Here is a 57671-nt window from a genome sequence, read left to right on the forward strand (position 1 = left end):
GGAATATCGCCTCAACGCGCGCCGCACCGAGATCGAGCGCGAGATGGCCGATCTCGCGCCCAAGATCGAGGGCGCGATCGCTGACAGCCGCGACGATCTCGCCCGCGCCGGCATCGCGCGCCAGATGGATCTGGAGGCCCAGTTCGATGTGCTCTCCCGCGCCATCGACGAGAACAACGAGAAGATCGAGCAATGCATCACCTCGCTGCGCGCGGTGCTGTCTGCGCTGCAGGACGCCGAGCAGCGCCGTGCCGATCTCGAAAAGAGCGAGGCGGCCGCGAGCCATCAGGCCTCGACGTCATCCCGAAAACAGGGCGGCGGCTCTGCTGCAGCGAAGGCGCTGCGGGCGGGCAGGGCGGTGGCACGCGCCACCGGCGTGCCGCCGGGCATTCCCTATTCGAGCGACATCGACGAGCTCAGCACGCTGCATCGCGACAAGGAAATTGCGGCGAGGCTCGCGCGGTTGAAGTCGCGCTCCTGAGTGTCGTGTCATGAGCGCTCTGCTCGAACACGTCATGTCGCCGGAGGTCAGGCCGTTCGCGATCGCGGCGGCCATGATCCTCATCGTCGGCTCGATCGAAGTGGTCTCGATGCTGGTCGGGGCTTCCTTGAGCGAAATGCTCGGGACCAACGTCGATTTCGGTCACCCCAGCGACAATGGCGTGATCAACGCCATTTCCTGGATCAATGTCGGCGGCGTGCCGCTTCTGATCTTCCTGTTGCTGCTGCTCGGCGCCTTCTCCATCACCGGCTTCCTGATCCAGGACATCGCGCGAATGGTTGCGGGGCCCTTGCCGGCAACAGTGGCCTCGGTGGGGGCCGTCGTGATCTCGGTTCCGGTGGTCCGCGCTGCCAGCAGGGCGATCGCGCGGGTCATCCCCAAGGATGAAAGCTATGCCGTCGGCTTAGGGGATCTCGTCGGCCGCATCGGTGAGGTTGTCATCGGCCCGCTCGACCAGGGGCCGCCCGGCAAGGTCAGCGTCGCCGACGTCCACGGCAACCGCCATTTCGTCTGGGCGGTTGCGGCGCCGGCGTCATCGCCCCTGCCACAGGGAACGATGGTCCTGCTGGTCGATCGCGACGGCACCCGCTTCGTGGCGGTCAAGGCCGACGATGAACTCAAACCTTCCAAGCCCACTCTAAACAGCTAGCAAGTCATTATCGGAGAGCATCATGTTCGACATCGCAGTCCCGGCCATGATCGGCGTCGCGCTGATCGTCGTCCTCGGGATCGTCTTCACCATCCTCTACAAGCGCGCCACCCGCGACGAGGCCTTCGTGCGCACCGGCCTCGGCGGCAAGAAGGTCGTGCTGGACGGCGGCGCCATGATCCTGCCGATCTTCCACTCCTATGCCAGCGTCAATCTGAAAACGCTTCGGCTCACCGTGGAACGCAAGGAGCGGGAATCCCTCATCACCAAGGACCGGCTGCGCGTCGACATCGTCGCCGAATTCTATGTGCGCGTCCGGCCCGACGATGAGAGTATCGCGCTTGCGAGCCAGACGCTGGGCGCACTGACCAATGACGCCGAAGCCCTGCGCAACCAGGTCGAGGCGAAATTCGTCGACGGCCTGCGCTCGGTGGCGGCGACCATGAGCATCCTCGAACTCCAGGAGAAGCGCTCGGACTTCGTCAAACATGTGCAGGCGACAGTCGAATCCGACGTCAAATCCAACGGCCTCGAGCTTGAATCCGTGTCGCTCACGAAGCTCGACCAGACCGACGTCAAGTTCTTCAACCCGGAAAACTTCTTCGACGCCGAAGGTCTCACCCAGCTCAAGACCGTCACCGAGACGCGCCGGCGTGACCGCAACGCCATCGTGCGCGACAACGAGGTGGCGATCGCCCAGAAGGACCTCGAGGCGCGGCAGCAGACCCTCGGCATCGAGCGGACCAAGAAGGAGGCCGAGCTGTCGCAGGAGCGCGACATCGCCAACAAGACCGCGAGCACCCGCGCCGAGGTCGCAACCGCGACGCAGACCGCGCGCCTCACTGAGGAGAATGCCCGCATCGATACCGACAGGGCGGTCGCCGAGAAGGAGGCGGGCGCCAAGCAGGTCAAGGAAACCGCGGTGATCGAGTCGGATCTGGCGATCAACAAGCGCAAGACCGACGCCCAGCGCGAGATCCAGATCGCGACCCAAGAGAACGAGATCCAGATCGCGTCCAAGAGCAAGCAGACCTCGGAGGCCGTTGCCGAGGCCAAGACCGCCGAAGCGATCGCGGTCTCCGCGGAGGAAAAGGTCGTGACCGCACGCGCGGTCGAGGTCGCCGATCGTGCCCGTCTCACCCAGGTGCTGGCCGCGCGGACCGAGGCCGAGCGCAAATCGACGGAGCTGATCGTCGCGGCCGAAGCCGAGAAGAAGGCCTCGCTCGATCGCGCCGAGGCCGTGAAGACGCTGGCCACCGCGGAAGCCGAGTCCAACAAGATCAAGGCCGTGGGTGTGCGCAACATCGGCGAGGCGGAAGCGGCCGTCATCACCATGAAGAACGAGGCGCAGAACAAGCTCGGCAGCAACGTCATCGACTTCGAGATCGCCAAGAAGCGGATCGAGACGATGCCGTCGGCGCTGGCCGAGATGGTCAAGCCCATCGCCAACCTGAAGGACGTCCGTATCCTGCACACCGGCGGCGCGTTCGGCGGCAACGGCACCAGTGGAGGCAATGTCGGCTTCGGCGAGGGCCTCGCCGGCGAGCTGCTCAAGGTGCACGCGCTGCGTCCGATGATCGACGAGATCCTGCGCCAGAGCGGCTTTGCGCCCGGCGAGGATCCCGTGAAGGCGCTGGTCGGCACCGTGACCGGGAAGAGCAACGGCGCCGCCGTGCCCGCGCCGGCACCAGAGAAGACGAACACCGCCGATCTATGAATGCCCGTTCATTGCTGCGGAGAATTCGAATCGATAAACAGGCTGAGCGCGTCTCGCGTCGCGCAACGTGCCGGAGTGACGATCGATCGTCTTGAACCTTTCGATCGCACTCCGGACGGATCTTCCAAGGCAACGACATTGGTTGCCGCGGCGCCTGCGCCGATCGACGCCAGGCGCTGAAGCCTGTTTCGATCGGGGAATTTCATATGAAATATTTTCTGTCTGGACTGATCGCGATCGGCCTTTCGATCGCCGCCGTGCCCTCGTTCGCGGCCGATGCCCGCAACGTCACCGTCGTCAACGAGACCGGCTATGCCATCAAATTCCTGGGCTTCAACGCGCCGGACGATGGCCTGGACGAATGGGACAATGAGCTCGAGAAGGTCTTGCAGAACCAGGCCAGCACCTATGTCGAGTTCGACGAGGACGACGAGGGCTGCGTCTGGAACATCCGCGTCGACTGGCAGAACTACGACGAAGCCGTGCTCTGGAAAAACGTCAACCTCTGCAAGATGACCGCGCTTCGGCTGCGCTACGATCCCGGCACCAAGACCACCTCGTTCCTCGCCGAGTAGCCTTTGGCCGACATGGCCCGGAGGAGGGGGCATCCCAGCCTTCCTCCGGCGCATTGCGGATGATGACGAATTCGTCCTTTGCAAGCGCAAGCGGCTTTGTTATACGCAGCCGCGCGCGAACGACTGGTTCGCCTTTTCCTCGGTAGCTCAGCGGTAGAGCATCCGACTGTTAATCGGATGGTCGCTGGTTCGAATCCAGCCCGGGGAGCCAAATCCTTCCGCAAATTCAACGGGTTACGAGCGCATTCTCGCGCGATGTGCAATCTTGTTGCCGTGCCATCTGAACCGCGCTTTCGCGATCCCGGCTGGGAATCGCATTCAAGCAGATGTGTGTGGGTTGGCCCCGTCACGCCATGCGGACGGCGCCAAATCGACTCAATTGAAATCGAGCTTCGCGATAGCCGGATCTTAACGGAGCTGATTCCCATGCCAGACATCCAGGTCGACCATATGGCCCCCTCGATTCTGCCGGCCGACATTCCCGAGCTCAGCGACGACGAATGCCTCGCCTGTCTGGCGCGTGCGGTCGAGACGCCCGATTCGGCGCGGCTGGATGAGGTCGCCGCTCTGATCGGCCGCCTTGCGGTGGCCATCGAATAATCCGTCCCGACCCTGACGCGGTAACATGCGGAGGCCTTAGCTGCGCAGGCTAACGGCCGTGTTGCGTTTTGGCCGTGCATGCTCCAAAGATGCCGCGAATTTCGTCCGCGGCATCGTCCGCCTTGCAGGGTCCGCAAATGTCCGGTTTCTCGACCGCGCGCCTCAAAATGGTCGATGGCCAGGTGCGCACCAATGACGTCACTGACCGCCGTGTTCTCGATGCCATGCTCACGGTTCCGCGGGAAGCCTTCGTGCCGGCCGACCGGCAGGCGTTGGCTTATCTCGACCTCGACCTCGACGTGAGCGAAGGCGCGGCCAAGCGGTTCCTGATCAAGCCGCAGCTGACCGGCAAGCTGCTCCAGGCCGCCGAGATCGGCGAGGGCGACAACGTGCTGGTGGTCGGCTGCGCCACGGGCTACCTCGCCGCACTGACCGCCAAGCTTGCACGCCAGGTCACCGCCACCGAATGCGATTCGGCTTTGGCCGCGAAAGCCAAGGCCGCCCTGAACCTTGCCAACGTCACCTGCAAGGCCGCAGCCTGCGCCGAAGGCGATCCGTCCGCCGCTCCCTTTGACGTGATCATCCTCAATGGGGCGACTGAGGTCGTGCCGGAAGCGCTGCTCGGGCAGCTGAAGGAGGGCGGGCGTCTGGTTGGGGTGTCGGCCGAATCGAGGCCGCCGCGTGCCATAATCGTGACCCATACCCATGGTGAATTCGGCCATCGGGCCCTGTTCGACGCTGCCGCTCCGGTCCTTCCCGGGTTGGAACGGGCCGCTGCCTTTGTGTTCTGACGGCCCAAAACGCGATAAAATCCCGTTCTGAATCAGAAGTGTGGCCGGGATGCTGCACGTGAAGAGTTTCCACCGAGAACTACCCTCAGGTAGTTCCGTCGCGCTTGACCGCGTCTTATGTTGCGGCGGGGCAACGACTCCACTCGTAGACGGTAACCCAGCTCGCGGGCACGAGCCGGGCGTTAGAATGAACGGAATTTTTGGGATGCATGGGGTAAAGCTCTTCACCGGAGCTGCGGTTTCGGTCCTGCTGCTCGCGCTTGCCGGGCCGACGCCTGCCTTGGCGGACACGATCGAGTCCGCGCTGGTGCGCGCCTATCAGAACAATCCACAGCTCAACGCACAGCGCGCCCAGGTGCGCTCGACTGACGAAAACGTGCCGCAGGCGCTCTCGGGATATCGCCCGAAGGTCTCGCTGACGGCGAGCGGGGGCATTCAGTACTCGGACTTCAAAAGTGCGTCCAACAGCGATCCGATTAACGGTAAAGGCTATCCCCGAAGCGTGGGACTGACTGCCACCCAGACGCTCTACAACGGTAACCAGACTGCCAACAGGACGCGCGCCGCGGAGAGTCAGGTTTCCGGCTCCCGCGAAGCGCTGCGCAGCCTCGATCAGAGCATATTGCTCCTGGCCGCCACGACCTACATGGATTATCTGCGCGACTCGGCGACGCTCGAAGTCCAGCGCAGCAACGTGCGGGTGCTCGAGCAGACGCTCAAGCAGACTCGTGACCGCTTCAACGTCGGCGAAGTGACGCGAACCGACGTTGCACAATCGGAAGCACAGCTGGCGGCTGGCAGGACGCAGGCCCTGACCGCGGAAGCAAATCTCACCACGACGCGCGCGAACTTCCGCCGCATCATCGGCAACGAGCCGACGAATCTGGCACCCGGCTCGCCGGTGGATCGTTTCCTGCCCGCGACGCTCGCTGCCGCGGTCGAACTCGGCCTCGTCGAGCATCCGAACGTCACCGCCGCGATGTTCGGCATCGACGTCAATTTCTTGCAGGTCAAGGTTGCCGAGGGCGCTCTGCTACCCACGGTCACCCTGCAGGCGGGGGTGACCCAGGCCTACGAACAATCTTTGATTCAATACCGCTCGCTCAGCGCTTCCGCGATCGCGCAGGTCTCGGTGCCGATCTATCAGGGCGGTAGCGAATATTCGCTGATCCGGCAATCCAAGGAAAACCTGGCGCAGCAACGTCTCAACCTCGAAAACACGCGGGATCAGACCCGCGCGACCGTCGTGCAGTGGTGGGGTTCGCTGCAGGCCGGCAAGGCACAGGTGCAGTCCGCGCAGGCGCAGGTGACGGCGTCCGAGATCGCGCTGAATGGCGTGCGCGAAGAGGCCAAGGCCGGTCAGCGCACGACCCTGGACGTCCTCAACGCGCAGCAGGCGCTGGTCAATGCGCGCGTCGCGCTGGTGACTGCGCAGCACGACCGGGTTGTTGCATCCTATAACGTCCTCGCCGCCGTCGGCCGTCTGGCGCCGCAGGTTCTCGGCCTTGCGACCACGGTTTACGATCCCAGCGTTCACTACCATCAGGTCCGCGATAGCTGGGCCGGCGTGCGTACGCCTGACGGGCGCTGATTCCCGTACTCGTCCGGTCGGCCTCATGAATTGCCTAGGCCGACCGGCGCTTTGCTTGCAATCATCAAAATCCCTGACATAGCCTTGCCAAGACGATGCGGGTCGATTCGCCTCGCAGTGATGCCGTGTGCGTAAAGCTTGAGTGCCGGGGGCAGGGGCGCACCGCTGCACGTTGAGCCGTGATCTGGGGACAAGTCGGGCTGCCGCGACGAAAATGTCGGGCCGCCCATCCGGAACCGGCCAATTCTGTCGTGCTTGGTGTAAAACAACGCATGCGAGGGCGTTGATGATGTGGAGTCGGAGATGACGCAGCCTGCAAAGGTCACAGAACCCTCGATGGAGGAGATTCTGGCCTCGATCCGGCGCATCATTGCCGACGATGAGGCCAAGCCGCCGCCGGCAGAGGCCGCAAAGCCCGCGCCAGCTCCTGCTGCGCCCGCACCCAAGCCGCAGGCGATGAACGACATTCCGCCCTCCAAGGTTGCCCCTACCAAGCCTGCCGCTGAAAAACCTGCGCCACCTCCGGCCGCAAAGCCGGCAGCGGCCCCACCGCCTGCGGCGGAGGCATCACCGAACAGCCAGGACGACATCGACGCGCTGTTGGCGGGGCTGGATACGGCCACAACCGCGCCGGAGGTCCGCGAGCCGGAGCCCGAGCCTGAGCCCGACGTGCTCGAATTGACCGACGAGATGGCGATGGATCCGACGCCGCCTCCGCCGCCGCCGAGCTTCCGCAAGGTCGAGCCGCGTGACGATCTCGAATTCACCGAATCGCCGCCGCCGCGCCCGACGCCGGCGCCGTCCTACGCGCCGGTGGACTTCGATGCCCCGCCGCTGCCGCCGCAGCAGCCCATGCTCGCGCAGTCGACCGTCTCGGCGGTCGAATCCGCCTTCAACTCCCTGGCTCATACGGTGCTCAGCAGCAACGCGCGGACGCTGGAGGATCTGGTCAAGGAGATGCTGCGTCCGATGCTGAAATCCTGGCTCGACGACAATTTGCCGGGCCTCGTTGAACGCATCGTGAAGGCCGAAATCGAGCGGGTCTCGCGCGGCGGGCGCTGATACGGCCCTGCGGCCCCGATAAAGCCCTGCTCCTGAGGCATATTCGGTCTGCGGACCGGGCGGGAAAGCCTTTGCCGCTGAGCTTCCCGTTGACTTGACCCGCACACGCGGCTTTCTAACAGCCCCATGATCGAGAAAAATTACCAGCCCGCCGATATCGAAGCCCGCATGTCCGTGGTGTGGGAGGACAGCCTTGCCTTCAAGGCCGGCCGCCCCGACCGCCGCGACGCCGTGCCCTTTACCATCGTGATCCCGCCGCCGAACGTGACGGGCTCGCTGCACATGGGCCACGCCCTCAACAACACGCTGCAGGACATCCTGTGCCGGTTCGAGCGCATGCGCGGCCGCGACGTGCTGTGGCAGCCCGGCACCGACCATGCAGGCATCGCCACCCAGATGGTGGTCGAGCGGCAGCTGATGGAGCGCCAGCAGCCCGGCCGCCGCGAGATGGGCCGCGAGAAGTTTCTGGAGCGGGTCTGGCAGTGGAAGGCCGAGAGCGGCGACACCATCATCAACCAGCTCAAGCGGCTCGGCGCCTCCTGCGACTGGTCGCGCGAACGCTTCACCATGGACGAGGGCCTGTCGAAGGCCGTCATCAAGGTGTTCGTCGAGCTGCATCGCGACGGCCTGATCTACAAGGACAAGCGGCTGGTGAACTGGGACACCAAGCTGCTGACCGCGATCTCCGATCTCGAGGTGCAGCAGACCGAGGTGAAGGGCCACCTCTGGTATCTGCGCTATCCGATCGAGGGCAAGACGTTCAATCCTGAGGATCCCTCGAGCTTCATTGTCGTCGCCACCACGCGCCCCGAGACCATGCTCGGCGATACCGGCGTTGCCGTGCATCCCGAGGACGAGCGCTATCTGAAGCTGGTCGGCAAAAACGTGATCCTGCCGCTGGTCGGCCGCAAGATCGCGATCGTCGCCGACGATTATTCCGACCCCGAGAAGGGCTCTGGCGCGGTCAAGGTGACACCGGCGCACGACTTCAACGATTTCGAGGTCGGCAATCGCCACGGCCTGCGCCGTATCAGCGTGATCGACAGGGAAGGTTGCCTCGATCTCCTCGACAACGAGGACTATCTGCGCGATCTGCCGGAAGGCGCCTCGCAATTCGCCGAGGAATTCCACAAGGTCGACCGCTTCGCTGCGCGCAAGCGCATCGTCGAGCGGCTTGAATCGTTCGGCTTCGTCGAGCGGATCGAGCCGCACACCCACATGGTGCCGCACGGCGATCGCTCCAACAGCGTGATCGAGCCGTACCTCACCGACCAATGGTATGTCGACGCCAAGACGCTGGCAAAACCCGCGATCGCGGCGGTGCGGTCGGGCGAGACGTCGTTCGTGCCGAAAAACTGGGAAAAGACCTATTTCGAGTGGATGGATAACATCCAGCCCTGGTGCATCTCGCGCCAGCTTTGGTGGGGCCATCAGATCCCGGCCTGGTACGGCCCCGATGGCAAGGTGTTCGTCGCCGAGACCGAGGAGGAGGCCGTCAGCCACGCGCTCGGCTATTACGTCGAGCAGGAGGTCATCACGGCCGAGCAGGGCCGCGAGATGGCGCTCGACCGCATCAAGCGCGAAGGCTTCATCACCCGCGACGAGGACGTGCTCGACACCTGGTTCTCCTCGGCGCTGTGGCCGTTCTCGACGCTCGGCTGGCCCGAGGATGCCCCCGAGGTGCAGCGCTATTACCCGACCAATGCGCTGGTGACCGGCTTCGACATCATCTTCTTCTGGGTCGCCCGCATGATGATGATGGGCATGCACTTCATGAAGGAGGTGCCGTTCTCGACGATCTACATCCACGCCCTCGTCCGCGACGAGAAGGGCGCCAAGATGTCGAAGTCGAAGGGCAATGTCATCGATCCGCTCAACCTGATCGACGAATACGGCGCGGACGCGCTGCGCTTCACGCTGGCTGCGATGGCCGCGCAGGGCCGCGACATCAAGCTCGCCACCAGCCGCGTCGAGGGCTACCGCAATTTCGCGACCAAGCTCTGGAATGCGTCCCGCTTCGCCGAGATGAACCATTGCGCGGTGCCCGAGGGTTTCGAGCCGGCGAAGGCCAAGGAGACGCTGAACCGCTGGATCGCGCATGAGAGCGCGCACACCACGCGCGAGGTGACCGAGGCCATCGAAGCCTATCGCTTCAACGATGCGGCTGGGAGCATCTACCGCTTCGTCTGGAACGTCTATTGCGACTGGTATGTCGAACTCGCAAAACCCGTGCTGCTCGGCCCGGACAGCCCGGCCAAGGACGAAACCCGCGCCATGGTCGCCTGGGCGCGCGATGAGATCCTGAAGCTGCTGCACCCCTTCATGCCCTTCATCACCGAGGAGCTGTGGGAAGTGACGGCCAAGCGCGACGGTCTGCTCGCATTGGCGCCATGGCCGCTGAAGCCGGCTGAGCCGACGCCGGAGCAGCTGGCGATGCTCGCCGCCACGACGGGGACGACCGATCCACTCGTCTCGCCGGCCTGGGTGCTGCCGATCTTCGACCACGCCGACTTCACCGATCCCAAGGCCGAGGCCGAGATCGGCTGGGTGATCGATCTGATCACGCAGATCCGTTCGGTGCGTGCCGAGATGAACATTCCGCCGGCAACGCTGACGGCACTGGTGCTGGTCGGGGCTTCCGCCGAAACCCGGGAGCGGGCGCCGCGCTGGACCGACGTCATCAAGCGTATGGCGCGGCTGTCGGACATCTCCTTCGCCGACCGCGCGCCTGATGGCGCGGTTCAGCTCCTCATCCGTGGCGAAGTGGCCGCGCTGCCGCTGAAGGGCGTGATCGACGTCGCTGCCGAGCGCACGCGTCTCGACAAGGAGATCGGCAAGGCCGACGCCGATATCAAACGCGCCGAGTCCAAGCTCGCGAACGAAAAGTTCGTCGCCAACGCGGCCGAGGAGGTCGTCGAGGAGGAGCGCGAAAAGCGCGAGGCCGCGCTCGCGCGCAAGGCCAAGCTGCTCGAGGCGCTGGAGCGGCTGAAGCAGGCGTCGTGATCTCGTTGTCATTCCGGAGCGATGCGCAGCATCGAATCCGGAATCTCGCGATTCCCCGGTGCGCAATTGCGCACCTGAGGTCTAGTCCTTCGGACCATCCCGGAATGACCGTCACTTCGGGAACGGCTTGCTCAGAAACTTCGAGCCCCTGACGCCATAGCGCCAGGGCAGCTCGACGGCCTTGGTGATGCCGATCCGGATGCCGGCCACCACCTCGACATCGTCCGTCCGCGCATGCAGCGCGATCGGCGGCCGGTCCAGCGGCAGGGTGTTGTGCGCAATGGTGATGCCGAGCGCCTCGGTCAGCTTGCCGGGGCCCGAGCACAGCGCGTGCACATCCTGGAGATGACGGCGGCGGCGCATCGCGGCGATCCCGTGCGTCGGCTCCAGCGCGCGGATCAGCACGGCGCTCGCCGAGCCTTCCTCCTCGCAGACGAAGTTTACGCACCAGTGGATGCCGTAGGAGCGATAGACATAGGCAAAGCCCGGCGGGCCGAACATCACCTGGTTCCGCGGCGTCGGCCCGTTGTAGGAGTGCGCCGCCGGCTCGGTATGATGATAGGCCTCGACCTCGACGATGACGCCGCCGACGCCGTCGACCAGCATGGTCGCGCCAATCAGGTCCCGGGCGACCTCGCTGACGTCGCGGTCGAAAAAGCCGCGCTTGAGCAGCTTGCCGAGCCGCGGGGTGGAAGTCTTCAATACTGGAGCCATTCGAGGTGAGAATCGCCTGAGAACAGAGCAGGATATTGCCCATATCTGCCATGTTCCCTGAAGGGGCGCGAGCCGGGTTGCGATGCGGGGCGAGACCGACTAGGTAGGACCTGAACAGACCGGACATCCCATGGTCGTTATTGTCGATACCATCACGAACCCGCTGCGCCCGCGCCACCCCGAAAAGGTGAATCGTCCTGACTCCGCTTCGCCGCCGAAGCCGGACTGGATCCGCGTGCGCGCGCCCAACACCCGTGGCTACGCCGACACCCGCAACATCGTGCGGTCCAACGGCCTGCACACGGTGTGCGAGGAGGCCGGCTGCCCGAACATCGGCGAGTGCTGGGACAAAAAGCACGCCACCTTCATGATCATGGGTGACACCTGCACCCGAGCCTGCGCGTTCTGCAACGTCAAGACCGGCCTGCCCAATGCGCTGGATGCGGCCGAGCCTGAGAACGTCGCCGAGGCGACCGCCAAGCTCGGCCTTGCCCATGTCGTCATCACCTCCGTGGATCGCGACGACCTCGCTGACGGCGGCGCCGAGCACTTCGCCCAGACCATCCGCGCGATCCGCGCCGCGTGCCCCACGACCACGATCGAGATCCTGACGCCGGACTTCCTGCGCAAGGAGGGGGCGCTCGAGGTGGTGGTTGCCGCCAAGCCCGACGTCTTCAACCACAATCTCGAGACCGTGCCGTCGCGCTATCTCACGGTGCGGCCGGGCGCGCGCTACTTCCATTCGATCCGGCTGTTGCAGCGGGTCAAGGAGCTCGATCCCACCATCTTCACCAAGTCCGGCATCATGGTCGGCCTCGGCGAGGAGCGCCACGAGGTGCAGCAGGTGATGGACGACCTTCGCTCGGCCGACGTCGATTTCCTGACCATCGGCCAATATCTGCAGCCGACCCGCAAGCACCACGCCGTGATGCGCTACGTGCCGCCGGACGAGTTCGCCTCTTACGAGAAGGTCGCCTACACCAAGGGCTTCCTGATGGTGTCGGCGAACCCGCTCACCCGCTCGTCGCATCATGCCGGCGAGGATTTTGCGAGACTGAAGGCCGCGCGGGCCGCGACGGCCCGCTGAACCGCCATGCCCAAATTTTCGAGCAAGCGCCGTGTCAATCACAGCGCCTCCGAGATGTTCGATCTGGTCGCCGACGTCGAGCGCTACCCGGAATTCGTGCCGCTGTGCAGCGCGCTGAAGGTGCGCCAGCGCATGGCCAAGCCTGATGGCACCGAGGTGCTGATCGCCGACATGACGGTGTCGTTCAAGCTGGTCAAGGAATCCTTCACCAGCCGCGTGAGCCTCGACCGCGCCAATCTGAAGATCCTGGTCGAATATCTGCAAGGTCCTTTCAGCAATCTGGAAAATCGCTGGACGTTCGAGCCCAAAGGCGAGGGCGTCTGCGACGTCGGTTTCTTCCTGTCCTACGAATTCAAGAGCCGCATGCTGGCGCTGCTGATGGGCTCGATGTTCGACGCCGCCTTCGCGCGCTTCTCGACGGCGTTCGAGAAACGGGCGAACGCGATTTACGGGCGGAAGCTGGCGTCGTCGTAGGTGTCGATCGCCTGTAGCCCGGATGGAGCGAAGCGTAATCCGGGGCAGTTCGCGCGTCGAAGCACCGTCCCGGATTGCGCTTCGCTCCATCCGGGCTACGAGAATCGACTTCAATCCACCGCCTTCACCACATCCGGCGGCTGCGAGGCGTAATACGCCGCGGCCTGCTCGATCTCCTGCGGCGTCATTGCGCGGGCGATGTTGCGCATCTGCTGGCTGATGTCGTTGCGCCGTTCACCGGAGGCGAAGGCGTGAAGCTGCGCCTTCATGTAGGCCTCGGACTGTCCCTCCAGCCACGGGCTGCCGGTCTTGTTGTCGAGGCTGCCATGGCAGGAGCCGCAGGGCGCGATCCCGCGCATCGGCGCGCCGTAGATGACGATGTTGGGTTTCGGCAGTTGTGGCGTAGGGTGATAGGCCGGAAGCCGCGGCAGATAGGCGTAATAGTTCGAGAGATCGGCGATCTCCTGGTCTGTCAGGTTGACCGCAAACGGCGACATCACGGCATTGGTGCGCGCACCCGAGCGGAAATCGTGCAGCTCCTTGTAGATCACGGCCGCATACTGGCCGGCGAGATTGGGTGAGTCCGCGCGGCTGACGCCGGTCGGGCCGTGACAGATCGCGCAGCGCTGCGCCAGCGTCGCGCCGCGGCCGATCGCCTCCTGGCTCGGACGTGACAACGTGTTCGAGGTCAGCACGACCCCGGACAGGCGTTTTGCCTGTTCGGGCGCCGTGACGCCGGCCGCACGCTGCGGTACGCCGGCGGCACTGCAGATCGCGTCCCAGATATTGGCGAACTGAACCCAGGGCTGCGCGAACGGCAGCACGATGAAGCCGGCAATCGCGGTGACGACGAAGATCGCGGCGGTGATGCCGACGCCAGTCCTGAAATGGCTGTTGCGGAAGGTGAAGAGGTCGCGCGTGCTCATCACTGCGCCCCCACATAGACGGCCGGCACCGAGGTGCCCGAACTCAGCGCCAGATTCAGGATCGGATAGCCGTAATTCGTCAGCGTGAGGCCGATCATCAGCGCCACCCACAGCGCGTGGGTGTTGAGCGCGACCGGCACGGTTGTCGGCTGGTGCACGGCCAGCGCGAAGCGATAGGGCCCGGCGTCGGCCTGCGGCGCGCGCATGCCGCGCGCGAGGATGACGATGAACATGATGCCCGAGGCCAGCAGGATGAAGCCGCCGATCGCCGAGAGGGTGACGGAGAGCGCCTGCGGCGCGATCGCGGGATCGCCGAAATCGAAATAGGCCATGCGGCGCGGCATGCCCAAAATGCCGACCCAGTGCCACGGGAAGGTCGTCACGATCATGCCGATGAACCACAGCCAGAGCTGGGTGCGCATCAGACGAAGATCGATCAGCTCCCGGCCGGTCAGATGCGGCCACAGATCATAGGCAATCGCAAAATACATGATGACGATGGCGCCGCCGAAGATCAGGTGGAAATGGCCGGTGATCCACTGCGTGTTGTGGATCGAGGCATCGAGCTGATAGCTCATGTTGATGAGGCCGCCGGCGCCGCCGAAGCCGAGCATGACGAAGGAGAACGCCAGCGCCAGCATCATCGGGTTGTCCCAGGGCAGGGCCCCGATCCAGCCGAACATGCCGCGGCCGCCGCGCAGCCGCGCCGCGATCTCGACCGAGGCGCAGATCGTGAACACGGTCAGCAGCGTCGGCAGCGCGACCAGTGCGGTGAAGGCTGAATGGATGAACTTGAAGCCGGCGCCGACTTGTGGATCGCCAAAGGTGTGGTGCATGCCGATCGGCATCGCCACCACCAGGAACAGGATGAAGGAGATCCGCGCCATCGAGTCGGAATAGACGCGGCCGCCGATCGCGCGCGGCACGATGGTGTAATAGGCGATGTAGGTCGGCATCAGCCAGAAATAGACGATGGCGTGCAGCGTCCAGGAGAAGAAGACGCGGGCGAGGCCGGCATCGATGGTGGCCTTGAGGCCTGCCGCAACCGGAATGATCTGCAGCAGCAGCTCGAGCGCGGCTCCGACCGCGGTCCAGGCCCAGAGGTAGGAGCCCGCGACATTGGCGAACATGGCGAGCGGCACTGGCGCGCCGGGATTGGCCTTGCGCCAGACGCGCAGATTGACCGACATCAGCGCGACCCAGATCCAGGAGCCGACCACGACCAGGACGACGCCGAGATAATAGAAGACGTTGCCGATCAGCGGCGGATAGAAGGTGTAGAGCACCGAGGCGCGGCCGAGCGCGATCGGGATCACCGCCATGACGCTGCCGGCGACGATCAACCAGAATCCGGCCCAGGCCCAGCGCACACCGACCAGGCGCTGCTGCAGCGCGGACTCGCTGATGGCGTAGCCGAAGGCCATCGCCACCAGGGTCGGGAAGACGTAGCCCATCACCGTGCCGTGGGCGGTCAGCGAGCGGTAATAGAGCTCGGGGTTGGAGAGCCAGGTGCCGATCGGGCTGCGGATGAACATCTGCCAGGCGCCGAGCGTGAGCGCGATGCCGAATACGGCGAAGGCCAGCCAGAAATGGGCGAGGATGAGCTTCCTATTGACCAACACAGCTCAGCCTCCCGCCACCCTTCGCGCGATCGGCGAATTCGGTCTTGTCGATCACCTTGACCTTGCCCCACATGCCCTCATGGCCAAAGCTGCAGAACTCCTGGCAGGGCATCAGATAGTCGCCGGTCTTCGCGAAGCGCATCAGCTGCTCGGAGATGTAGCCCGGCACCAGCATGGTGTTGACGTTGGTGCCCTGGATCAGGATGCCGTGGACGACGTCGGCGCTGGTGGCCCGCAGCGTGATCGGCGTATCCGCGGGCACCACGATGCAGGCTGGCGTGAAGGAATATTGCTGGCCGATTGCGCGCACGGTGACATTGCCGTTGGCCTCCAGCACGCTGCCGAGATTGCTCTCGACGAATTCGCCGGACAGATGCAGGCGCGAGGGATCGGTGATCTCGACGCGCGGCTGCGGCATGGTCGCGCGATGGATGCCGGCGAATGCCGCCAGCAGCGCCATCATCACGATGATGATCACGGCGATGGTGGCCCAGCGCCGCTCGACGCGGGCGGCGACCTCGGCGCTGTTGTGATGAGTTTCCTCTGCGCTCATTGCAGCGATCCGCGGGGCAGGAAGACGAACAGATAGAAGGCGAGCCACATCGCGACCACGCAGGCGGTGGCGATGCCGGCGAGTACGATCGCGCCGGACGGGCCTTGCGCGACGACCTCCTCGACTGCCTGGTCGGCGCTCGCGGGGCTGGTCGGCGGGTCGGAGTTGATCATGTGATTCTCAGTTCAGCGGTGCGGAGCGCAGCTCGTTGGCCTCGCGCGCCGAGACCGGCGTGCCGCGATTGCCCCAGGCGGTGCGGATGTAGGAGACGACGGCGGCGATCTCGTTGTCGGACAGGAGGCCCGCGAACGGCGGCATGCCGTAGGGCATCGGGTTGCCCTTGGTGCCCGGCGGATAGCCGCCATTGAGCACCATGCGGATCGGATTGACCGCGGACTGCATCTCGATCGACTGGTTGTTGGCGAGCGGCGGCCAGTGCGGCGGCTTGCCTTCGCCCTGCGTGCCGTGACAGCTCGCGCATTGCTTGTCGTAGACGGTCTTGCCGAGGCTGATCAGCAGGCTGCTTTCGGTGGTCGGCAGCGTCGAGCTTGCCGGCGGCGGAGGCGAGGGCTCCGCAATGCCCTTGAGGTACACCGCCATCGCGCGGGTGTCCTCGTCATTGAGATATTGCAGGCTGTTGTGCACGACCTCGGCCATCGGGCCGTAGACCACGCCGCGCATGGAGACGCCGGTCTGGAGCAGGTCGGTGATGTCCTTGATGCTCCAGTCGCCGAGGCCGGCCTCGCGATTGGACGTCAGCGAGGGCGCGTACCAGTTCTGCATCGGGATCAGGCCGCCCTTGAAGGCATCCGATTGCGAGGTGCCGCCGAGCGCATTGATCGGCGAATGGCACATGCCGCAATGGCCGAGGCCCTCGACGAGATAGGCGCCGCGATTCCATTCCGCCGATTTCTTGGGATCGGGCTTGAACTCGCCTTCGCTGAAGAACAGCGTGCGCCATCCCAGGATGAGCTGCCGGTTATCGTAGGGAAAGCGCAATTCGTGCGGCTTGTTCTTCTGGCTCACCGGCGCGATCGAGCGCAAATACGCGAAGATCGCGTCGCTGTCGGCGCGCGTCACCTTGGTGTAGGACGCGAACGGCATGGCAGGATAGATCAACCCGCCGTCCGGGAAACGGCCGCTGTGCATGGTCTTGTAGAAGTCGTCGGCGCTCCATTTGCCGATCCCGGTATCCGGGTCCGGCGTGATGTTGGAGGTGTAGAGCGTGCCGAACGGCGTCGGCATGGCGCGGCCGCCGGCGAACAGGCGGCCTTCCGGCGCGGTGTGGCACGCCGTGCAATCGCCGGCACGGGCGAGATATTCACCGCGGGCGATGATGTCGCTGCTCTTGTCCTGCGCCTGCGCGGCCGTGGCGAGCGCGGCGAGGGCAAGGAGCTGGATCGATAACAGTGCGGTCGACAGTTTCGAGCCCATCATCCGCCTCGTCAGTTGGGCTGGCTGCCGCAGCCGAAAGGCAGCGCGTAGGTGCCTTTCGGCACGGGGGCCGGGTTCGTGGGCGCCGCTCGTGTCGCGAGCCAGGCCGCGACCGCGGTGACGTCCGCCTCGGTCAGATGGCCTGCGACTTGCTGCATGCAGTCTGGCGATTTCGCCGTGCGGGTGCCGTAGCGCCAGGCGCCGAGCTGGGCGCTGATGTAATTGGCGCGCAGGCCAAGCAGGCCGGGGATGCCGGGTTGCATGCCTGCGAGTCCCGGGCCATGGCAGCTCACGCAGGCCGGAATGTTGCGGCTGGCATCGCCGCTGGTGGCGAGCAGCTCGCCCTGCGCCAGCACGTCCTTGCTGACCTCGCTCGGCGCCGGCTGCGGTAGCGGCGGATGCTCGCCGGCAAAATATTCCGCCATTGCCTCCAGATACGGATCGGGCAGAAACTCCAGCAGATAGTTCATGGGCGGATATTTGCGGCGGCCGCTGCGGAAGGCGAGCAGCTGATTGTAGAGATAGCCGGCGGGCTTGCCGGCAAGCCGCGGGAAATAGACGTCGCTGGTGCCTTCGCCCTTGTTGCCGTGACAGGGCGTGCAAGCCTCGACCCGCGCCGCCATCGTGTCTGGAGGCTGGTTGGCCGGTTGTGCGGCCGCACCATCAATGGTGGCCAAGGTGATGGTTACGGCGACTGAAGCCGCGGCGCGAGCGAACAATTTCGTCGCCCTCCAAATGCTGGTCCGGTTGATTCCGGCTCACAACGTAGAGCGGCATTATTGCGCCAATATTTTCTCGCGCAAGATCGGAGACGCGTGATGACGTTTGGTCGCGCCGTCTGCATTCGCGATTCCGATCGAATTGGACAAACTTGCGTGCTTTTTTCGAAAACTGAGCATAACGCTGCGGTCTCGCGACAGTTCCTGCCCGAGTCCTGCATTGGTCATGTCGCCCTCAGATGTCAGAGGGCGCAGGGAAGACCGGGTGCCGGCTGGCACCCGCGGTCCACTGTGCGAATCCTGCGTGACAAGAGGCTGCACAGCGGCATACAGGTGTAGCCAGGACAACCCGGCCTTCCCTGCGCAGTGGTTTGACGGCTTATGCCGAGCTCTCCCCGGGGAGCGATGCACTATTGCCCCCGTCGCCTTGCAGATGACTGACGTGCGCACCCGGTCGGGCACCACACATCACCGCAAGACTTGACGCACAGACCCCGGGCGTCAGGACGACACGGTTTTGCCGTACGCAGATCACACCGGTCGTGTGCGCGATAGGCCGTCGCTCACGGTTGCCCGCCCTGCAATGCCTCTCGCGCCGATGTGACGAACGTCCACCGCAGCTTACCCCACGTTTCGTGACGATCGCGATACGCCCCTCTGACCGGGGTGAGGTGGCGAGACAATGCGACAAAGCCGAAATTCTGTAAAGGCGAATCTTTTCGCCAGCGCGCCTTGCCCTACGGCTAGCGTGTTTTGCCCGTCGGGCAACGCAACGGCTTGTAGGTGCGTAGGGCGAATTAGCCGAAGGCGTAATCCGCCGTGCCAGACACCGAGGAGAGAGACGCGGCGGATTACGCTTCGCTAACCCGCCCTACGGGACCGTGTTCCTTTCGGGATCAATTCGCGCCCCAGTGAGTTTGCAACGGATTGTCCGGGTTGGAGCCGCCATGACCATCAATTTCGACACGTTGAAAGCCTCGCTCGTCCTGTATGGCTTGAACGCGATTTACGCGATCCTTCTGCTCGCGATCGGCTGGTACCTGTCGGGCGCCATGCAGCGGTTCGTCACGCGCCTGTTGAGCGTCACGCACCGCGTCGACCCGCTCGTGACTTTGTTCGTGGGCAGCCTTGCACGTTACGGCGTGCTGGCGGTGGTCGGCATCGCCGTGCTTCAGCTGTTCGGCATTCAGACCGCGAGCCTCGTTGCCGTGCTGGGCGCGACATCGCTCGCCATTGGTCTGGCACTTCAGGGCACGCTCTCCAATCTCGCCGCCGGCGTGATGCTGCTGTTGTTCCGGCCGTTTCACATCGGTAACGACGTCGAGGTCGCCGGCAAGGCGGGCAAGGTAAAGTCGCTGTCGCTGTTCATGACCGAGCTGGTCGCGCCCGACAACACGCAGATCCTGTTGCCTAACGGGCAGGTGTGGGGCGCGGCCATTATCAACCGCAGCGCCTATCCCGGCACGGGCGAGGTCAAGGTTGCGTTTCCGGTCAGGGCCGGATCGGCCAACGCGCTGGCAGACCAGATCCTGAAACAGCTGCGCGACGATCCCCGCATCGCCAAGGGCGGCGCACCGTCGGTCAATGTGTCGAAGGTGATCGCCGCCGATCCCGCGGCGCCCGTCGTGGAATTGACGGTCAGCGCAAGGGTGAATCCGTCAGATGCTGATGCGGTCAGGCAGCGGGTGCTCGATCATGCGAGCGCGCTGCTGGCGGCGGCATAGCCGCCTCAGCCGAAGCGAGTTGGAACGAAACTAATTCCAAGCTGAGCGCTGTTTGCTCCAGCGCAACCAGATCCCGACCGCGCGCGGCGAGGTTCGCGCGTGATCGCGACGGCGTACCACATCGCCGCGTGGAGAGTGGGGGCTGGACTTGGGAAGCAAGATGAAGAATCCGTCGTTGGGGCGAGGGCGCTCGCGGCGCGCATGGAGAACGAAGGATGCGGTGCTGTTGTCCTGGACAGCGTCCGGCTTGCTGCTGCCGGCCCTCGCCGGGGAGGCTTGCCTGGCGCAATCGGCGGCGCCAGGCGCGTCGGTCCAGCTCGATCCTGTCGTGGTGGAGGCGCCGAAGAGCGCGGCGAAGCCCCCGGCGGCATCTCGCGAGCGGGTCGCGGCGCGGCGCGGCGCCGCCAAGCCGCAATCTCGCAGCGGTGACAATTCCGGCGACGAGGTTGCGGGGCATGCTGCCCCGGCTGCATCGGTGCAGGAGCGCTTCGAAGCGCTCGCAGGCGGCGTCGCGCTGGTCCGGCGCGAGGATCTCTCACCCACGGGCAATCCGACCGTGTCACGTGCCCTCAGCGGTGTTCCCGGTGTCGTGGTTCAGAATTTTTTCGGCGGCAACGACCAGCCGCGCATCCAGATCCGCGGCTCCGGCCTGCAGCAGAATCCGGTCGAGCGCGGGCTGCTGGTGCTGCAGAACGGCTTGCCCATCAATCGCGCCGACGGCTCCTACATCGTCGGCTTCGCCAATCCGCAGCAGGCTGAGGCCATCGAGGTCTATCGCGGCTACATGGCCAACCGCCTCGGCGCCACCGTGCTCGGCGGCGCGCTGAACTTCGTGTCGCCGACGGGATCGTCCTCGCCGGGCACGCAGGCCGCAATCAGCGGCGGCAGCTTCGGCCAGATCAATGCCAGCGCGCAGACCGGCGGCAGGAAAGACAATGTGGACGCGCTGGTGCAGGCCGATTTCAGCCGTCGTGACGGTTTTCGCGACTACAACAGCTCCGAGCGCAGCAGTTTCAATGCCAATGTCGGCGCCGTGCTGTCCGAGAATGTCAGCACGCGCTTCTTCATCGGCTACACCGATCTCGGCTTCGATGTGGCGGGACCGCTGACCAAGAGCGCGATGCAGGCCAATCCGCGGCAGGTGTTTGCCGGGCCGACCTTCATCCCGCCGTCGACCTCGATCAATCCGGGGCCCAACGTGGTGCGCGACAGGCCGCGCCGCGAGGCCGAGCAGTTCGTGGCGGGATCGCGAACCACCGCGACGTTCGACGCGCATCTGTTCGACGTCGCGCTCGGCTATACCCACACCGACGACATGTTCCGCTTTCCGATCTCCTCAGGCGTCCGCGCCACGCAGGGTGACGATGCGACCGGCGTGTTCCGCTACGCCTACAAGCCCGACAGCGCGGCGGCGTTGCCGCTCGTGGAAACGACCGCGCAATATTCGGTGGGATCGGCGGATCGGGAGAATTTCATCAACCAGGCCGGGCAGACCGGCGCCAAGTTCGGCGAGAGCCGGCTCGATGCGACGACGCTGGCGCTGCATAGCGGCCTCAATCTACCGATCTGGGACCGGATCACCGTGTCGCCGGCGATCGCCTATGGCTACGCCACGCGCGACACTGACGACGTCTACCGGAGTGCGACGCGGCCGACGATCGCCTACAATCCGGCAAATCCGACCATGCTGCTGCCGAACGGCGCAGTGCCGACGCAGAGCTCGAGCTATGCGCGCAGCTATTCGGCGTGGAGCCCCAGCCTCGGCGTGACCTTCCGGCCCGTGCCCGGCCAGACCGTCTTTGCCGCGGTCAGCCGCAGCTTCGAGCCGCCGTCACATGACGATTTGCTCGCGACGATCAACGGGACGCCGAACAGCAGCCCGGGGCGGCCGACGCCGGGCAATCCGGTGCTCGTCGCAGCGGCGTTCGCGACGCCCAATCTGAAGACCCAGACCGCCACTACCGTTGAGGGCGGCTGGCGCGGCCGCGCCGGCATCCTGTCGTGGGACGCGGTCAGCTACTATTCCTGGGTCGACGACGAGCTGCTCAGCCTGCGCGACTCCACCGGCGCGTTGATGGCAGCGTTCAATGCCGACCGCACCACGCATCTCGGCGTCGAGCTCGGCCTCGGCGTCAGGATCGCGCAGCGGCTGACCGGCCGCGTCGCCTACACCTACCAGGACTTCCGCTTCGACAACGATCCGCTGCGCGGCAACAACCGGCTCGCCGGCGCGCCGCCGCATCTCGTCAACGCGGTCCTGCAATATCAGGCGACCGACGCCTGGAAGCTCGAAGGCGTGGTGCGCTGGAGCCCCGGCCACATGCCGGTCGACAACATGAACACGCTGTTTGCCGATCCGTTCGTGGTCGCCGATCTGCGCACCGAATACCGGATCAGCGAGCGCTTCTCGGTGTTCGGCGAGGTCACCAATCTGTTCGACGCGAACTATGCCGCATCGACCCTGATCGTCGATCAGGCGCGGCCGGACCAGGCCGCGTTCATCCCCGGCGACGGACGCGGCTATTACGGCGGCATCCGGGCGCGGTTCTAACTTGAAGGAGACTCCCATGATTGCAGACCACACGATGCCACCGGTCGAGCTGCCCGGAGGCGATCTCGACGTGGCGAAGATGCCGGGCCATTGGCTGCTGGCCCGGCTCGGCAAGCGCGTGCTGCGTCCCGGCGGACTTGGCCTGACGCGCGCGCTGCTGCACGGGCTGGTGATCGGCGCCGAAGACGATGTCGTCGAGTTTGCGCCTGGGCTCGGCGTTACCGCGCGCCTGATCCTGGCGCGAGGCCCGCGAACCTATGTCGGCGTCGAGCGCGATGCGCAGGCGGCGGCGTGGACGAGGCAGCAGCTGCCGGCGAGGCGGAACGTCTCGGTCATCGTCGGCACGGCCGATCGGACGACCTTGCCGGCAGGTTCGGCGTCGGTCGTGATCGGCGAGGCGATGCTGAGCATGCAGACCCAGGAGCAGAAGCGCCGCATCGCGGCGGAAGCGTTCCGGCTGCTTCGCCCCGGCGGACGTTACGGCATCCACGAGCTCGCCGTGACGCCGGACAATATGCCGTTCGGCCAAAGGCAGGAGATCGATCGCGCGCTCTCCGGCGCTATCCATGTCGGCGCGCGTCCGTTGTCCGGCGACGGATGGAGAGGGCTGCTGGAGAGCGTCGGCTTTCAGATCGAGGCAGTCGAATTCGCGCCGATGCATCTGTTGCGGCCGCGGCGCCTGGTGCAGGACGAGGGCCTCGTCGGCGCCTTGCGGCTCGCCAGGAATCTGTTGCTGGATCGTGCGGCGCGGCGCCGGGTGCTGGCGATGCGGCGGGTGTTCGAGCAGCATCGCGCCAATCTGGCCGCGATCCGCGTGATTGCCCGGAAGACGTGAGCGGGGTGCTCAGCCCCGCGGCGACCGCGGCGTCCGTCGTTTGGCCACATGCCGGCGCGGCGAGCGCGTCACACGCGGGCGCAGGCGGCTTGCAGCGGGACGGCGCGGCTTGGCCTGGGGCTGCGGGCCGCGGGCCAGATCCATCAGCATGCGCAGCGCCTCGACCACCGAGCGGGCGCGCACCGCGGTGCGGCCGATCGCGCCGAAGCGGTGCTCGCGGTGGATGATGCGCCCGTCGCGCGCGGCGGCGGCGAAATGCACGAGACCGACCGGCTTGCCGGGCGTCGCGCCGCCGGGGCCGGCAATGCCGGTGATGGCGACGGCGAGATCGACGCCGGCACGCTCCAGCGCGCCGACCGCCATCGCGGTCGCGGTCTCCTTGCTGACGGCACCGAAGTTCGTGAGCGTGCCGGCTTCGACGCCGAGCATCGCGCGCTTGGCGTCGTTGGAATAGGTGACGAAGCCGCGATCGATCACGTCGGAAGAGCCGGGGATGTCGGTCAGCGCGCCGGCGACGAGGCCGCCGGTGCAGGATTCAGCCGTCGCGATCGTCAGCTTGCGCATCCGGCACAGGTCGAGCAGCGAGCGGGAGAGGGCGCGTGCGTCGCTGCCGCCCATGACCTAGACGCTCCAGGGAAGACGGATGGTGGCGCTCGCGGTCGCCGCGATGCCTTCCTCGCGGCCGGTGAAGCCGAGCCGCTCGCTGGTGGTCGCCTTCACCGCGACGCGCGAGACGTCGACGCCGGAAATCTCGGCGATGCGCGCACGCATGGTGTCGCGCAGCGGGCCGATCTTCGGCCGCTCGCAGATCATGGTGACCTCGAGATTGGCAACGCGGCCGCCGCGCTGGGTGACGCGCTCGATGGCGTATTTCAGGAACTGGTCGGAGGAGGCGCCCTTCCACTTGGCATCGCTCGGCGGAAAGTGCGAACCGATGTCGCCGTCGGCGAGCGCGCCGAGGATGGCATCGACCAGCGCATGCAGGCCGACGTCGCCGTCGGAATGAGCGAGAAAACCCTTGGTGTGCGGCACGCGCACGCCGCAGAGCATGAGATGGTCGCCCTCACCGAAGGCGTGCACGTCGTAGCCCGTGCCGGTCCTGATATCGCCGAGCTGGGCCGCCAGGCGCGCTTCCTCGCGCACGAAATCCTCGGGAGTGGTGAGCTTCATATTGGCAACATCGCCTTCAAAGGTTGCAACCGTCAATCCCGCCCATTCGGCAATCGCGGCATCGTCGGTGAAATCGCTGCGGCCATCCTTCGCGGCGCGACGATGCGCTTCGAGGATGACGTCGAAACGAAAGGATTGCGGCGTCTGCGCGATTCGCAGCCGCGCACGGTCCGGCGTGCCCTCGACATTGCCGCCATCGCCGGTCAGCTTGATGGTGTCGGTGACGGGAACGGCGGGGATGGCAGCGCCGGTGCGGCTCGCCGCCTCGATCGCGCGCGAGATCAATCCTTCCGAGACGAATGGGCGGGCGGCGTCGTGGATCAGCACGATGTCGGGCTCGTGCTTGACCAGCGCCTCGAGGCCGGCAAGCACCGAGGCCTGCCGGGTCGCACCGCCATTGGTCGGCGGCTCGTGCTCGAGCCCGGCGACCGCGGCCGTGAAGATGGCGCTGTCATCAGGGTTCACCACCGGCTGCACCGCAAACACGTCGGCGTGGCGGCTGAAGGCTTCCATGGCGCGGTAGATTACGGGCACGCCGCCGATCTCGCGATATTGCTTCGGCCCACCGGCGCCCGCACGCAGTCCACGCCCGGCTGCCACGAGGACGACTGCGGTGCGTTGTGATTTCGCCATAGGACTCGAATACTCAGTTGGTGATGGAGAGTCGGGAGTGGGGTGATTGCCGCATGCCTCTAGCACGGCAGGCCCGCAAAAAAAGGGGGTTTCCCCGGATTGTTGGAAACAGCAATTTGCTGCACTGCACTTGAAAGATTTGCAGAATTGTCTAAACTGTAGGCATGACGCTTGACTGCACAAGAATTGTGCGCAAGATAGGTCATGGCAGGCGCGATGAGGCCCTGCCCAGTCAACGAGAACCCCGTGACCGGTTCGGCAGTATCCGGCTCTAAGCCGTTGAAAATAGGCGATATTGATGTCGCCACCCCGGTCTTCCTGGCACCGATGTCGGGGGTGACTGACTCGCCCGTCCGCCGGTTGGCCGCCGAGCTTGGCGCCGGTCTCGTCGTGTCCGAAATGACCGCCAGCGATGAGCTCGCGAGCGGCCACCGGATGTCCCGGTTGCGTTGCGAAGCCACCGGCATCGGCCCGCACGTGGTCCAGCTCGCCGGCTGCGAGACGCATTGGATGGCGGAGGGCGCCCGGATCGCGGAAGCCGAGGGCGCCGATATCATCGACATCAACATGGGCTGTCCGGCCCGCCACGTCACCGGCGGTCAGTCCGGCTCGGCCTTGATGCGCGACCTCGACCATGCCGTCAGCCTGATCGATGCGACCATCGCGGCGGTGAAGGTGCCGGTGACGCTGAAGATGCGGCTCGGCTGGGACGACCGCAGCCGCAACGCGCCGGAACTGGCGCGGCGCGCGGAAGCCGCCGGCGTCAAGCTCGTCACGGTGCATGGCCGCACCCGCAGCCAGTTCTACAAGGGCGAGGCCGATTGGGATGCGATCCGCGCCGTGCGCGAGGCCACCTGCCTTCCGCTCGTCGTCAACGGCGACATCACTTCCTACGAGAAAGCGCTCGCGGCGCTCGAAGCCTCCGGCGCCGACGCCGTGATGATCGGCCGCGGCGCGCAGGGCCAGCCCTGGCTGCCCGGTCAGATCGGCCGCCGCCTGCAGGGCGGGGCTGAGGAGGCTGGGCCCTCGCTGGAAACGCAGCTGCATTATGTCCGCACGCTCTATGAGGGCGTCTGCGCGCTCTACGGTCTGCGCATCGGCCTCAGGCATGCCCGCAAGCATCTGGGCTGGGCGCTCGATGTCGCAGCCGAGGTAAGCCGCGCGCCGGCCGAAAAGCTGAAATCCTGGCGCCAGAAGATCCTCACCGCGGAAGATCCGCGCCTCGTCCACCAGTCGCTGCAGGATGCCTTCGACGACTTCGGATGGAGCGCTGCTGCATGAGCTCCGCCGCTGAACATCGCCGGCCGTCCGACAGCGACGCGATCCTGGATGCCTTGCCCAATCCCGTGCTCATGATCGGGCCGGACGGCAAGATCGTCGCCGCCAATATCGCGACCGAGGCCTTCTTCGACATCTCGACGCAGTTCCTGAAGCGGCAGTCGCTGAAAGAGCTGGTGCCGTTCGGCAGCCCCTTGCTGGCGCTGATCGACCAGGTGCGCTCGTCGAATTCGCCGGTCAACGAATACAAGGTCGATCTGGGCACGCCGCGCATGGGCGGCGACCGGCAGGTCGATCTGCATGTCGCGCCGCTGACCGAGCGGCCCGGCCATATCGTGGTGATGCTCCAGGAGCGCTCCATCGCCGACAAGATGGACCGCCAGCTCACCCATCGCAGCGCGGCGCGCTCGGTGATCGCGCTGGCCGCGATGCTGGCGCACGAGATCAAGAATCCGCTCTCCGGCATCCGCGGCGCGGCGCAGCTTCTCGAGCAGCAGGCCTCGTCCGAGGACCGCATGCTGACGCGCCTGATCTGCGACGAGGCCGACCGCATCGTGACGCTGGTCGACCGCATGGAGGTGTTCGGCGACGAGCGCCCCGTATTGCGCGGCCCCGTCAACATCCATTCGGTGCTCGACCACGTCAAGCGGCTGGCGCAGTCCGGCTTTGCCCGCAACATCCGCTTCATCGAGGACTACGATCCCTCGCTGCCGCCGGTGCTGGCGAACCAGGACCAGTTGATCCAGGTGTTCCTCAATCTCGTGAAGAATGCCGCAGAAGCCCTGATCGACATCCCCGACGCCGAGATCCAGCTCACCACCGCGTTCCGCCCCGGCGTGCGCCTGTCAGTCCCCGGTCAAAAATCCCGGGTATCCTTGCCGCTCGAATTCTGCGTGAAGGACAACGGACCAGGCGTGCCGGACGATCTTCTGCCCAACCTGTTCGATCCCTTCGTGACCACCAAGCAGACCGGCTCGGGCCTGGGCCTTGCGCTGGTCGCCAAGATCGTCGGCGATCACGGGGGCATCATCGAATGCGAATCTCAGCCGCGCAAGACCACCTTCCGCGTGCTGATGCCGATGTATTCCACATCGGTGAAACATGCCGATCAAAGCAGTCGCGCCGACTCTGCCGGGAAGCCGTCGCCTGCGTCACAGGGGGCGAAATGAGGATTAACGATGCCCGCAGGTAGCATTCTCGTAGCAGATGACGATACCGCCATCCGCACCGTTCTCAATCAGGCACTGTCCCGCGCCGGCTACGAAGTGCGGCTGACCGGCAATGCCGCAACGCTGTGGCGCTGGGTCAGCCAGGGGGAGGGCGATCTCGTCATCACCGACGTGGTGATGCCGGACGAAAACGCCTTCGACCTCTTGCCGCGGATCAAGAAGATGCGGCCGAATCTGCCCGTCATCGTCATGAGCGCGCAGAACACCTTCATGACGGCGATCCGCGCCTCCGAGCGCGGGGCGTACGAATATCTGCCGAAGCCGTTCGACCTCAAGGAGCTGATTGCCATCGTCGGCCGCGCGCTGGCCGAGCCGAAGGAGCGGGTCTCGACCCCCGACGAGGACGCCGAGATGGAGGCGATCCCGCTGGTCGGCCGCTCGCCGGCGATGCAGGAAATCTACCGCGTGCTGGCGCGGCTGATGCAGACCGATCTCACCGTGATGATCACGGGCGAGTCCGGCACCGGCAAGGAACTGGTGGCGCGCGCGCTGCACGATTACGGCAAGCGCCGCAACGGCCCGTTCGTCGCGGTCAACATGGCGGCGATCCCGCGCGACCTCATCGAATCCGAACTGTTCGGCCATGAGCGCGGCGCCTTCACCGGCGCCAACACCCGCGCCTCCGGCCGGTTCGAGCAGGCCGAGGGCGGCACGCTGTTTCTCGACGAAATCGGCGACATGCCGATGGAGGCGCAGACGCGATTGCTGCGCGTGCTGCAGCAGGGCGAATACACCACCGTCGGCGGCCGCACCCCGATCAAGACCGACGTGCGTATCGTCGCGGCCTCCAACAAGGATCTGCGCGTCCTGATCCAGCAGGGCCTGTTCCGGGAAGATTTGTTCTTCCGCCTCAACGTCGTGCCGCTGCGGCTGCCGCCGCTCCGCGAGCGCATCGAGGATTTGCCCGATCTCATCCGTCACTTCTTCGCGCTGGCCGAGAAGGACGGCCTGCCGCCGAAGAAGCTCGACGTGCTGGCGCTGGAGCGGCTGAAGCAGCACCGCTGGCCCGGCAACGTCCGCGAGCTGGAAAACCTCGCCCGGCGCCTCGCCGCGCTCTATCCGCAGGACGTGATCACGGCTTCCGTCATCGATGGCGAGCTGGCGCCGCCCTCGGTCAGCCCGGGCGCCGCGGTCCAGCAGGGCGTCGACAATCTCGGCGGCGCAGTGGAGGCCTATCTGTCCTCGCACTTCCAGGGCTTTCCCAACGGCGTGCCGCCGCCCGGCCTCTATCACCGCATCCTCAAGGAGATCGAGGTGCCGCTGCTCACGGCCGCGCTCGCCGCCACCCGCGGCAACCAGATCCGCGCCGCCGACCTGCTCGGCCTCAACCGCAACACGCTGCGCAAGAAGATCCGGGATCTCGACATCCAGGTCTATCGGAGCGGGGGCTAGTTCCCTCGCGACAAACGCTAAACGCGTTTACGCGGACGGTGGCTCAGCTCCCCCTACCAAAGCGGAGCTGAGCCTGTCCGGATCGCGCTGGCCGTTTTGGCTGACGCGGTGAGCAGAAGTCGGAATGGGGCCGAAATGTTCCGCGGTCACACATGTTCCGCGGTCACACAAGGGTGAGGCATTCAGTCGCCCGCGACCGCGATCCATCACCTGAACAGTCGCTCGGTCGACGGCATCAGGCGCGCTACGTCTGTCGTCGGCTCCTGCAGACCGGGACCGTTGACCAGCAGATCGGACGCCACGATCAGCAGCAGAACGGCAGAAACCATTATCGCGAGGAAGAACCTATCCATGCCATGTCAAGCCGGAATGGCCGGAAACAGTTCCCCCGTCTGACATTATCGATCTACCTCTAGAAGGTTCCAAGATCTGGCGTCCCGCTATGCCGGAAACCGCTGACCGTTGACCTATGTCAACGTCGCCGGTGACATCTCTCCTTGAGTGGCCTCGCACACAACGAGGTCAGATTGCGATGGAAAATCTGAAGCCGCCTGCCGGTCCCATGTCGGAGTTAGTCGCCTCCGCCGTGGAGTATCTGGTCGATGCCGGACAGCGGAGCGTGTTGTTTCTGGACATCATGCGCCAGCGCGGCGACCAATATCGCGAGCACCTCGCGCAGACCGCGCCGCATGTGCTGCAATATGCCGCCGAGTTGATCACGGACGGCCGCAAACTCGACGAGCCTGTCAACTACGCGCTCGTACGCATCATCCCGCCCAAGAATGTCGCGATCGACATGTTGCGGCGGCCGTTCGTCGTCGTCGATCCGCGCGCCGGCCATGGTCCCGGCATCGGCGGCTTCAAGGCGGACAGCGAAATCGGTGTCGCGATGCAGGCGGGACATCCCTGCTACTTCATCGGGTTTCTGCCCGAACCCATGCCCGGCCAGACGATCGAGCGCATCGCGCGAGCCGAAGCGAAGTTTCTTGAAACTGTCATCAGCCGTCACCCCGACGCCGACGGCAAGCCTTGCGTCATCGGCAATTGTCAGGCCGGCTGGGCGATCATGATCCTGGCGTCGCTACGGCCGGAGCTGTTCGGACCGCTGATCATCGCCGGCGCGCCGCTCGCTTATTGGGCGGGCGTGCATGGCAAATACCCGATGCGCTATTCCGGCGGCCTCTTGGGCGGAAGCTGGCTGACGGCGCTGACGAGCGATCTCGGTGCCGGCAAGTTCGACGGCGCCTGGCTGGTGCAGAATTTCGAGAACCAGAACCCCTCGAACACACTCTGGACCAAGCAATACAACGTCTATTCCAAAGTCGACACCGAGGCCGAGCGCTATCTCGACTTCGAACGCTGGTGGGGCGGGCACGTCAATCTCAACGCCGAGGAGATCCAGTTCATCGTCGATGAGCTGTTCATCGGCAACAATCTCGCCGCCGGCCGGATCGAAATGTCGGACGGGGAGAAGGTCGACCTGCGCAATATCCGATCGCCGATCGTGGTGTTCTGCTCCAAGGGCGACAACGTCACCCCGCCGCAGCAGGCGCTGGACTGGATTTGCGACTGCTACGCCGACGTCAATGAGATCAGGGCATATGGCCAGACCATCGTTTACACCATCCACGAAAGCATCGGTCATCTCGGGATCTTCGTGTCCGGAGGCGTCGCCAAGAAAGAGCATTCCGAGTTCTCCAGCAACATCGATCTGATCGACGTGCTCCCGCCCGGGCTCTACGAGGCGACGTTCGAGGCGAGGGGCAGCGAGACGCTCAACGCCGACCTTGCAACGGGACAATGGGTAATGCGTTGCGAGGCCCGTACGCTCGACGACATCCGGGCCATGGGCGGCAATTCCCCCGAGGATGAGCGGCGGTTCGCCACCGCCAAGCGCATCTCGGAGCTCAATCTTGCAGCCTATCAGAAATTCGTGCAGCCCTGGATCAAGAAGATGGTGACGCCACAGGCGGCCAACTGGGCGCGCGAGATGCATCCGCTACGCATGCAATATGAGGCTTTCAGCAGTCAGAATCCATGGATGTCCATGGTGAAGGCGGCGGCCGATCGCGCCGAAGAGAAGCGCAGGCCGGTGTCGCAAGACAATCCGTTCCTGGCCTTCCAGGAGCATGTGTCGAAGCAGATTGTGCATGCGCTCGACAGCTGGCGCGATGCCCAGGAGGCGCTGAGCGAGACCGTCTTCCTCAACGTCTATGGCTCACCTGCGCTCCAGGCCGCTGTCGGCATCGACCCCAACGCCGAGTCAACGCGGCGCCGTGAGATGTCGGACGAGCATCGCGCCATGCTCGAAAGCAGGATTGCGGAGTTGAGGGCGAAGATTGGTGACGGTGGCCTGCGGGAGGCTGCTATCCGCGCGCTGCTCTATGTCGGCTCCGCGCGCGGCATGGTGGACGAGCGCAGCATCGAGGCGCTGCGCCAGGTTAGGCGCGACCATGCCGGCTCCCGGATGACCCTGTCCGCATTCAAGATGCTGGTACGCGAGCAGTTCTTCATGCTGCTGCTCGACCGCGAGGGCGCCTTGGCGGCCATTCCAAGGTTGTTGCCCGAGGACATGAACCAGCGGCGCGCGGCCTTTGAGGCGATGTGCGAGGTGCTCTCGGCAAGCGCGGACATCACCGGCGAGCGCGCCAATCGCCTGAGGCGAGTCGCCGAGTTATTTGGCCTGGACGGAGAGGGCGAGATGACGTCGAACGTCGCGCCATTCGATCCCCAGGCAAGAGCGTCGTAGCGTGGTTGACGAAAGCGGGAGTGACCTGATGTCGACCGATATGACGCACGAAACCGGCGGCAAGTACGACCGGCTGATCGCGGCGGCGAGGGCTGCGCCTCCGACAGCGACGGTCGTCGTGCACCCCTGCGACGAGACCTCGCTACGCGGGGCGGTCGACAGCGCCAGCGCGGGGATCATTCGACCGATCCTGGTCGGGCCGGAAGGGAAGATCAGAGACACCGCCGCGAGGTTCGATCTGGACGTATCAAGCTTCGAGATCGTGGATGCCGCCCATAGTGACGACGCCGCGGCCAAGGGCGTCGAGCTCATCCATGCCGCCAGAGGCGAGCTGTTGATGAAGGGCAGCCTTCACACCGACGAGTTGATGCGCGCGGTCACGGCAAAGACCGGCGGCCTGCGCACGGATCGGCGCATCAGCCATGTCTTCGTCATGGATGTCCCGGCCTATGCCGAGACGATTTTCGTCACCGACGCCGCGATCAACATCTTTCCCGATCTCGATGCCAAGCGCGACATCATCCAGAACGCGATCGATCTCTACAATCACGCCGGGTTTGGCCAAACGCCGCGCGTGGCGATCCTGTCGGCGGTCGAGACCGTGACGTCCAAAATTCCCTCGACCATCGAAGCCGCCGCCCTGTGCAAGATGGCCGATCGCGGCCAGATCAGCGGCGGCGTGCTCGACGGTCCCCTGGCGTTCGACAACGCCATCGACCCGGAAGCGGCACGCATCAAGGGCATCGAGTCCGAGGTCGCCGGCCGCGCACAGATCCTGGTCGTTCCAGATCTGGAGTCCGGCAACATGCTGGCCAAGAATCTCGCCTATTTCGCCAAGGCGGATGGTGCCGGCATCGTTCTTGGCGCGCGGGTACCCGTCGTCCTGACGTCGCGCGCCGATACACCGCGTGCGCGCATGGCCTCGTGTGCGGTGGCGGCGCTCTACGCGCGCGCCCGGCGCCAGAAGGCGCCGTCAGTGGCCGCGTGATCGCCATGGACACGATCCTGGTCGTCAATGCCGGCTCTTCGAGCGTCAAGTTTCAGGTCTATTCGGCGTTGGGCGACGGTGCGCTCCGGCGTCAGATCAAGGGACAAATGGATGGCATCGGCAGCCGCCCGCGCCTGCGCGCCAGCGGTGCGAGCGGCGATGCGCTGGCCGATCGCGCCTATTCGGTTGAAGCTGTGCCCGATGTGCCCGCCGCCATGTCGGTTGCCGGCAACTGGCTGCGCGACGAGCTTCGGATTACGCCGATCGCGGTCGGTCATCGCGTCGTTCATGGCGGGCCGGACCATGTCCGCCCGGTCCTGATCGACCACGGCGTCGTCTCCCGCCTCGAACGCCTTGTCAGCTTGGCGCCACTGCATCAGCCGCACAATCTCGCGCCGATCCGCTCGCTGCTCGCGAATTTCCCTGGGCTGCCGCAGGTGGCGTGCTTCGACACGGCATTTCACCGCACGCATGATCTCGTCGCCGATCACTATGCGATTCCGCAGCAGCTCTATGCCGAGGGTGTGCGGCGCTACGGTTTTCACGGGCTCTCCTACGAATACATCGCCCGGACGCTGCCCGGTGTGGCGCCTGAGATCGCCAAGGGGCGGGTTATCGTTGCCCATCTCGGCAGCGGCGCCTCGATGTGCGCGATCAAGGAGGGGCGCAGCGTCGAGAGTACCATGGGCTTCACCGCGCTCGACGGGCTGCCGATGGGAACGCGTCCAGGGCAGATCGATCCCGGGGTCATCCTCTATCTCATCGCCGAGAAGGGCATGCCGGCCGCGAAGGTGCAGGACTTCCTCTATCGGGACTGCGGTCTGAAGGGGCTTTCCGGCGTCAGCAACGACATGCGCGAGCTGGAAGCGAGCACCGATCCGCGTGCGCGGCTCGCGATCGACCATTTCGTCTACCGGATCGGCCTCAACGCGGGCATGCTTGCCGCGGCCTTGCAGGGCCTGGATGCCTTCGTCTTCACTGCCGGTATCGGGGAGAACTCGGCATCGATCCGCGCACGTATCGCTGAGCAGCTCGGTTGGCTCGGCGTCCGCCTCGATGCCGGTGAGAACGCCCGCCATGCGCCCCTGATCTCGGCAGCCGACAGCCGCGTCCCCGTCTACGTCATTCCGACCGACGAGGAGCTGATGATCGCACAGCACACGCTATCGCTATTGATGGACGGTCAGTTGATCAACACGAGACCTAAGAGGGTGTCATGATCCCAGTATTTCCGGACAGCAAGGTGGCCCTGAAGGGAAAGAAGGGACTGATCGTCGGCATCGCCAACGACCAGTCGATCGCCTGGGGATGTGCGCGCGCGTTTCGTGCACTGGGGGCTGATCTCGCGGTGACCTATCTGAACGACCGCGCCAAAAAGCATGTCGAGCCGCTGGCGCAGGCGCTGGAAGCGCCGATCTTCATGCCGCTGGACGTGATGGCCGAAGGGCAGACCGAGGCGGTGTTCGAGCGCATCGCGTCGGAATGGGGGCAGCTCGATTTCATGCTTCATTCCATCGCCTTCTCGCCGAAGGAAGCGCTGCACGGCCGTGTTGTCGACGTCGGCCGTGACGGCTTCCTCAAGACCATGGATGTCTCATGCTGGTCGTTCTTGCGGATGGCTCATCTCGCCGAGCCGCTGATGAAGAACGGCGGCACGCTTTTCACCATGACCTATTACGGCAGCCAGATGGTGGTGGAGAATTACAACGTGATGGGTGTCGCGAAAGCCGCGCTGGAAGCCTCGGTCCGCTATATCGCCGCGGAGCTCGGCCCGAAGGGCATTCGCGTGCACGCGATCTCGCCGGGTCCGCTGGCCACCCGCGCGGCTTCGGGGATTCCCGAGTTCGATGAGCTCATGGACAAGGCGCAGTCGAAGGCGCCGGCGCGGAGTCTCGTCAGCATCGACGATGTCGGGAACGCCACCGCGTTCCTCGCGCTCGACGGCGCCAAGCTGATCACGGGCGGCGTGCTCTACATCGACGGCGGCTATCACATCATCGATTGAGGCCGCCGACGGATCAGACGTTCATTCCCGGGACGTTGTCGGGAACAGCGAGCTCGGCTTCAGTGAGCGCGATGACCTCGCCGACGCTGACCCCGGGCGCGGTCTCCAGCAGCGTCGCCCTGCCGCCGGAGAAGCCGATCACGGCCATGTCCGTGACGACGAGATCGACCGACCGCGCCGAGGTCAGGGGCAGGGTGCATTGGGCGACGATCTTCGACTTGCCCCTGACCGCGTGCTGCATGGCGACGATGACGCGCCTGGCGCCGCTGACGAGGTCCATCGCCCCGCCCATTCCGGGCACCATCTTGCCGGGGATCATCCAGTTGGCGAGGCGGCCCTGCGCGTCGACTTGGAGGCCGCCGAGCACGGCACATGATCGACCTTGATCTCGCTCGTCAGCATCTGCTGCTGGGCCTTGGGATTGAGCCCGATATGCGTCGCGGTCAGACGCGACACGAGCGATGCGTCAAACAACTTGCCGACGCCTTTGCCCGGGAGGCGGCATCGTTGCAGATCGCCGAGAATCCGGTCTTCTGCTGCCGGACCATTTCATCGAGCAAGCGCTCCGGTGTTCCAATACCCATGAAGCCGCCGACCATCACGCTGGCGCCAGCGGGAATCATCGCAACGGCTTCTTCAACGGCCACAGCCTTCATGGGTGGAACTCCGGTCGGGCATGAGCCACATTGGCGCGAGCGGCCACCGAGCACTCTTGATCTGCGTCAAGGCTCGCCCTCGTTCGCGAATGACGATGCCGGTGCCACGCGCCGCGCCAGAGCTGTGGATGCGCCGGTCCGCCGCGGCGGGGGCGCCGCGGAATTGTCGCAATTCGGCAACAATGTGGTACGAATACATCAGTATCCGCCCATCGCGGACCCGTTTTCAGCACCACCATTGCCGGAATGACCAGCGCAGACACCTCGGCCGCACACTTTGACACGACACCAGCGGAAGAGCCCCGGCGTTGGTCGGCGCGGCGCTGGCTGGCGCCCTTTGCCGTGGCGCTGGCGCTGCTCTCGGCCTTCCTGACCTTCCTGGTTCTGACCGGCCTGACCACGATCGAGCCGACGCCGGCGGTGGTCCGCTCGATCTACCTGACCAACGCGGCCACGATCCTGTTGCTGGTCGGGATCATCATCCGCGAGCTCTGGCAGCTGATCCTGGCGCGGCGGCGGGGCAGGGCGGCGGCGCGGCTCCATGTCCAGGTCGTCAGCCTGTTCTCGATCGTGGCGGTGCTGCCGGCGGTGCTGGTCGCCGTCGTCGCCAACGTCACCATCGAACGCGGCCTCGACCGGCTGTTCTCCGGCCCGACCAAAGAGGTGATCCAGAATTCGCTGACGATCGCGCGGGCCTATATGCAGGACCATGCGCAGCTGATCCGCGGCGACATTCTCGGCATGGCCAACGACATCGCGCATGCCCGGCCGCTCTACGACCAGGATCGCCGCTCGTTCCGGGAGATGCTGAGCGCCAGCGCCAGTTCCCGCAACCTGCCGGGCGCGATGATCATCGACAAGAACACCAACATCCTGGAATCCGCCGACACCGGCATGCGGCTCGCCTATTCGCCGCCCGCGTCCGACTTCCTCAGCAACGTCAACGAGTCAGAGCCCGAGATCGCGGTCCTTCCCGATGCGAGCTTCGTGGCCGCGGTGATCCGGCTGCGCGCCTTCAGCGACACCTTCCTCTATGTCGCCCGTCCGCTTGATCCGAACGTCGTCAATCAGCTCAAGCAGACCGAGGTCAGCGTCGCCGAATACGCCCAGATCGAGTCGCGCCGGCTCGGCATCCAGGTTGCCTTTGCGCTGATGTTCGCCGTGATCGCGCTGACCATCCTGATGGCCTCGGTGCTGATCGGCCTGAACTTCGCCAATTCACTGGTCTCGCCGATCCGGCGGCTGATGAACGCGGCCCACACGGTCTCGACCGGCGACCTCCATGTCCAGGTGCCGGTGCACCAGTCGGAAGGCGATCTCGCGCAGTTAGGCGAGACCTTCAACAAGATGACGCAGGAATTGCGCAGCCAGCGCGATGAGCTCGTCAACGCCAGCGACCTGATCGACAGCCGCCGTCGCTTCATCGAAGCGGTGCTGTCCTCCGCAAGCGCCGGCATCATCGGCGTCGATGCTTCCAGCAGCGTCGGCATTTTGAACCGCTCGGCCGAGAAACTGATCGGGCACTCCGAGGCGGAGACGCTTGGTCATCCGCTCTCCGACGTGCTGCCCGAGCTCGACGAGATGATGAAGGCGGCGCGGGAAGGGAGCCAGCGTCTGGTGCAGGGCCAGATCACGATCACCCGCGACGGCACCGAGCGCAATCTCTCGGTCCGCGTCAGCGCCGAGAAGAACCAGCCGCATGACAGCTACATCATCACGCTCGACGACATCACCGAGCTGGTCTCAGCGCAGCGCACCTCGGCCTGGGGCGACGTGGCGCGCCGCATCGCGCATGAGATCAAGAACCCGCTGACGCCGATCCAGCTTTCGGCCGAGCGCATTCGCCGCAAGTTCGGCAAGGGCATCACCGAGGCCAAGGACAAGCAGATCTTCGAGCAGTGCACCGACACCATCGTGCGCCAGGTCGACGACATCAGGCGCATGGTCGACGAGTTCTCGCGCTTTGCGCGGATGCCGAAGCCGGTGATGGAAGGCGAGGACGTCGCCGACACCGTGCGGCAGGCCGTGTTCCTGATGAAGGTCGCCCATCCCGAGATCGATATCGAGGCCGAATTCAAAGACGATCCGCTCCGCGCCCAGTTCGACCGGCGGCTGATCTCGCAGGCCGTCACCAACATCGTCAAGAACGCCACCGAGGCGATTGAGCAGGTCCCGGCGGAGGAGCTGGGCAAAGGCCGCATCGACGTGGTCGTGTCGCGCGAGGGCGAGGACGTTCTGATCGACGTCATCGACAACGGCATCGGCCTGCCCAAGGTCGCGCGCTCGCGGCTGCTCGAGCCCTATGTCACGACGCGCGCCAAAGGCACCGGCCTTGGCCTTGCGATCGTCGGCCGCGTGCTGGAAGACCATGGCGGGCGCATCGAGCTGAAGGATGCTTCCGACTTCCGCGAGGGCCAGCGCGGCGCCTGGATGCGGATGCGCTTCGCAGTCTCCGGCCAGCCGGCGAAGTCCGAGGGAGCCGAGCAGGCCCCGGCGGCCGCGGTCAAGGACGCAACCGGCGAAGAGGCCGGCGCTCCTGTCAAGGACCCGGCGCAGGAAACAAAAGAGCTGGCGGCCGAAACCAAAGAGGCCGCTGAAAAGACCAATGATTCAACGAAAATCGAAGCCTCAACAGGCAGCTGACAAGACAGGGCGCGACCCATGGCAAGTGAAATTCTGATTGTCGATGATGAGGCCGATATTCGGGATCTCGTCGCAGGCATTCTCGAGGACGAGGGTTTTGTCACGCGGACTGCGCGCGACAGCGACTCTGCACTGGCTGAAATCGCCAACCGGCGGCCGCATCTGGTGTTCCTCGACATCTGGCTGCAGGGCTCCAAGCTCGACGGCTTGCAGCTCCTGGAGCAGGTCAAGAAGGACAATGCCGACCTGCCGGTCGTGATGATCTCCGGCCACGGCAACATCGAGACCGCGGTGGCCGCGATCAAGCGCGGCGCCTACGACTTCATCGAGAAGCCGTTCAAGGCCGACCGGCTGATCCTGGTCGCGACCAGGGCGCTGGAGAACTCGCGGCTCAAGCGCGAGGTCAAGGAGCTGAAGCAGCTGGCGCCGAGCGCTAGCCAGCTCGTCGGCCGCTCGCCGAGCATGAACCAGTTGCGCCAGACCATCGAGCGCGCGGCCAAGGCCAACAGCCGCATCCTGATCGTCGGTCCCGCCGGCGCCGGCAAGGAATTGACGGCGCGCACGTTGCATACGGCCTCGGGCCGCGCCGACGGTCCCTTCGTCGTCATCAACGCCGCCGCGATCACGCCCGAGCGCATGGAGCACGAGCTGTTCGGCGTGGAGCAGTCCAACGGCGAACAGGCGCGCAAGCCCGGCGCGCTCGAGGAAGCCCATGGCGGCACGCTGTTCATCGACGAGATCGCGGACATGCCGCGCGAGACCCAGAACAAGATCCTGCGGGTCCTGGTGGAGCAATCGTTCCAGCGCGTCGGCGGCACCGCCAAGGTGCAGGTCGACGTCCGCATCATCTCCTCGACCGCGCGCAATCTCGAAGAGGAGATTGCGGCCGGCCATTTCCGCGAGGACCTCTATCATCGCCTCTCGGTGGTGCCGATCCGCGTGCCTGCGCTGTCGGAGCGGCGCGAGGACATTCCGGAACTGATCGACTATTTCATGGAGCAGATCTCGGCCGGTAGCGGCCTGCCCAAGCGGCAGATCGGCCAGGACGCGATGGCGGTGCTGCAATCGCATGTCTGGCCGGGCAATGTGCGCCAGCTCCGCAACAACGTTGAAAGAGTCATGATTCTCGCCGCCGGCGGACCGGAGGTCATCATCACGGCCGACATGTTGCCGCAGGACGTCGGCTCCATGGTGCCGGCGATGCCGACCAGCAACAATGGCGAGCACATCATGGGCCTGCCGCTGCGTGAGGCGCGCGAGGTGTTCGAGCGCGACTATTTGATTGCACAGATCAGCCGTTTTTCAGGAAATATTTCTCGCACAGCCGAGTTCGTTGGCATGGAACGGTCGGCGCTGCATCGAAAGTTGAAAGCGCTCGGTGTCGGCTAGCGCGTGCTCGTGCGAAGCGGATACCGGCTCGCATTGGGAAAACGCCGTCAGAACAAGATCTAACGCCGCGACGTTGCGGCGACACCTTTGAATAAAACGAGGAAATTCATCGATTTCCGTAGTTTTTCGGGGCAATACGGCGCCCGCTGCCGCGTGAAGCGGCTTGCCTAATAGGTCCACCTGTCCTCTAATTGCACAGCTGTTCCTTCCGAGGGGGATCTCATGAGGAACGGCAACCGGGAGAGGCTCCAAACTTCACAAAGAGGGCCGCAACCGGCGCAATAAAAAGAAACTCAAAGCGAGAAAAAAACAATGGCGGCAGACCGCGCACAAAACCTACAGGACACCTTCCTTAATCACGTTCGCAAAACCAAGACGCCACTGACGATCTTTCTGGTCAACGGAGTGAAGCTCCAGGGCATCGTGACCTGGTTCGACAATTTCTGTCTACTGCTTCGGCGCGACGGTCATTCGCAGCTCGTCTACAAGCATGCGATCTCGACCATCATGCCGGGTGCGCCGATCCAGTTGTTCGAAGGCGGCGAGGATCAGCCGGCTTGAGAGTGATCTGATTGGACCCCCGGAATTTCGACGGGGATGCCGACCGTCCGCGGTCGGCAGGGGCTAAGCAGACGGGGCGGGTGCTTGTCATCGGTCCCTATTTGCGGGTGCGCGCAGGCGGTGCCGACGCGCAATCGGAGACTCATATCCAGCGCAACGCCGAGGCCCGGCTCGATGAAGCCGCCGGCCTCGCGCGTGCGATTGATCTCGTCATTGCCGACGCCATCGTCGCGCCCATCAGCCAGATCCGCCCCGCGACCTATATCGGCAAGGGCAAGGTCGAAGAGATCGCGGCGCTGGCCAAGAGCCTCGACGTCGAGCTCGTGGTGATGGACTGCGCGCTGGCACCGATCCAGCAGCGCAACCTCGAAAAGGAACTGCACGCCAAGGTGCTCGATCGCACCGGTCTCATCCTGGAAATCTTCGGACGCCGCGCCAAGACCAAGGAAGGCTCGCTCCAGGTCGAGCTCGCGCATCTCAACTACCAGCGCTCGCGCCTGGTGCGCTCATGGACCCATCTGGAGCGCCAGCGCGGCGGCTTCGGCTTCATGGGCGGTCCCGGCGAGACCCAGATCGAAGCCGACCGCCGCCTGATCCAGGAGCGCATCTCCAAGCTCGAGGGCGAGCTGAAGAAGGTGCAGGCGACGCGGCGGCTGCATCGCGCCGGCCGCCAGCGCGTGCCATATCGCGTCGTCGCGCTGGTCGGCTACACCAATGCCGGCAAGTCGACGCTGTTCAACCGCCTGACGCGTGCCGACGTGCAGGCCGCCGACATGCTGTTCGCAACCCTCGACCCCACGCTGCGCGCACTCAACCTGCCGCATGGCGGCAAGGCGATGCTGTCGGACACCGTCGGTTTCATCTCCAACCTGCCGACCCAGCTCGTCGCCGCCTTCCGCGCCACGCTGGAGGAGGTGCTGGAGGCCGACGTCATCCTGCATGTGCGCGATATCTCGCATGAGGATGCCGAGGCGCAGCAGAGCGACGTCGATGCCGTGCTGCGCCAGCTCGGCATCAACCCCGATGATTCCGGCCGCATCATCGAGGTCTGGAACAAGATCGACCGCTACGATGCCGAGCAGCGCGAAGAGCTCCTGAACATCGCCGCACGCAGGCCGGAGGATCATCCGGCGATGCTCGTCTCCGCCGTGTCGGGCGAGGGCGTCGACGCGCTGCTCGCCGCGATCGAGCAGCGGCTGGCGGCCAAGCGCACCACGCTCGATCTCTCGATCGACGCCGCCGACGGCGCCGGCATCAGCTGGCTGCACCGCAATGCCGAGGTGCTGGCGAAAGAGCTGCACGACGGCCGTTTTGATATGACCGTGCGGGTGGACGAGACCAAGCGGGACATCGTGGTGTCGCGGTTTGATGCGGTGCCGCGCCTTCCTGCGTAACAGCTGTCGTCTCGGACAAACGCAGCGCTCGTAGGGTGGGCAAAGGCGCGTGAGTGCCGTGCCCACCATTTGCCCGTTGTTGAAAGGCGTGGGCACGGCGCGCGAAGTGCGCGCCTTTGCCCACCCTACGAATTGTCCTTCGCCAAGACGACAGCAGAATTAGCGGCTCGCTTCCTTGCGCCGTTCCTGCGCCGATTGCTCATCACCCTTCGCCGCATTCCACAGCGCGTCCATCTCCGCCAGCGAGGCCTGCTCCAGCGTACGGTCCTGCGCTTCCAGCGCGCGCTCGATATAGGCAAAGCGCCGCTCGAACTTTGCGTTGGTCGCACGCAAGGCGGCCTCCGGATCGGCGTCGACATGGCGGGCGAGGTTGACGAGGGCGAACATCAGGTCGCCGGTCTCTTCCGCAATCTCCTGCTTGTCGTCGCGGTCGAGCGCAGCCTCGATCTCGTCGGCTTCCTCGCGGATCTTTTGCAGCACCGCGCGCGGGTCGTTCCAGTCGAAGCCGACGGTCGAGGCCTTGCGCTGCAGCTCCATGGCGCGCGTCAGCGCGGGCTGGCCGGCCTTCACGCCTGACAGCAGCGATTTGTGCGTCGGCACCTGCTCCGGCGGCCGGCGCGCGGCGCGCTCGGCCTTCTCCTCGGCCTTGATGCGGTCCCAGACTTCCTTGACGTGGGAGGAGGCGAGATTGCCGTCCTTGTCAGCGAAGACGTGGGGATGGCGCCGGATCATTTTCCGGGTGATGGCCTCGACCACATCTCCGAAAGCAAAGGCGTCCTGCTCCGAGGCCATCTGGGCGTGGAACACCACCTGGAGCAGGAGGTCGCCGAGCTCCTCGCGGAGATCGTCGAGATCGCCCCGCGTGATGGCGTCGACCACCTCATAGGCCTCCTCGATCGTGTAGGGCGCGATCGTCGCAAAATCCTGCTCGAGGTCCCAGGGGCAGCCGGTCACCGGCGTGCGCAGCGCCGCCATGATCTCGATCAGGCGGGAAATGTCGCGGGAAGGGGTCATTGCGGGGCACTCTCCTGGCTCCAAAACCTTATGCCAAAAGCGGCCCGCCGTTCCCAGCGCGGCGGGGCGGAACAGGCCGATTTCCACCGATTGGCGGGCCGCGTCTGCAGTGCTAAAGCGCGGGCCATGAGTGACGCATTTTCATCACAAACCGCGCTGGTGCTGTTCTCCGGCGGCCAGGATTCCACGACCTGCCTCGCCTGGGCGCTCAGCCGCTTCTCGCGCGTGGAGACTCTGGGGTTCGACTACGGCCAGCGCCATGCCATTGAGCTGGCCTGCCGTGAGCGGCTGTTCGACGGCCTCAAGGGGCTGCGCGCGGATTGGGCCACGAAGCTCGGCCAGAGCCACACGCTGTCGATCCCGACGCTTGCGGCCGTCTCCGAGACGGCGCTGACACGCGACGTCGCGATAGCGATGGGCGCCGACGGTCTGCCCAACACCTTCGTGCCGGGCCGCAACCTCGTGTTCCTGACCTTCGCCGCCGCGCTGGCCTATCGGCGCGGCATCACGCACATCGTTGGGGGCATGTGCGAGACCGATTATTCCGGCTATCCCGATTGCCGCGACGACACTATCCGCGCCATGCAGGCCGCGCTCTCGCTCGGTATGGCCAGACCATTCGAGCTGCATACGCCCTTGATGTGGATCGACAAGGCCGCGACCTGGCAGCTCGCACAAGATCTCGGCGGCGAGGGGCTGGTCGATCTCATCCGCGAGCACTCCCACACCTGCTATCTCGGTGAACGCGGCGCGCAGCATGAGTGGGGTTATGGGTGCGGGGAATGCCCGGCATGCAGCCTGCGGGCGAAGGGCTGGCGGGAGTTTGTGGCGGGGCGCAAATAGCGCTCCGATCTCCGCTGTCATTCCCCGCGAAGGCGGGGAATCCAGTACGCTGCGGCTTCTCCGTATCCCTCCAGCGTCTCTGGAATACTGGATCACCCGCCTTCGCGGGTGATGACAGTGCTGGATGGAGCAGCAGCGCCCACAGAACATTGCGCCAATTGACTACCCCGCAAAATCCTCCGGCTTAAGCTCAATTGGCTTGCCGTGTGGCGTCCTATCCGCCGCGTGGTCCCAGGCATCGCGGTAGCGATGCAGCGTCTCCGTCGAGGCGACACCCTTGCGTGCGACCAGACCCTCCAGCGTGGCGAGCCAGTGCAGATAGTAGGTCTCGCCCGTATCAGGATCGCCGGCGGCCTGCGCGCGCTTGATCTCGTCGGCCAGGCTGGCTGCCCATTCCGGCCAGGTGAACACGCCGCGCTCGTGCAGGCTCAAGGCCATCGCAAACGCATGCGCCTCCCAGGGCGCGCGGAACACCGGACCGTCGTCATCGCGCGGAATGCTGGGTATGGCCGCGGTGGCTGCGGCAGCAGCGGTACCACTCATTGCGCCGGATCCAGATAGGGCTCGAACGCGTCGATCGAGACCTTCAAGGTGGGATCACCATCCTCGCCCCAGAGATCGCGGCCCTCAAACACCACCGTGTAAAGCCATTGCGGGTTCTCGCCGAGCTCCATCGCCGCCGAATCCGGAAACACGTGGCAGCCATGGTTCAACTCGACCACGCCGACATGGCCGCGCACATAGCGCGGCAGCCGCGTGTGCGTGGCCGGATGGATGTTCTTGGCGCGCACGCGATCGCCGATGTTGAATTTTGCCGGCGCCGGGGCAGGGCGGGCGAACTTGCCGCGCACCATCACGCGCTCGACATTGGCGAGGTCGAACCTGCCGTGCTTGAGCGCCTTTGCCGGCTGCATCGCGTGGCCGGCGGCGACCTCCTCTCTTGTGAGGTAGTCTTTCTCGATCAGCATCTCTTCGAGCCCGAGAAACCATTTTTTGTAATAGGAGCTCGACAGATACACGTGCGGTGGCAGCGTCTCGCGATAGAAGCGCGAGGTGTCGATGTTGAAGGCGCCGGCCGCGCCCATCGCGCGCACCATCGCCAGCACGCGGGACTCCCACTCCTCGTGGAACATCGGCTCGTTCGGCTCCGGCTCGACCTTGCCGAAACCGTCCATGCCGCCCATGTCGTGCACGCCGTTCATGACGGCGCTCCCGGCGTCTTGGGAAAGCCGGTGCCGATCATGGAATCGCGCGTGACGAGCTCGGCGAGCTGCTCCTCGCTCCAGCCCTCCGTGCCCGCGGGGCGCATCGGCAGCACCAGGAAGCGCGTCTCGGCGGTGGAATCCCACACCCGGATCTCGATGTCCTTCGGCAGGGTGACGTCGAAATCGGCGAGCACGCCACGCGGATCCTTCACCGCGCGGGAGCGGTAGGGCGCCGCCTTGTACCAGACCGGCGGGAGGCCCAGCATTTCCCAGGGGTAGCAGGAGCAAAGCGTGCACACGACCATGTTGTGACGCGCGGGCGTGTTCTCGACCACGACGAGATGATCGCCGACGCGGCTGACATGGCCGAGCGTGCCGATCGCCTTGGAGCCGTCCTCCAGCAGCGCTTTTTTGAACGCCGGATCGGTCCAGGCCTTGGCGACGACGCGTGCGCCGTTGTGCGGGCCGATCTTGGTCTCGTAGGCCTGGATGATGGCGTCGAGCGCGGCCGGCTCGACATAGCCTTTTTCGGTCAGGATCGTCTCGAGCGCGCGCACGCGCAGCTCGGTCTCCGACAGCTCGGAATGGTCGTGATCGTGGTGGTGGTGATGGTCGTGATCGTGGCTCATGACGTCGAAGATAGGCGCAATGGCCCAGGCCTGTCGAGTATCCGCTGCGGCGCATCCGGGTCCCATATTCGTGAGGCCAGATGTAGGCTAGCATCGCGGCAGAGCAGACGGGGAGACCTTGGTGACGGATTACGTGAAGATCGAAAGGGGCCTCGGGCCCGAGGGGCGGATTGCGGTGGTGCGTTTCGATCGGGGCGACGGCATCAATGCACTGTCACCCGAGGCATTGCGACAGCTGACCGCGGCGGCGCGCAGCTTCGAGGACGATGCCGCGACGTCGGTCGTCGTATTGACCGGCAGCTCGGGCGCGTTCAGCGCCGGCTTCGACCTCAAGGACGCCGAGGGGCGCTCGCGCAAGGAGATGGACCTCGGCACGCTGCGGCGGCACCTCAAGCTCGGGCCGCGTCTGACGCACGCCTGGCAGGAGATGGAGCAGATCACGATCGCGGCGATCGAGGGTTTTTGTGTCGGCGGCGGTGTGGCCCTCGCCGTCGCGCTCGACTTCCGCGTCATGGGCCGCGATGCACATCTGCGCGTGCCGGAAATCGGGCTCGGCATGAACATGAGCTGGCAGAGCATCCCGCGCATGCTGCATCTGATGGGGCCCGCCCGCACCAAGCAGGCGGTGATCCTGGCTGATGAGCGCATCTCGGCGGATGAGGCCCATGAATGGCGCCTGGTGGAGCAGGTGGTCGATCCCGGCCATGCCTTCGAGGCCGCCATGGATCTCGCCCGGAAGGTCGCCGCGCAGCCGCCGCTCTCGGTCGCGATGACGAAACTCACCGTCAACCGGCTTGCGCATGCGCTGGACGATCTCACCAGCCACATGGACGTCGACCAGTTCGCGCTCGCCAGCTTCAGCGAAGATCACAAGGAGGGCGTCGAGGCGTTCCTGGGCCGCCGCAAGCCGCGCTTCAAGGGGCGCTAGATCTATGCCCGGCCATTGATCGCACAACCGGCAGTCCCTATACGCGGCGCAGGGACAAGAGCAGGCTGCGCGCACGGGCCGCACAGGCAACGACGATCGAGGGGAGGTCCATGACTGCTAGCTCACAGGCGCCGGAGGCGAAAGGCTTTCGCTGGAAACTGGTCGCGCCGCTCGCGGTGTGGCTGGTGATCTATCTGTGGCCGGTGCCTGCAGGGCTCAATGTCAATCAGTGGCACTATTTCGCCGTGTTTGCGGCCGTCATCACCGGGCTCATCCTGGAATCGATGCCGGTGGGCGCAGTCGGCTTCATCGGTCTCACGGTCGCGGGCGTTGCCGGCTATATCGACCCCGATCCGACCAAGTCGCTGCGCTGGATGCTGGCGGGCTTTGCCGAGAGCACGGTCTGGCTCATCGTCGGCGCCTTCGTGTTCTCGATTGGCTATCGCAAGAGCCAGCTTGGCCGGCGCATTGCGTTGGTGCTGGTGCAGCGCCTTGGCCGCAACACGCTCGGCCTTGGCTATGCCGTGGCGATGTCCGACTTCCTGCTCGCGCCGGCGACGCCGTCGAACACCGCGCGCAGCGGCGGCATCGTCTATCCGATCATCAGCAACATCCCGCGCATCTATGGCTCCGAGCCGGGGCCGACCGCCGGCAGGATCGGCACTTACGTGATGTGGACCGCCTTTGCCGCGACCGCCGTCACGAGCTCGCTGTTCTTCACCGCGCTTGCGCCCAACGCCGCGGCGCTGGCGATCGCCAAGAAGACCGCCGGGGTCGAGGTCAGCTGGGGCCAGTGGTTTCTCGGCTTCGCGCCGCTCGGCATCCTGCTGATGGTGCTAGTGCCGCTGCTCAGCTATCTGGTGTGCCGGCCGGAGGTGAAAAGCAGCCCTGAGATTTCCGAATGGGCCGCGAAAGAGCTCGGCGCCATGGGCCCGATGTCGCGCAACGAGTGGATCATGCTCGGCTTGATCGTGCTCGCGATGTTCCTGTGGATCGCGGGCTCCAGCCCGGACATCCACATTCCCGTGCTCGGCTCGAACTTCGTCAATGCCACCACCGTCGTGTTCATCGTGATCTCCCTGATGCTGGTGACCGGCGTGATCGAGTTTGCCGACATCGTCAGCGAGAAGAGCGCCTGGGAGGTGTTCTTCTATTTCACATCGCTGCTGACGCTGGCCTCCGGCCTCAACGAGATCGGCTTCATCAAATGGTTCGCGACCGAATACGCAAAACCGCTTGCCGGGCTGTCGCCGTCGACCGCGATGCTGCTGCTGGTCGCGCTGTTCTTCTGGATCCACTATTTCTTCTCGAGCATCACCTCGCATGCCGCCGCCGTGCTGCCCGTCGTGCTCGCGGTCGGATCGGGCATCCCCGATCTGCCGGTCACGACACTCGCGATGCTCTGCATGTACTCGCTCGGCCTGATGGGCGTGATCTCGCCTTACGCGACCGGACCGGCGCCGATGTATTTCGGCAGCGGCTATATCGGAAAGGGCCAATTCTGGGGTTTTGGCCTGATCTTCGGGCTGCTCTATTTCGCCGGGCTCCTGCTGATCGTGCTGCCCTGGTTGCAGATGGGATGAGCCGGGTGGGGCGCTGATAGCCCCGGTGGAGGAATATTCTTCTTCGGGGAGAGTTTGGGAAAACTTCGTCCAACTCCTTCCAAATATCTGACATTGCAACACAGTCCTGAAAGGGCGATGGTGCGTGCTGCGGTGCAGCGCGTTCCTCGCGAACCCTCACCGCGATTTCACCCCCGTCGCTCGACGCGACCCGGTTCCCGTACGCCCCAAGGGCAGGCGGGCAAGCGAACTATTGTGCATGAAGGCCGCTTCCATGAATGCCCACCAATCGCTCGCGGTCGGACAGCCGATCGAGAGGTGTGAAGCGATTTCACCTGCCGCAGCTGAGCCGGACGCGATGGTCCGTTTCGCCGGCATCTCGAAGACCTATCCGGCCTATCGCGGCAAGCCCGGCGTCAATGCGCTGCAAGACATCGACTTCGCGATCCCGCGCGGTTCCATCACCGGCGTGATCGGCCGCTCCGGCGCCGGCAAGTCGAGCCTGGTGCGGCTCATCAACGGCTTGGAGAAGCCGACCACGGGACGCGTGATCGTCGACGGCCGCGATATCTCGGCGCTGGCGGGCCGCGAGCTGCGGCTGGCGCAGCGCTCGATCGGCATGATCTTCCAGCATTTCAACCTGCTGTCGTCGCGCACGGCGGCCGACAACATCGCGTTGCCGCTCGAGATCGCCGGCTGGTCCAAGGCCGACATCAGGGCCCGCGTTGCCGAGCTGCTCGCGCTTGTCGGCATCGCCGACAAGCACGACCGCTATCCGTCAGAACTTTCCGGCGGCCAGAAGCAGCGCGTCGGCATCGCGCGAGCCCTCGCCACGCGGCCGAACGTGCTGCTGTCGGACGAGGCGACCTCCGCGCTCGATCCGCAGACCACGCGCGCGATCCTCGATCTGCTCGCGAACATCAACCGCGAGCTCGGGGTGACCATCGTATTGATCACCCACGAAATGTCCGTGGTGCGCCAGCTCGCCCGGGACGTCGTGGTGCTCGACGCCGGCCATGTGGTCGAAAGCGGCCATGTCGCGGACATCTTCACCCACCCCAAGCATCCGATCACGCAATCCTTCCTGGCGGAGGTGACCGGCGACAGCCTGCCGGTCTCGCTGGCGAGCCGGATCGTGGCGGAGCCGTCCGCCGGCGGGCAGGCTGTGATCCGCCTCGGGGTGCGCGGGGCAGGGGCCGGCGACACCCTGGTCGCGCGGCTCGCCCGCGAGCTCGGCCTCGACGTGTCGCTGCTGGCGGCACGCATCGACGAGATCGGCGGTCAGCATGTCGGCTCGCTCGTTCTCGGCATTCCTCTCGGTATTTCTGGCGGCGAGGACGCGACGGCGCGCACGCTCGCCTTTCTCTCTCAACATCAATTCCCGGCGGAGCATCTCGGCTATGTCGCCTGAACTCATCAACCTGATCGTCCAGGCCACCTTCGAGAGCCTGTACATGGTCGGCATCGCGGCGCTGCTCGGCACCGCCTTCGGCCTTCCGCTCGGCGTTTTCCTCGCAACCAGCCGGAAAGGGGAGCTGTTCGCGGCTCCCATCGTCAATCGCATCCTCGGCATCGTCGTCAATGCGACGCGGTCCACGCCCTTCATCATCCTCGTCGTCGCCATCATCCCGTTTACACGTCTCGTTGCCGGCACCTCGATCGGATCGACCGCCGCAATCGTGCCGCTGACGATCGCGTCGGCGCCGTTCATCGCGCGTCTGGTCGAAGGTGCCATCCGCGAGGTCGATGGCGGCCTGATCGAGACGGCGTCCTCGTTCGGCGCGTCGCCCATGCAGATCGTGTTCAAGGTGCTGATCCCCGAGGCACTGCCGGGACTTCTGCTGGCACTGACGCTCGCGGTGGTCAGTCTGCTCGGCTACTCCGCGATGGTCGGCGCGGTCGGTGGCGGTGGCTTGGGTGATCTCGGCATCCGCTACGGCTATCAGCGCTTCATGCCGGAGATGATGCTGGCAGTCGTCGTCGTGCTGATCGCACTGGTGCAGCTCGTCCAGAGCGCCGGCGATTATCTGGCGCGCCGGGTCAACCGCCGGCTGCGGCATCGCTGAGCCGGATCAGGTACACCTGGCGCGACGCAACGTCTGCGAGGGCAGCTCGGAGAAGTGGCGCTTGTAGTCGAGCGAGAACTGGCTGAAGTGCCAGAAGCCGTGCTGCACGGCGACGTCGTAGACGGAGGCATCGGTGCCGCCGGCGCGCTTGAGATCGCGCCGCACGCGGTTCAGCCGCATCGCGCGCCAGTAGTGCATCGGGCTCGTGCCCAACACCTCCTGGAAGCAATAGCCGAGCTTGCGCGGGCTGGCGCCGACCGCCTTGCAGACCTCCAGCAGCGAGAGCGAGCGATCGCCGCTGCCATGCATCAGCGCCCGCGCACGATCGACGGTGCGCTTGCGCGCCGCGGCGCTGCGGCCGGGATCGCTGGGGCGTGCGGTCGGCAGCATGTCCATGATCTCGACGAGAAGGGCGTCTTCCAGCGCCTGCCCGACGGCCGGATCGTCGAACCGTTCGGGGGCAGTCGAGATGGTCTCGTGGATCGCGGCAAGGTGAGCGCGCAATCGCGCGACCGGTGCCTGCGCCATCTCGATCACCCGCAACTGGTGCCAGACCGCGCGCGGCAGCTCGATATCGAGCCGGGCGGCAAGCTCCTCGATCAGCGCCGCGCTGGCGACAACACCGCGCAGCTCGAATGATTTCGGCGTGCACATATCGACCTCGGCGTCGATGCAGGCGATGACCTGGGCGCCTGCAACGCTGGCGCCGTTGCAATTGACCTCGCCGTCACCGTGCCAGGGCAGACCGATGCCGAAGCTGTCGGCCCCCAGCTGGCCGTATTGGCGGACCTGCTGGCTGGTGATCTCGCGGAAGACGTCAAGCTGGGGCAAGGAGAGTTGGGTGAAGCTGCCCCTGAAGGCTCCGGCGCTGATCTGGTCGTAGCTGAGCCGCCAGCGACCGAGCGAAGCGCAATGCTCGTCGACATCGGTACTGCTGGCCTGAAACAGGCCGACAGCCGAGTCCAGAGTCGGAAGAGTTGCGCCTAAGGGCATGACGACACGTCGAAATTCACCACCCGACAGCGGGCAAGAACCACGCCAGACTGGCACGGCCATAGGCGCTGTCCAGCAAAATATTGCCGGATCTCGATAACGCCCGATGGCGCCGCGGTGCAGGCTTCGGTCCTGCCGTTCCGACATCGCGGCCGGGACAGCACTTTGCGGAGGGATCGAGATGCGACCGACCGAGATCATGCGCGGCAGCCCGCCCGCGCCCGAGGCGCAGGTGACGCGCGCCAATTGGCGCAGCTTTCCCGCGATCCGCTGGGGCTTTACCCACACCCGTGAAGTGCTGCCGACCGCAGAGATCCGCCGCTCGGCGCAGCCGACGCAGATACGAAGCGCGCCGCGCGAACTGGCAAAACTCGCTTTCACCGCGCCTGATGGCAAAGAGACCACGATCGAAGCCACGCTCCGCGAGACGTTTGCCGATACGCTCCTCGTCATGCACCGGGGCACGCTGATCCACGAATGGTACGGCGATGGCATGAGCGTGACCACGCCGCATCTGATCTGCTCGATCAGCAAGGCGATCGCCGGCACGCTCGGCGGCGTGCTGGCCGCGCGCGGGCTGCTCGATCCCGAGGCGAGGGTGATGCGCTACGTGCCGGAGCTGGAGACTTCGGTCTACGCCGGCTGCACCGTCCGCAACCTGCTCGACATGACCGTCGCCATCAAGTTCGAGGAGGATTACGAGGACCCCGCCGGCGACGTTGCGCGCTATCGGTTCTCTTCGGGCTGGGACGTGCCGCCGCCGGGCGTCGAGGCAGGCCACCAGCGCGCCTATCTCGCAACCTTGCGCGGCACCGGCGAGCCGCACGGCAAGGTGTTCCATTACGTCTCGCCCAATACCGAGGTGCTCGGCTGGGTCTATGAGCGTGCCTGCGGCATGCCCTACCACCGCATCCTCTCTGACTATCTCTGGCAGCCCCTGGGCGCGGAGGACGACGGCTCGCTCACGCTCGACAGCCACGGCATGGGCCGCATCGCCGGCGGCATCTCGGTCACCGCGCGTGACCTCATCCGTTTCGGCGAGATGATCCGCTGCCGCGGCGTGGTCGAGGGGCGGCAGGTGGTGCCGGGCTGGTGGATCGACGACATCCGCGAGAACGGCGATCCCAAAGCCTGGGCCGACGGCGACCTCGCCGAGTTCTTCCCGGGCGCGCGCTACCGCAGCAAATGGTTCACGATCGATCCGTCGCGCAACGCGCTCACCGCGATCGGCATTCACGGCCAGCACCTCTATGTCGACCTCGACTCGGACACCGTCATCGTCAAGCTCGCGACCCAGCCCAAGGCGATGGACGTGCCGATCGACCAGCGCTGGTTCGCCGCCTTCAGCGCCATCACCGCGCATCTCGCCTGATTTCCGGACATCCCCATGCTCGATACCGTCAAAGCCAAATCGCAAGCAGAGACCGCGGCGCCGCATCCGCTCGATCCGCTGACGGCCGAGGAGATCACCGCCGCCTGCACGCTGGTGCGCGCCGCCGTGGCCTCGCCGGAGAACTGCCGATTCCCGGCGGTGCGGCTGGAGGAGCCGACCAAGCAGGAGCTGGCGGCAGGCGGCGTAGGGCGTCGCGCCTTCGCGTTGACGCTCGACGTCGCCACGGGCGAGGCCATCGAGCACATCGTCGATCTCGGCCGTGGCGAGATCGTCGGGCGCAAGGTCGTCCCGAACCGCGAGGCGCCCTATGGGCAGCCGCCGGTGATGCTGGAGGAATTCTTCAAGTGCGAGGCCGTGGTCAAGGCCGATCCGGGCTGGCGGGCGGCGATGGTGCGGCGCGGGCTTTCAGACAAGGACATCGAACTGGTCCAGGTCGATCCGTTCTCGTCGGGTTTCTTCGACAAGGAGTTCGAGCGCGGCGCCCGTATCGTGCGTGCCGTCAGCTATTTTCGCGAGCACTTGCAGGACAACGGCTATGCGCACCCGATCGAGGGCGTGGTCGCTGTCGTTGACCTGATCGGCGGCAAGGTCATCGACCTCACCGATGAGGATCCGATTGTGCCGATTCCGCGCAAGAAGCGGAACTACGGCGCGCACGAGGTGGCCAATCCGCGCGCCGACATCAAGCCGCTGCACATCGAGCAGCCGGAGGGTGCGAGCTTTCGCGTCGAGAGCTGGAAGGTCGACTGGCAGAAATGGACCTTCCGCATCGGCTTCACGCCGCGCGAGGGCCTCGTGCTGCATCAGCTCGCCTACCAGGACGGCGCGCGCAAGCGCTCCCTGATCCATCGCGCCAGCGTTACCGAGATGGTGGTGCCTTATGCCGATCCGACCGCGAACCATTTCTGGAAATCGGCGTTCGATGCCGGCGAATATGGCCTCGGCATGCTTGCGAACGCGCTCGAGCTCGGCTGCGACTGTCTCGGCAACATCCGCTATTTCGACGTGCCGGCCGCCGACAGCAAGGGCGAGCCCTTTGTCATGCAGAACGTCATCTGCATGCATGAGGAAGACTATGGGATCGCCTGGAAGCACTATGAGTTCCGCAACGGCCTGTTCGAGGTCCGCCGCTCGCGGCGGCTTGTGATCTCGTTTTTCGCGACCGTCGGCAATTACGATTACGGCTTCTACTGGTATCTCTACCAGGACGGCACGATCCAGTTGGAGACCAAGCTGACCGGCATCATCCAGACCGCCGCGGTGCGATCTGGCGAGACGTACAAATGGGGCGGCATGGTCGACGACAATCTGGGCGGACCGACGCACCAGCACTTCTTCAACGTGCGCCTGCACATGGATCTCGACGGCGGCGGCAACACCGTCACCGAGCACGATTTTGTGCCGCGGCCCTGGGGTGACGACAATCCGCACGGCAACGTCTTCGACACCACGACGCGGGTTTTGTCGCGCGAGCATGACGCGGCGGCGATCGCCAATGGCCAAACCGGCCGGTTCTGGAAGATCAGCAATCCCAATGAGACCAACTCGGTCGGTAATGCTCCGGCCTACAAGCTCGTCGTCAATCCGAGCCCGCTGATGCTGGCGCAGGAGGGCAGTTACGTGCGCAAGCGCGGCGGCTTCGCCACCAAGCATGTCTGGGTGACAGCATTCGATCCGGCCGAGAAATACGCAAGCGGCGATTATCCCAACGTCCATGCCGGCGGCGATGGCCTGCCGCGTTATGCCGCGAAGGACCGCAACATCGAGAATGCCGATATCGTGGTGTGGCACTCTTTCGGCCACACCCATGTCTGCAAGCCCGAGGACTTCCCGATCATGCCGGTGGAATATGCCGGCTTCCTGCTGAAGCCGACCGGCTTTTTCGCCGCCAATGCGGCCGGCGACATCCCGCCGGACCGCAACAGCCGCAGCGTGCTGGCACAAGAGAGCAACACTGCCGACGAATCGTGTTGCCGCGCCGGCAAATCATAGAGCCGGATCGAGCTCGATCGGGTTACCCGGCAGCGCCGACCGTCGTAGTTGGCGATTCTCGCGCGGTAGCAGGCTGATCGTTTCCAGCCATTGCCGAATGATGAGGGAGCGTTTCTATCTAGAAGCATTCCAAATGTGTGAGCACGACGGCTGCGTGGCACTGGACGCGGCAATTCGGCATGAGCGCATTCGTCGCACGCGCCGCGCACGCCTCTGGAGAGATTCTAACCTCGTTCCTATCGCACTCCGAAACCGCCTGAGTTAGGGCGGGGCACCAAAAATGATACCGGCAAAGCCGGCAGTGCGTGGGGCCGAAAAGACGTGACCGACTACCAACTTTCTTCGCGTGAATGCGCGCGTCGTCGACAGATTCGTGTGCTGCTGCTCGGGGCGGTCAGCACATTCTCGCTCGTGGTTCCCTTTGGTTCCGTGGAGGCGCAGACCCAGATTCCCGCTGTCACCGTCGACGCGCCGGTTCAGCGCGCCCGTCCTGCGGCGGTTGCTTCGTCGCGAAGGGCGGCGACACGCACCTCTCGCGCCAATCGTCGCTCGCCTGCGCAGGCCGCCGCGCCGACCCAGTCGGCATCATCGAACGGCGCGACGGGCGAACGTGCCAATGGTCCGGTGCGCGGTTTCGTCGCCACGCGGAGCGGTACGGCCACCAAAACCGATACACCGCTGATCGAAACTCCGCAGTCGGTTTCCGTCGTCACCACCGACCAGGTCAGGAATCAGGGCGCGGTCTCGATCGGCGAGGCGCTGCGCTATACCGCCGGTGTCAGCGGCGACGTCAATGGCGGCTCGGACACCCGCTTCGGCGCGCTCCAGATCCGCGGCTTCGACACGACCATGTCGGGTCTCTACGTCGACGGCCTGCGGATCCCCTCGAGCAACTACGTGCACTTCAATGGCCTCGATCCCTACGGGGCCGAGCGCCTGGAGGTGCTCAAGGGCCCGTCCTCGGCGATGTATGGCGGCAGCGGCACCGGCGGCATTCTCAACTACGTGACAAAACTGCCGACGGCGCAGCAGTTCGGCGAGGTCTCGATCTCCGGCGGCAGCTTCAACCGCTATCAGGGCCAGTTCGACATGGGCGGCCCCGCCAACAAGGAAGGCACCGTGCTGTGGCGCCTCACCGGCGTCGTCCGCGACGGCCAGACCCAGGTCGACTTCACCAAGGACAACCGCGTCTTCATCGCGCCCGCCGTCACCTTCAAGCCGAACGAGGACACCACCATCACGCTGCTGGCCAACTACCAGCGCGACCGGGCAGGGTGGGGCCTTCAGTTCCTGCCGGCCTCGGGCACGGTGTGGCCGAACAACGGCCGCACCATCCCGGTCTCGTTCTTCGCGGGCGTGCCGGGCTTCAATGCGTTCAACACCGAGATTGCGACCGCCGGCTATCAGCTTTCGCACAATTTCACCGACAACATCACGTTCCGGCAGAACCTGCGCTACGCCTATCAGCACAACGAGGAAAAGACCTTCTACGGCACCGGATACACGGACGAGGCGGCGGGGCAGTTGGGACGTTTCGGCAGCTATAGCAACTCCTATATCAACTCCTTTGCGGTGGATAACCAGCTCCAGGGCAAGTTCAATACCGGCATCCTCAGCCACAACACCCTGGTCGGGCTCGACTATCGCAACACCACGTTCCGCGATACGGCCTTTGCCGTCACAACGTCAGCGCCGGAGATCAACGTCTTCAACCCGGTCTACAGTTACGACTGGGCCCTCGGCAGCATGTACGACAACAAGGGCATCAAGCAGTCGCAGCTCGGCCTCTATGCGCAGGACCAGATCAAGCTCGGCCGGCTGTCGTTCCAGCTCGGCGGCCGCCAGGACTTCGTGACGACGCAGCTCGACACCAATCTGCCCCCGGCCGATACTTCGACATCGAAGGACGCCTCGGCCTTCACCGGCCGCGCTGCCGTCATGTACAATTTCGACAACGGCATCGCGCCCTATTTCAGCTATTCCGAGTCGTTTCTGCCGCAGCTCGCGACCAGTCCTTCCGGACAGATGCTCGATCCCGAGACCGGCGTGCAGTACGAGGTGGGCGTCAAGTATCAACCGGTCGGCTGGAATGCGCTGTTCACCTTCGCCGCCTTCGACCTGACGCGTGACAACGTCGCTGTGTACGTGCCTGCAACCACCTTTTACGAACAGATCGGGCAGGTGAAGTCGCGCGGTATCGAGCTCGAAGGCTCGATGTCGCTCGCCGACGGCTGGAATCTGCGGGCGGCCTACGCCTATATCGATGCGATGGTCACGCAAGATCCGGTCAATGTCGGCAAGGCGCCGGTCACCGTGCCGCTCAACCGCGCCTCGCTGTGGAGCGACTACACGCTTCAGAACGGCCTGCTGGCGGGCTTGCAGTTCGGCGGCGGCGTTCGCTATGTCGGCGCGACCTGGGGCGATGATGCCAACACCTTCAAGGTGGGATCGGCCACAGTGCTGGATGCGCTTCTTGCCTATACCCGTGACAATTGGCGGCTGTCGCTGAACGTCACCAACCTTGCGGACACGCGCTATGTCGCGGCGTGCTACGGCCTTTCGGGCTGCATGTATGCCGAGGGACGGAAAGCCATCGGCAAGCTGACTTATCGCTGGTGAAATCGAAGACGGTCCGGCGATGGCGGGCCGGACCTGCTGGATGAGAGTGCAAGACGATGAGAGCGATATTCGGCAAGCTGCATCGCTGGGCGGGACTGCTCACGGCCGGATTCCTGTTCTTCTCCGGCATCACCGGGGCGATCATCTCCTGGGATCACGAGATCGACGACGTCCTGAACAGCCATCTGTTCGACGTCTCGACCAAGGGTCCGGCGATCCCATCGATCGAGCTCGCCAAGACGATCGAGCAGCGCGATCCCCGCGCGCGCGTCGTCTACCTCTTCATGACGCCGGAAGAGGGCCACTCGCTGTGGTTCTTCGTCATGCCGCGGATCGATCCGGCGACCGGCAAGCGTTTCGCTCTCGACTACAATCAGGTCTTCCTCGATCCCAACACCGGCGCGGAACTGGGCCGGCGCTATTGGGGCGCGGTGTGGCCCGTCACGCGGGAGAATTTCGTCTCGTTTCTCTACAAGCTGCACTACACGATGCACATTCCGGAGTTCTGGGGCAGCGATCGCTGGGGCATGCGCGTGCTCGGCGTGATCGCGATCATCTGGACCATCGATTGCTTTGTCGGTTTCTACCTGACGCTGCCCTCGCGCAGGCGCGCCAAGGCGGCGCGGGCGCCAGCCGTCACGCGCCAGCTCGAGCGTGGCTTCTGGGCGCGCTGGGCGCCGGCCTGGACCATCAAGACGTCCGGCAGCGCCTACCGGATCAATTTCGACATCCACCGCGCCTTCAGTCTCTGGACCTGGGGCGTGCTCTTCATCATCGCCTTCACCGCGTTCTCGCTGAACCTCTATTTCGAGGTGTTCTCGCCGCTGATGAAGATGGTGTCGAACTACACGCCGACGCCCTATGAGCAGCGGCCTTATCGCGATCTCGACGATCCCATCGAGCCCAAGGTGACTTTCGCCGACATCGCCGCCCGCGCCGCCGCCGACGGCAAGGCGCGGGGGTGGACGATCCCGGTCGGCTCGGTCAATTACGGCCCGGCCCATGGCGTCTATGCCGCCGCGTTCTTCCACCCCGGCGACGACCACGGCGCCGGCGGTGTCGGCCCGGCGCAGCTTTATTACGACAGCGAGGACGGCCGCCCGATCGGCGAGCGGCTGCCCTGGGTCGGTACCGCCGCCGACATCTTCGTCCAAGCACAATTTCCGCTGCATTCGGGCCGCATCGTCGGACTGTTCGGCCGCATTTTGATC

General features: G+C 65.2%; 49 protein-coding genes, 1 tRNA gene and 2 pseudogenes (2 of these 52 only partly in view). 35 read left to right on the plus strand and 17 right to left on the minus strand.

The genetic code is table 11. From position 1 onward, the window contains the following. The 10 genes from GGD66_RS03600 to GGD66_RS03645 all read left to right on the plus strand — a co-directional run. A protein-coding gene (locus tag GGD66_RS03600) for a PspA/IM30 family protein (protein ID WP_018320412.1) crosses the window boundary here: on the plus strand, positions 1-481 show its final stretch. 683 nt of this gene lie to the left of the window's left edge; only the last 481 of its 1164 coding nucleotides appear in the window; its start codon lies beyond the left edge, outside the window; the stop codon is at positions 479-481. A gap of 10 nt (positions 482-491) precedes the next feature. Then, positions 492-1151, plus strand: coding sequence for an OB-fold-containig protein (locus tag GGD66_RS03605; RefSeq protein WP_183256890.1), 660 nt, complete (start codon positions 492-494; stop codon positions 1149-1151). Positions 1152-1173: 22 nt separating this feature from the next. Next, positions 1174-2868 (plus strand): flotillin family protein, encoded by a 1695-nt coding sequence (locus GGD66_RS03610; RefSeq protein WP_183256891.1) that lies wholly within the window; start codon positions 1174-1176, stop codon positions 2866-2868. Between the two features lie 206 nt (positions 2869-3074). Continuing rightward, positions 3075-3443 (plus strand): hypothetical protein, encoded by a 369-nt coding sequence (locus GGD66_RS03615; RefSeq protein WP_092258303.1) that lies wholly within the window; start codon positions 3075-3077, stop codon positions 3441-3443. 136 nt (positions 3444-3579) lie between these two features. Then, positions 3580-3654, plus strand: a tRNA-Asn gene (locus tag GGD66_RS03620). 215 nt (positions 3655-3869) lie between these two features. Then, positions 3870-4043 (plus strand): hypothetical protein, encoded by a 174-nt coding sequence (locus tag GGD66_RS03625; RefSeq protein ID WP_018320416.1) that lies wholly within the window; start codon positions 3870-3872, stop codon positions 4041-4043. A 137-nt stretch (positions 4044-4180) separates the two neighbouring features. Continuing rightward, positions 4181-4834, plus strand: coding sequence for a protein-L-isoaspartate O-methyltransferase (locus tag GGD66_RS03630; RefSeq protein ID WP_092258300.1), 654 nt, complete (start codon positions 4181-4183; stop codon positions 4832-4834). A gap of 205 nt (positions 4835-5039) precedes the next feature. Then, the gene (locus GGD66_RS03635; protein ID WP_018320418.1) at positions 5040-6425 is read left to right on the plus strand and encodes a TolC family outer membrane protein; all 1386 of its coding nucleotides are present in this window, start codon (positions 5040-5042) and stop codon (positions 6423-6425) included. Positions 6426-6728: 303 nt separating this feature from the next. Beyond that, positions 6729-7487 carry a PopZ family protein gene (locus GGD66_RS03640; protein WP_183256892.1) on the plus strand — a complete coding sequence of 253 codons (759 nt, stop codon included), beginning with the start codon at positions 6729-6731 and terminating at the stop codon, positions 7485-7487. 126 nt (positions 7488-7613) lie between these two features. Beyond that, positions 7614-10490: a valine--tRNA ligase gene (locus tag GGD66_RS03645; protein ID WP_183256893.1), complete on the plus strand. Its 2877-nt coding sequence runs from the start codon at positions 7614-7616 to the stop codon at positions 10488-10490. Between the two features lie 111 nt (positions 10491-10601). Here the strand turns inward: GGD66_RS03645 and GGD66_RS03650 are convergent, their stop codons facing one another. Then, positions 10602-11204 (minus strand): DNA-3-methyladenine glycosylase, encoded by a 603-nt coding sequence (locus tag GGD66_RS03650; protein WP_183256894.1) that lies wholly within the window; start codon positions 11202-11204, stop codon positions 10602-10604. A gap of 130 nt (positions 11205-11334) precedes the next feature. Here GGD66_RS03650 and lipA point away from each other — a divergent pair, with 130 nt between their 5' ends. Together lipA and GGD66_RS03660 are read left to right on the plus strand one after the other, a co-directional pair. After that, the gene (gene lipA / locus GGD66_RS03655; RefSeq protein WP_183256895.1) at positions 11335-12291 is read left to right on the plus strand and encodes a lipoyl synthase; all 957 of its coding nucleotides are present in this window, start codon (positions 11335-11337) and stop codon (positions 12289-12291) included. Positions 12292-12297: 6 nt separating this feature from the next. Next, positions 12298-12765, plus strand: coding sequence for a type II toxin-antitoxin system RatA family toxin (locus tag GGD66_RS03660; protein WP_183256896.1), 468 nt, complete (start codon positions 12298-12300; stop codon positions 12763-12765). 110 nt (positions 12766-12875) lie between these two features. Here GGD66_RS03660 and GGD66_RS03665 read toward each other — a convergent pair whose 3' ends face one another. Genes GGD66_RS03665 through GGD66_RS03690 form a run of 6 tightly spaced genes read right to left on the minus strand, consistent with a single transcriptional unit; the run spans position 12876 to position 18019 of the window. Next, positions 12876-13691, minus strand: a complete 816-nt coding sequence (locus GGD66_RS03665) for a cytochrome c (RefSeq protein WP_177237181.1) — start codon at positions 13689-13691, stop codon at positions 12876-12878. Further along, positions 13691-15313 (minus strand): b(o/a)3-type cytochrome-c oxidase subunit 1, encoded by a 1623-nt coding sequence (locus tag GGD66_RS03670; RefSeq protein ID WP_092258276.1) that lies wholly within the window; start codon positions 15311-15313, stop codon positions 13691-13693. The genes GGD66_RS03665 and GGD66_RS03670 overlap by 1 nt, the downstream gene beginning before the upstream one ends. Further along, complete coding sequence (locus tag GGD66_RS03675) at positions 15300-15866, minus strand: cytochrome C oxidase subunit II (RefSeq protein WP_092258272.1); 567 nt, start codon at positions 15864-15866, stop codon at positions 15300-15302. The genes GGD66_RS03670 and GGD66_RS03675 overlap by 14 nt, the downstream gene beginning before the upstream one ends. Continuing rightward, positions 15863-16039 carry a hypothetical protein gene (locus GGD66_RS03680; protein ID WP_018320427.1) on the minus strand — a complete coding sequence of 59 codons (177 nt, stop codon included), beginning with the start codon at positions 16037-16039 and terminating at the stop codon, positions 15863-15865. Before GGD66_RS03680 ends, GGD66_RS03675 begins: the two co-directional genes overlap by 4 nt. 7 nt (positions 16040-16046) lie before the next feature. After that, on the minus strand, positions 16047-17303 hold the full coding sequence (locus GGD66_RS03685) for a cytochrome c (protein WP_092258269.1): 1257 nt from the start codon (positions 17301-17303) through the stop codon (positions 16047-16049). A gap of 8 nt (positions 17304-17311) precedes the next feature. Beyond that, positions 17312-18019, minus strand: coding sequence for a c-type cytochrome (locus GGD66_RS03690; protein WP_183256897.1), 708 nt, complete (start codon positions 18017-18019; stop codon positions 17312-17314). A gap of 947 nt (positions 18020-18966) precedes the next feature. Here GGD66_RS03690 and GGD66_RS03695 point away from each other — a divergent pair. The 3 genes from GGD66_RS03695 (at position 18967) to GGD66_RS03705 (ending at position 23129) form a co-directional block, all read left to right on the plus strand. Continuing rightward, the gene (locus tag GGD66_RS03695) at positions 18967-19743 is read left to right on the plus strand and encodes a mechanosensitive ion channel family protein (RefSeq protein WP_092258263.1); all 777 of its coding nucleotides are present in this window, start codon (positions 18967-18969) and stop codon (positions 19741-19743) included. 220 nt (positions 19744-19963) lie between these two features. After that, a complete protein-coding gene (locus tag GGD66_RS03700) occupies positions 19964-22294 on the plus strand; it encodes a TonB-dependent receptor (RefSeq protein ID WP_312014092.1) in 2331 nt (776 codons plus the stop codon). Positions 22295-22310: 16 nt separating this feature from the next. Then, on the plus strand, positions 22311-23129 hold the full coding sequence (locus GGD66_RS03705) for a class I SAM-dependent methyltransferase (RefSeq protein WP_244550684.1): 819 nt from the start codon (positions 22311-22313) through the stop codon (positions 23127-23129). 9 nt (positions 23130-23138) lie between these two features. Here GGD66_RS03705 and GGD66_RS03710 read toward each other — a convergent pair whose 3' ends face one another. Both GGD66_RS03710 and GGD66_RS03715 read right to left on the minus strand, forming a co-directional pair. Further along, positions 23139-23747, minus strand: coding sequence for a CinA family protein (locus GGD66_RS03710; protein WP_092258255.1), 609 nt, complete (start codon positions 23745-23747; stop codon positions 23139-23141). Between the two features lie 3 nt (positions 23748-23750). Continuing rightward, a complete protein-coding gene (locus GGD66_RS03715) occupies positions 23751-24932 on the minus strand; it encodes a bifunctional 2-C-methyl-D-erythritol 4-phosphate cytidylyltransferase/2-C-methyl-D-erythritol 2,4-cyclodiphosphate synthase (protein ID WP_018320433.1) in 1182 nt (393 codons plus the stop codon). A 279-nt stretch (positions 24933-25211) separates the two neighbouring features. Between GGD66_RS03715 and dusB the strand changes: the two genes are divergently transcribed. From dusB to ntrC, 3 genes are read left to right on the plus strand one after another with little or no spacing between them, the layout of a single operon-like run. Beyond that, positions 25212-26213: a tRNA dihydrouridine synthase DusB gene (gene dusB, locus GGD66_RS03720; protein WP_092258252.1), complete on the plus strand. Its 1002-nt coding sequence runs from the start codon at positions 25212-25214 to the stop codon at positions 26211-26213. After that, a complete protein-coding gene (locus tag GGD66_RS03725) occupies positions 26210-27379 on the plus strand; it encodes a nitrogen regulation protein NR(II) (protein WP_092258633.1) in 1170 nt (389 codons plus the stop codon). The genes dusB and GGD66_RS03725 overlap by 4 nt, the downstream gene beginning before the upstream one ends. Positions 27380-27388: 9 nt before the next feature. Continuing rightward, entirely contained in the window at positions 27389-28831 is a 1443-nt protein-coding gene (gene ntrC / locus GGD66_RS03730; RefSeq protein ID WP_028144677.1) for a nitrogen regulation protein NR(I), read from the plus strand. Positions 28832-29037: 206 nt separating this feature from the next. Here ntrC and GGD66_RS03735 read toward each other — a convergent pair whose 3' ends face one another. Further along, positions 29038-29184, minus strand: a complete 147-nt coding sequence (locus GGD66_RS03735; RefSeq protein WP_177237179.1) for a hypothetical protein — start codon at positions 29182-29184, stop codon at positions 29038-29040. A gap of 179 nt (positions 29185-29363) precedes the next feature. Here GGD66_RS03735 and GGD66_RS03740 point away from each other — a divergent pair, with 179 nt between their 5' ends. From GGD66_RS03740 to fabI, 4 genes are read left to right on the plus strand one after another with little or no spacing between them, the layout of a single operon-like run. Continuing rightward, the gene (locus tag GGD66_RS03740) at positions 29364-31580 is read left to right on the plus strand and encodes a DUF3141 domain-containing protein (RefSeq protein ID WP_183256899.1); all 2217 of its coding nucleotides are present in this window, start codon (positions 29364-29366) and stop codon (positions 31578-31580) included. A gap of 28 nt (positions 31581-31608) precedes the next feature. After that, positions 31609-32568: a phosphate acetyltransferase gene (locus GGD66_RS03745; RefSeq protein ID WP_183256900.1), complete on the plus strand. Its 960-nt coding sequence runs from the start codon at positions 31609-31611 to the stop codon at positions 32566-32568. Positions 32569-32573: 5 nt separating this feature from the next. Beyond that, the gene (locus GGD66_RS03750; RefSeq protein ID WP_183256901.1) at positions 32574-33788 is read left to right on the plus strand and encodes an acetate/propionate family kinase; all 1215 of its coding nucleotides are present in this window, start codon (positions 32574-32576) and stop codon (positions 33786-33788) included. After that, positions 33785-34573: an enoyl-ACP reductase FabI gene (gene fabI / locus GGD66_RS03755; protein WP_092258245.1), complete on the plus strand. Its 789-nt coding sequence runs from the start codon at positions 33785-33787 to the stop codon at positions 34571-34573. The genes GGD66_RS03750 and fabI overlap by 4 nt, the downstream gene beginning before the upstream one ends. Before the next feature lie 13 nt (positions 34574-34586). On the opposite strand, the pseudogene GGD66_RS03760 reads toward fabI, so the two are convergent. Both GGD66_RS03760 and GGD66_RS03765 read right to left on the minus strand, forming a co-directional pair. Beyond that, a pseudogene (locus tag GGD66_RS03760) lies at positions 34587-34940 on the minus strand (CoA-transferase); the annotation flags it as partial. Continuing rightward, positions 34940-35229, minus strand: a pseudogene (locus tag GGD66_RS03765) (CoA-transferase); the annotation flags it as partial. The pseudogenes GGD66_RS03760 and GGD66_RS03765, both read right to left, overlap by 1 nt. Positions 35230-35475: 246 nt before the next feature. Between GGD66_RS03765 and GGD66_RS03770 the strand changes: the two are divergent. The 4 genes from GGD66_RS03770 to hflX all read left to right on the plus strand — a co-directional run bounded on the left by GGD66_RS03770 (position 35476) and on the right by hflX (position 41216). After that, positions 35476-37872 carry a PAS domain-containing sensor histidine kinase gene (locus GGD66_RS03770; protein ID WP_183256902.1) on the plus strand — a complete coding sequence of 799 codons (2397 nt, stop codon included), beginning with the start codon at positions 35476-35478 and terminating at the stop codon, positions 37870-37872. 18 nt (positions 37873-37890) lie between these two features. Further along, complete coding sequence (locus GGD66_RS03775) at positions 37891-39261, plus strand: sigma-54 dependent transcriptional regulator (RefSeq protein ID WP_018320442.1); 1371 nt, start codon at positions 37891-37893, stop codon at positions 39259-39261. A 312-nt stretch (positions 39262-39573) separates the two neighbouring features. Next, the gene (hfq, locus tag GGD66_RS03780; RefSeq protein ID WP_007591126.1) at positions 39574-39822 is read left to right on the plus strand and encodes an RNA chaperone Hfq; all 249 of its coding nucleotides are present in this window, start codon (positions 39574-39576) and stop codon (positions 39820-39822) included. A gap of 11 nt (positions 39823-39833) precedes the next feature. After that, entirely contained in the window at positions 39834-41216 is a 1383-nt protein-coding gene (gene hflX, locus GGD66_RS03785) for a GTPase HflX (RefSeq protein WP_183256903.1), read from the plus strand. A gap of 159 nt (positions 41217-41375) precedes the next feature. On the opposite strand, the gene mazG is transcribed toward hflX, so the two are convergent. Continuing rightward, positions 41376-42230 carry a nucleoside triphosphate pyrophosphohydrolase gene (gene mazG, locus GGD66_RS03790; RefSeq protein ID WP_183256904.1) on the minus strand — a complete coding sequence of 285 codons (855 nt, stop codon included), beginning with the start codon at positions 42228-42230 and terminating at the stop codon, positions 41376-41378. A 126-nt stretch (positions 42231-42356) separates the two neighbouring features. Here mazG and queC point away from each other — a divergent pair, with 126 nt between their 5' ends. Further along, positions 42357-43073 (plus strand): 7-cyano-7-deazaguanine synthase QueC, encoded by a 717-nt coding sequence (gene queC / locus GGD66_RS03795; RefSeq protein WP_183256905.1) that lies wholly within the window; start codon positions 42357-42359, stop codon positions 43071-43073. A gap of 162 nt (positions 43074-43235) precedes the next feature. On the opposite strand, the gene GGD66_RS03800 is transcribed toward queC, so the two are convergent. From GGD66_RS03800 to nthA, 3 genes are read right to left on the minus strand one after another with little or no spacing between them, the layout of a single operon-like run. Further along, positions 43236-43616, minus strand: coding sequence for a nitrile hydratase accessory protein (locus GGD66_RS03800; protein WP_092258233.1), 381 nt, complete (start codon positions 43614-43616; stop codon positions 43236-43238). Further along, positions 43613-44275 carry a nitrile hydratase subunit beta gene (gene nthB, locus GGD66_RS03805; RefSeq protein WP_183256906.1) on the minus strand — a complete coding sequence of 221 codons (663 nt, stop codon included), beginning with the start codon at positions 44273-44275 and terminating at the stop codon, positions 43613-43615. Before nthB ends, GGD66_RS03800 begins: the two co-directional genes overlap by 4 nt. Beyond that, positions 44272-44907 carry a nitrile hydratase subunit alpha gene (gene nthA / locus GGD66_RS03810; protein ID WP_018320449.1) on the minus strand — a complete coding sequence of 212 codons (636 nt, stop codon included), beginning with the start codon at positions 44905-44907 and terminating at the stop codon, positions 44272-44274. The genes nthB and nthA overlap by 4 nt, the downstream gene beginning before the upstream one ends. Before the next feature lie 121 nt (positions 44908-45028). Here nthA and GGD66_RS03815 point away from each other — a divergent pair, with 121 nt between their 5' ends. From GGD66_RS03815 to GGD66_RS03830, 4 genes are all read left to right on the plus strand, one after another. Next, positions 45029-45835 (plus strand): enoyl-CoA hydratase/isomerase family protein, encoded by an 807-nt coding sequence (locus GGD66_RS03815; RefSeq protein ID WP_183256907.1) that lies wholly within the window; start codon positions 45029-45031, stop codon positions 45833-45835. A gap of 110 nt (positions 45836-45945) precedes the next feature. Then, on the plus strand, positions 45946-47418 hold the full coding sequence (locus GGD66_RS03820) for a DASS family sodium-coupled anion symporter (RefSeq protein WP_018320451.1): 1473 nt from the start codon (positions 45946-45948) through the stop codon (positions 47416-47418). A 238-nt stretch (positions 47419-47656) separates the two neighbouring features. Further along, positions 47657-48808, plus strand: a complete 1152-nt coding sequence (locus GGD66_RS03825; protein ID WP_183256908.1) for a methionine ABC transporter ATP-binding protein — start codon at positions 47657-47659, stop codon at positions 48806-48808. Further along, positions 48798-49463 (plus strand): methionine ABC transporter permease, encoded by a 666-nt coding sequence (locus GGD66_RS03830; RefSeq protein ID WP_183256909.1) that lies wholly within the window; start codon positions 48798-48800, stop codon positions 49461-49463. Before GGD66_RS03825 ends, GGD66_RS03830 begins: the two co-directional genes overlap by 11 nt. 6 nt (positions 49464-49469) lie before the next feature. Here the strand turns inward: GGD66_RS03830 and GGD66_RS03835 are convergent, their stop codons facing one another. Further along, positions 49470-50456: a helix-turn-helix domain-containing protein gene (locus GGD66_RS03835; RefSeq protein ID WP_183256910.1), complete on the minus strand. Its 987-nt coding sequence runs from the start codon at positions 50454-50456 to the stop codon at positions 49470-49472. A 181-nt stretch (positions 50457-50637) separates the two neighbouring features. Between GGD66_RS03835 and GGD66_RS03840 the strand changes: the two genes are divergently transcribed. From GGD66_RS03840 to fsrB, 4 genes are all read left to right on the plus strand, one after another. Then, positions 50638-51828 (plus strand): serine hydrolase, encoded by a 1191-nt coding sequence (locus GGD66_RS03840; protein WP_183256911.1) that lies wholly within the window; start codon positions 50638-50640, stop codon positions 51826-51828. Positions 51829-51843: 15 nt separating this feature from the next. Beyond that, the gene (locus GGD66_RS03845; RefSeq protein WP_183256912.1) at positions 51844-53841 is read left to right on the plus strand and encodes a primary-amine oxidase; all 1998 of its coding nucleotides are present in this window, start codon (positions 51844-51846) and stop codon (positions 53839-53841) included. Positions 53842-54465: 624 nt separating this feature from the next. Further along, positions 54466-56460: a TonB-dependent siderophore receptor gene (locus GGD66_RS03850; protein ID WP_183257144.1), complete on the plus strand. Its 1995-nt coding sequence runs from the start codon at positions 54466-54468 to the stop codon at positions 56458-56460. Positions 56461-56516: 56 nt separating this feature from the next. Then, on the plus strand, positions 56517-57671 hold the 5' portion of the coding sequence (fsrB, locus tag GGD66_RS03855; RefSeq protein WP_183256913.1) for a siderophore utilization protein FsrB. It continues 135 nt past the right edge of the window; the window shows 1155 of its 1290 coding nt (coding positions 1-1155); the start codon lies at positions 56517-56519; the stop codon falls past the right edge of the window.

Source organism: Bradyrhizobium sp. CIR48, from assembly GCF_014198315.1.
Classification (GTDB): Bacteria; Pseudomonadota; Alphaproteobacteria; order Rhizobiales; family Xanthobacteraceae; genus Bradyrhizobium.

What these genes read in the sequence shown, in the direction of transcription:
- mazG (WP_183256904.1), bottom strand. Translation starts at nt 42,230, where the DNA reads ATGACCCCTTCCCGCGACATTTCCCGCCTGATCGAGATCATGGCGGCG.
- GGD66_RS03610 (WP_183256891.1), top strand. Translation starts at nt 1,174, where the DNA reads ATGTTCGACATCGCAGTCCCGGCCATGATCGGCGTCGCGCTGATCGTC.
- GGD66_RS03745 (WP_183256900.1), top strand. Translation starts at nt 31,609, where the DNA reads ATGTCGACCGATATGACGCACGAAACCGGCGGCAAGTACGACCGGCTG.
- GGD66_RS03640 (WP_183256892.1), top strand. Translation starts at nt 6,729, where the DNA reads ATGACGCAGCCTGCAAAGGTCACAGAACCCTCGATGGAGGAGATTCTG.
- GGD66_RS03820 (WP_018320451.1), top strand. Translation starts at nt 45,946, where the DNA reads ATGACTGCTAGCTCACAGGCGCCGGAGGCGAAAGGCTTTCGCTGGAAA.
- GGD66_RS03825 (WP_183256908.1), top strand. Translation starts at nt 47,657, where the DNA reads ATGAAGGCCGCTTCCATGAATGCCCACCAATCGCTCGCGGTCGGACAG.
- GGD66_RS03630 (WP_092258300.1), top strand. Translation starts at nt 4,181, where the DNA reads ATGTCCGGTTTCTCGACCGCGCGCCTCAAAATGGTCGATGGCCAGGTG.
- GGD66_RS03740 (WP_183256899.1), top strand. Translation starts at nt 29,364, where the DNA reads ATGGAAAATCTGAAGCCGCCTGCCGGTCCCATGTCGGAGTTAGTCGCC.
- GGD66_RS03775 (WP_018320442.1), top strand. Translation starts at nt 37,891, where the DNA reads ATGGCAAGTGAAATTCTGATTGTCGATGATGAGGCCGATATTCGGGAT.
- GGD66_RS03695 (WP_092258263.1), top strand. Translation starts at nt 18,967, where the DNA reads ATGACCATCAATTTCGACACGTTGAAAGCCTCGCTCGTCCTGTATGGC.
- GGD66_RS03830 (WP_183256909.1), top strand. Translation starts at nt 48,798, where the DNA reads ATGTCGCCTGAACTCATCAACCTGATCGTCCAGGCCACCTTCGAGAGC.
- queC (WP_183256905.1), top strand. Translation starts at nt 42,357, where the DNA reads ATGAGTGACGCATTTTCATCACAAACCGCGCTGGTGCTGTTCTCCGGC.
- fabI (WP_092258245.1), top strand. Translation starts at nt 33,785, where the DNA reads ATGATCCCAGTATTTCCGGACAGCAAGGTGGCCCTGAAGGGAAAGAAG.
- GGD66_RS03835 (WP_183256910.1), bottom strand. Translation starts at nt 50,456, where the DNA reads ATGCCCTTAGGCGCAACTCTTCCGACTCTGGACTCGGCTGTCGGCCTG.
- GGD66_RS03735 (WP_177237179.1), bottom strand. Translation starts at nt 29,184, where the DNA reads ATGGATAGGTTCTTCCTCGCGATAATGGTTTCTGCCGTTCTGCTGCTG.
- GGD66_RS03615 (WP_092258303.1), top strand. Translation starts at nt 3,075, where the DNA reads ATGAAATATTTTCTGTCTGGACTGATCGCGATCGGCCTTTCGATCGCC.
- GGD66_RS03840 (WP_183256911.1), top strand. Translation starts at nt 50,638, where the DNA reads ATGCGACCGACCGAGATCATGCGCGGCAGCCCGCCCGCGCCCGAGGCG.
- GGD66_RS03685 (WP_092258269.1), bottom strand. Translation starts at nt 17,303, where the DNA reads ATGATGGGCTCGAAACTGTCGACCGCACTGTTATCGATCCAGCTCCTT.
- GGD66_RS03645 (WP_183256893.1), top strand. Translation starts at nt 7,614, where the DNA reads ATGATCGAGAAAAATTACCAGCCCGCCGATATCGAAGCCCGCATGTCC.
- GGD66_RS03665 (WP_177237181.1), bottom strand. Translation starts at nt 13,691, where the DNA reads ATGAGCACGCGCGACCTCTTCACCTTCCGCAACAGCCATTTCAGGACT.
- GGD66_RS03800 (WP_092258233.1), bottom strand. Translation starts at nt 43,616, where the DNA reads ATGAGTGGTACCGCTGCTGCCGCAGCCACCGCGGCCATACCCAGCATT.
- GGD66_RS03725 (WP_092258633.1), top strand. Translation starts at nt 26,210, where the DNA reads ATGAGCTCCGCCGCTGAACATCGCCGGCCGTCCGACAGCGACGCGATC.
- nthA (WP_018320449.1), bottom strand. Translation starts at nt 44,907, where the DNA reads ATGAGCCACGATCACGACCATCACCACCACCACGATCACGACCATTCC.
- GGD66_RS03625 (WP_018320416.1), top strand. Translation starts at nt 3,870, where the DNA reads ATGCCAGACATCCAGGTCGACCATATGGCCCCCTCGATTCTGCCGGCC.
- GGD66_RS03635 (WP_018320418.1), top strand. Translation starts at nt 5,040, where the DNA reads ATGCATGGGGTAAAGCTCTTCACCGGAGCTGCGGTTTCGGTCCTGCTG.
- GGD66_RS03660 (WP_183256896.1), top strand. Translation starts at nt 12,298, where the DNA reads ATGCCCAAATTTTCGAGCAAGCGCCGTGTCAATCACAGCGCCTCCGAG.
- GGD66_RS03705 (WP_244550684.1), top strand. Translation starts at nt 22,311, where the DNA reads ATGATTGCAGACCACACGATGCCACCGGTCGAGCTGCCCGGAGGCGAT.
- GGD66_RS03675 (WP_092258272.1), bottom strand. Translation starts at nt 15,866, where the DNA reads ATGAGCGCAGAGGAAACTCATCACAACAGCGCCGAGGTCGCCGCCCGC.
- ntrC (WP_028144677.1), top strand. Translation starts at nt 27,389, where the DNA reads ATGCCCGCAGGTAGCATTCTCGTAGCAGATGACGATACCGCCATCCGC.
- GGD66_RS03650 (WP_183256894.1), bottom strand. Translation starts at nt 11,204, where the DNA reads ATGGCTCCAGTATTGAAGACTTCCACCCCGCGGCTCGGCAAGCTGCTC.
- GGD66_RS03845 (WP_183256912.1), top strand. Translation starts at nt 51,844, where the DNA reads ATGCTCGATACCGTCAAAGCCAAATCGCAAGCAGAGACCGCGGCGCCG.
- nthB (WP_183256906.1), bottom strand. Translation starts at nt 44,275, where the DNA reads ATGAACGGCGTGCACGACATGGGCGGCATGGACGGTTTCGGCAAGGTC.
- GGD66_RS03710 (WP_092258255.1), bottom strand. Translation starts at nt 23,747, where the DNA reads ATGGGCGGCAGCGACGCACGCGCCCTCTCCCGCTCGCTGCTCGACCTG.
- GGD66_RS03715 (WP_018320433.1), bottom strand. Translation starts at nt 24,932, where the DNA reads ATGGCGAAATCACAACGCACCGCAGTCGTCCTCGTGGCAGCCGGGCGT.
- lipA (WP_183256895.1), top strand. Translation starts at nt 11,335, where the DNA reads ATGGTCGTTATTGTCGATACCATCACGAACCCGCTGCGCCCGCGCCAC.
- GGD66_RS03770 (WP_183256902.1), top strand. Translation starts at nt 35,476, where the DNA reads ATGACCAGCGCAGACACCTCGGCCGCACACTTTGACACGACACCAGCG.
- GGD66_RS03750 (WP_183256901.1), top strand. Translation starts at nt 32,574, where the DNA reads ATGGACACGATCCTGGTCGTCAATGCCGGCTCTTCGAGCGTCAAGTTT.
- hfq (WP_007591126.1), top strand. Translation starts at nt 39,574, where the DNA reads ATGGCGGCAGACCGCGCACAAAACCTACAGGACACCTTCCTTAATCAC.
- GGD66_RS03680 (WP_018320427.1), bottom strand. Translation starts at nt 16,039, where the DNA reads ATGATCAACTCCGACCCGCCGACCAGCCCCGCGAGCGCCGACCAGGCA.
- GGD66_RS03605 (WP_183256890.1), top strand. Translation starts at nt 492, where the DNA reads ATGAGCGCTCTGCTCGAACACGTCATGTCGCCGGAGGTCAGGCCGTTC.